Here is a 57,392-nt window from a genome sequence, read left to right as displayed (position 1 = left end):
GTGTGAGCGCGTCGACGGCGAGCGAGCACCTCGACAGGCTGGTGCGCGGCGGGCTGCTCGCCGAGGAGCGCCAGGGGCGCCACCGCTACGTGCGACTGGCGGGACCGGATGCCGCCCTCCTGGTGGAGGTGCTCGCCGCCGGCGCACCGAACGCTGCACCGAACGCTGCACCACCAGACTCGTACGCAGCCGTCCGGGCATCAGCCGGCCTCGCCGCTGCGCGTACCTGCTACGACCACCTCGCCGGTCGGCTCGGGGTCGACCTCCTCGATGCGCTCGACCATCGCGACTACGTCAGCCGCGCCGACGGCATCGCCCTGACGGCCCTCGGCGCCGACTGGCTGGAAGCTCTCGGCATCGACGTGGGCGGCATCCGTCGGTCCAGTCGACCCGTCATGCGCCTCTGCCTCGACTGGACCGAGCGTCGATCGCACCTGGCCGGGGGAGTGGGGGCTGCCATCGCGGCCGCCTTCCTCGAGCGCGACTGGATCCGCCGTGCAGACGGACGCGCGATCCGGGTGACGGATGCCGGAAGTACGGCCCTCCAGCGCCAGCTCGGCCTGTCGATCCGCTGAGCATCCCGGGACGATTACCCGTTACGCCGGGAATCTGCAAGAATGGTCAGTCGAGTTCCCTTTCCGCCCGACCCTCTAATCAGGCCTGTGGAACTCCCCTTGAACCTTTGCCGAGTGTGCACCCCACGCTCACGGCTGTCAGTTCGCCCAACCTCATAGAACACACAGGAGAATTGTGGCTGTCAAGATTCGTCTCAAGCGCCTCGGAAAGATCCGCGCACCCTACTACCGCATCGTCGTCGCCGACTCGCGCACCAAGCGCGACGGTCGCGTGATCGAGGAGATCGGCAAGTACCACCCCACCGAGGAGCCCTCGTTCATCGAGGTCGACTCCGAGCGTGCGCAGTACTGGCTCAGCGTCGGCGCCCAGCCGACCGAGCAGGTCGCTGCCATCCTCAAGCTCACCGGCGACTGGGGCACCTTCAAGGGTGACAAGAACGCCACGAGCACCGTCAAGGTGAAGGAGCCCAAGGCTGCCTTCGTCGCCGACGAGAAGAAGAAGCCGGTCCTCAAGCCCAAGGCCGAGAAGCCGGCCGCCAAGGCCGAGGCTCCCGCCGATGAGGCTGCCGAGGCTGCGACGGACGAGCAGGCCTAGTCTTGCTCGCTCCCGCCGTCGAGCACCTGGTCAAGGGGATCGTCGATCACCCTGATGACGTCCAGGTGCTCACCAAGAACACCCCGCGTGGCGAGATCCTCGAGGTTCGCGTGAACCCCGAGGACCTCGGCCGCGTGATCGGTCGTGCCGGTCGCACCGCGAAGGCGGTGCGTACCCTCGTCACCGCCCTCGCGGACGGTCGGCGGGTACGCGTCGACGTCGTCGACACCGACTCGGCGCGGTGAACGCCGACGCGCAGAAGCGCACGCAACTGAGAGTCGGTCGCCTGCTCAAGGCGCACGGACTCAAGGGCGCGATCAAGCTCGAGCTCTACACGGACGCCCCGGAACGACGCTTCGTTCCGGGCGCCGTGTTCAGCCTGCAGGTGCCGCCCGGAACGCCGTGGCACGGCAAGTCGATCGAGCTCATCGAACTCCGCTGGTACAACCAGCACCCCGTCGGGTTCTTCAAGGACGTTCCCGACCGCACGGCGGCAGAGGCTCTCGCCAAGGCCATCCTCTGGGTCGACCAAGACCCGACCGAGCTGACCGGGGAAGAGGACGCCTGGTACGACCACCAGCTCGTCGGCCTCGACGTCGTCCGCGACGGCGTGAAGGTGGGCCTCGTCGCCCGCATCGACCACCTGCCCGCACAGGACCTCATCATCGTGAAGACGGCATCGGGCGAGGTCATGGTGCCGTTCGTGTCGGCCATCGTCCCGTCCGTCGACCTCACGACCGGCGTCGTCACCGTCACCCCTCCGATCGGCCTGTTCGAGGAGATCCCCGACGACGAGGATGACGTGCAGGCAGCGGATGCCGCCGCCGACGCCGAGGAGTCCGATGTGACTCCGCCTGTCGCCGAACCCGAGAACTGACCGTCGTCGTCGGCGCCTGCCGCGACACGCTCGGCTCGTAGACTCGTTCCCATGCGCGTCGACATCGTCACGATCTTCCCGGACTTCTTCGGGGTGCTCGACATCTCGCTGCTGGGCAAGGCCCGCGGCACCGGACTGCTCGACCTGCGCGTGCACGACCTGCGCGACTTCACCCACGACAGGCATCGCACGGTCGACGACACGCCCTACGGCGGCGGAGCCGGCATGGTGATGAAGCCGGAGCCCTGGGGCGAGGCCATCGACGCGATCCTGGGATCGACGGATGCCGCCGACCCGCTGCTCATAGTGCCGTCGCCGGCCGGCACCCCGTTCGTGCAGGCGACGGCGCGCGAGCTCGCCGTCGAGCAGCACATCATCTTCGCCTGCGGTCGCTACGAGGGCATCGACCAGCGCGTCGTCGACCACTACGCCGAACGGATGCGCGTCGAACTGGTCAGCCTCGGCGACTACGTCCTGAACGGCGGCGAGGTGGCCGTCATGGCCATGGTGGAGGCCGTCGGCCGACTCATCCCCGGCGTCGTCGGCAATCCGGAGAGCCTCGTCGAGGAGTCCCACGAGGGCTCCCTGCTGGAGTACCCCAGCTACACGAAGCCGTCGGCCTGGCGCGGACTCGACGTGCCGCCGGTGCTGCTCAGCGGCAACCACGGCGCCATCGAGCGCTGGCGGCACGAGCAGCGGGTCGAACGCACGCGGCGGGTGCGTCCGGACCTGCTCCCGCCGGCCTGACTCTTCGCGGCCGACTGCGGCATCCGACATCATTCATCAACGCGAAACACGCAGGTGCCGTCCGCGAAACACGCCCTGAATAGTTTCGAGACAAGGCAAGTGCGCGTCTCTCGCGCACGCGGCAGTCTCGGGGTGAGAGCGTGGGGGAGTCCGTTGCGCGAGTGGAAGACGAGTCCACTGTTGGCACGGTCGAGACGCTGGTGCTCCTCGCCATCACCCACGGAGCGCCGTCGCTGGCCAACCGGGCCGGGATCATGCAGCTCGTCGATGCGGTGGCCGAGGCGCTGCCGGGACACGACGTCAGCATCGCGTTCCTGGACGTCAAGCACACCGACCTCGCGGAGGCTCTCGCTGGCTTCGTGACGGGCGAGCACGCCGTCATCCTGCCGCTGGTGCTGTCGGCGGGCTTCCACATGCGCACGGGCATAGCCAAGGGCCTCGAGAGGCTCGAGCGCATCGGCGCGGAACTCGCCGACGAACTCGGTCCCGACGACCGCCTGGTGCAGGTGCTGGCCGAGCGCATCGAGGCTTCCGGGCTCACCGCCGCGGACTCCGTGGTGCTGGCCGCAGCCGGCTCCAGCGACGCGCGCGCCGTGCGGGAGTGCTTCGAGACCGGGAGGCGCCTCGCCGTCAGGCTCGGCCGTCCCGTCACCGTCGGATTCATCGCCGCCGCCATGCCGCGCCTGCACGACGCCATCGACATGGTGCGCGACGTCCATCCGGGAACTCGCGTCGTCGTCGGCACCTACCTGCTCGCGCCGGGCAGCTTCTACGACGCCGCGCTCAACGCCGGAGGCGACGTGGTCGCGGCTCCGCTCCTGCTGCCCGATCGCCGGGCCCCGGGTGAGCTCATCGACCTCGTGCTGGATCGCTACCGGGGTGCGACCGCCCGCTGAGGGCTCAGCCGCGCGCCGTCAGGACGACGGGCCCGGCCTCGGTGATCGCCACGGTGTGCTCCATGTGGGCGCCCCGTGAGCCGTCGGCGCTGCGCAGGGTCCATCCGTCGGGGTCCGTGAAGATCTTGTCCGTGGTGTGCAGGAACCACGGCTCGATGGCGATGACGAGTCCCGGCTTGAGCGGAAGCCCGCGCCCGCCGCGGCCGTTGTTGGGAATGTGCGGGTCGCCGTGCATGGTGCGTCCGACGCCGTGTCCGCCGAAGTCGGTGTTGATCGAGAGGCCGTCGGCGTGGGCGACCGCCGCGATGGCCGCCGAGATGTCGCCCAGACGGCCTCCGGGCTGGGCTGCCGCGATGCCGGCGTCCAGCGCCCGGGTCGTGGTGTCGATCAGGCGCAGGTCCTCGTCGCGCGGGGTTCCGACGACCACCGAGATGGCCGAGTCGGTGACCCATCCGTCAACGGATGCGGCGAAATCGAGGCTCAGCAGGTCGCCGTCGCGCAGCACGTAGTCGCGGGGGAGTCCGTGCAGCACGGCGTCGTTCACCGAGGTGCACAGCACCTTGCCGAACGGGCTCGCGCCGAACGAGGGGTGGTAGTCGATGTAGCACGACTCGGCTCCGGCCTTGCGGATCATGTCGTGGGCGAGTCTGTCGAGTGCGAGGAGGTTCACCCCGACCCTGGCCGCCGCGGCGGTCGCCTCCAGGACGCTCGCGACGAAAAGGCCGGCGGGACGCATCTCGTCGATCTCGGTGGGGGTCCGCAGTTCGATCATGGGTCCATTCTTCCCTGTCCGTCAGCCCGCAGCGAACTGTCCTCCTCTTCTCAGCCTGCGAACCGTAGGCTGTTGCCGTGATCCTGCGTCGCGCCTTCTACTACGCCCTCTTCCCAGCGGCCTTCGTGCTGCCGGCCTGGATGCTGATCGGCTGGGGAATCTTCGGACACGGCGGGTGGGGTTTCCTCGGCCTCGTGATCGCCTGTCCCATCGTCTTCATCGCCCTCGTCGTGATCGCGGCCCTTCTCGCCGCGCGTCCGGCCGTCCGGCGGGACCGTGCGCTCTCCTGGCGCGACGTCGGCGTTCTCACGGTGCTCTGGGGATGCATCATCGGCTTCGGCTTCTTCGGGGACACCACCTCCCTGTTCGCCGTCCTCGGAGCACTGGCAGCCATCAGCGCGTTCTGGATGGCGCTGTGGGAGCTCTTCACCGACGGTGCGCGGGTGATGCGCGAGACCATGGAGACCTTCGAGCAGCAGGCCGGCCCGCCGCCGGTCCAAGGCGGTCACTACACGGCGACCCGGTCGTCCAGGGACGGCGATGACGGCGAGGTCATCATCATCCACGAATCGCGCGACTGACCCTGCGCCCGGGAAGGACCCGAGAGGCGGCTGCGCTTTGCCGCCGCGTTTTGCCCTGACCGGGGCATCCGTGGCAGAATAGGAGATTGTGCCGCAGCACATGCTCTGCCTCCGGGGAGCCGGCGCTGCTTTCGCAGCCAACGCGGCGCACTTCCATTCTTCAATCAACTAGTCCGTGTTCGACCGGTGGCGGGCACAGAGAGCGAATCAGCATGCATATCCTCGACGCCGTCGATGCGGCCAATCTCCGCACCGACATCCCCGCGTTCCGCGCCGGCGACACCGTGAAGGTGCACGTCAACATCATCGAGGGCAGCCGCTCGCGAGTCCAGGTCTTCCAGGGCGTCGTCATCCGCCTCTCCGGCGAGGGCATCCGCGAGACCTTCACGGTCCGCAAGGTGAGCTTCCAGGTCGGCGTCGAGCGCATCTTCCCGCTGCACTCCCCGGTCATCGACCACATCGAGGTCGTCACCCGCGGTGACGTGCGCCGCGCGAAGCTCTACTACCTGCGCGACCTGCGCGGCAAGAAGGCCAAGATCAAGGAGAAGCGCGACAACCACTAGTCGCCGCTGAACTTCTCTGAGCTCCTCGCCCCGTACAATCGGGTGGGGAGCTCAGACAGTTAAATGACAGATGAAGACACGGTGCTCGTGAGCACGGAAGACCAGCCAGTCGAACAGCGTCCGCGTCGGAAGAATCGCGGTGCGCTGCTCTTCGTGCGCGACCTGCTCATCATCTTCCTGGCCGCCATCCTCATCTCCTTCCTGGTGAAGACCTTCCTCATCAGGTCGTTCTTCATCCCGTCGGAATCGATGCGCGAGACCCTGCAGGTTCACGACCGCATCATCGTGAACGAGCTCGTGCCCGACCTGGTGCCGATCGAGCGCGGCGACGTCGTGGTCTTCAAGGATCCGGGCGGATGGCTCATGCCGACGCCCGCGATCGAGCAGAACCCCATCGCCGCCGGCTTCGACTGGCTGCTCTCCCTCGTCGGCCTCTCGGCGCCCGACAGCAACGACCACCTCATCAAGCGCGTCATCGGCCTGCCCGGTGACCATGTCACCTGCTGCAACGCCCTCGGCCAGATGAGCGTGAACGACGTCCCCCTCGATGAGCCGTACATCGTCATCCCCGAGGGCGAGAGCCGGGCGTCGAAGGACGACTTCGACACGACGGTTCCGGCCGGCTCGCTCTGGGTGATGGGCGACAACCGCTACAACTCGAAGGACTCGCGCTACAACGGCGCCACCCCTGGCAAGGGCTACGTGCCGATCGACAACGTCGTCGGCCGAGCGTTCGTGGTCAGCTGGCCCGTGGAGCACTGGGCGTGGCTCGGCGACTACCCCGAGGTCTTCGGCGCCGTACCCGACCCCGCAGGCGGAGAATGAGCCCCGTCGCAGATCCGACGCTCGAGTTCGAACTCGAGCTGTTCGACTCCGGCCACGGCTACGTGATCGGATGCGACGAGGTCGGCCGGGGAGCCATTGCCGGCCCCGTCGCCGTCGGCATGGCCGTCATCGGACGTGCCACCATCGCGGTTCCGGAGGGGCTGCGCGACTCGAAGATGCTGAGCGAGAAGCGTCGAGAGGTTCTCGCCCCCGTCGCCTCGGCCTGGGTGCTGCATTCCGCGGTCGGTCTCGCCTCGGCCGACGAGGTCGACTCGATCGGGATCATTCCGGCCCTCGGTCTCGCCGGCAAGCGCGCCCTGGGCCTGCTGCACGCCTCGGGCGTCGCCATCCTCGACAGCGCGATCCTGCTCGACGGCAGCCACGACTGGCTGAGCCCGGCCCTCGCGACGCCGCTGCCGGTGGTCACGAGGGTGAAGGCCGACCGCGACTGCGGGTCGGTGGCTGCGGCATCCGTCATCGCCAAAGTGCACCGCGACCGGCTCATGATCGAGGCGCACGAGACGACCCCCGCCTACGGCTGGGTGGGTAACAAAGGCTACGGATCCGCCGGCCATTACGCGGCGATAGACGAGCACGGCCCATCGGCGTTGCATCGACTCAGCTGGCTGAAGAGCACCGCCGTCCCGGCGTAGGATTGGAGCACCATGGACGAGGATGAATTCGACGACTACGACCGCGAGGTCGAACTGGCGCTCTACCGCGAATACCGCGACATCGTCACGCAGTTCAAGTTCGTCGTCGAGACCGAACGCCGCTTCTACCTCGCCAACGAGGTCGACCTGGTTCGTCGCGACACCGAGCACGACTTCTACTTCGAGCTGAACATGAAAGATGTCTGGGTGTGGGACGTCTACCGCTCGGACCGCTTCGTGAAGTCTGTACGCGTGCTCACCTTCAAGGACGTCAACGTCGAGGAACTCGCCGCCAAGGAGTTCGAGCTTCCGAAGGAACTCGCGCTCGACGAGTAGTGTCGCCCTATGGCAACGGCTCCGCGCGAAACCCTGATCATCCTCGGAGCGGGCGGCGACCTGACCTCGCGACTGCTGCTGCCGGGCCTCGCCTCATTGCTGGCCTCGTCCCGTGGCACTCGCATGGCGCTCATCGGGGTCGATCGCGAGCCGATGACGGATGCGGCCTGGCGGAAGCGCGTGCGCTCGGCCTTCACCGCCGCCCCGTCGGAGGCCGGCGACTCCGTAGCCTCGTCGAGTCACTACCTGCAGGGGGACGCGACGTCGGCTGAGGACCTGCAACGGGCCATCGACGCCGCCGAGGGACGCATCGTGCTCTACTTCGCGGTGCCCCCGGCGATCGCGGCGGCCGCGTGCGCCGCCCTCGCATCCGTCACCCTGCCGCCCGGACTCGTCCTGGCATTGGAGAAGCCGTTCGGGACCGACCTCACCAGCGCGCGTTCCCTGAACCGATTGCTCCAGACCCTGGTGCCCGAGGAGCAGGTGTTCCGGGTCGACCACTTCCTCGGCAAGTCGACCGTGCTCGGCGTGCTCGGACTGCGCTTCGCCAACCGTCTCTTCGAACCGCTGATGTCGGCCGAGCACATCGAACGGGTCGAGGTCGTCTTCGAGGAGAGGCTCGGCCTGGAGGGGCGTGCCGGCTACTACGACCACGCCGGGGCGTTGACCGACATGATCCAGAGCCACCTGCTGCTGGTGCTCGCGCTCGTGGCCATGGAGGTCCCCTCCGACCTCAGCTCCGAGGTGCTGCGTGGCGACATGGTGCAACTGCTGCGTGCTGTGCGACCGTGGAAGCACGACGGCACGCAGAGCCGACGCGCCCGCTACACGGCCGGCGACGTCGACGGCCGATCGCTCCCGTCCTACCTGCAGGAGCCCGGCGTGGATCGCACCCGCGCGACCGAGACCCTCGCGGAGATGGCCGTGGCCGTCGACAACTGGCGCTGGGCCGGGGTTCCGTTCATCCTGCGGTCGGGCAAGGCCATCGGCAGCCCGCGGCAGGAGGTCATCATCACCCTCAAGCCGGTCCCGCACCTGCCGAACGGCTTCACCGGGCCCACCCGCGACGCTCGCATCCGGATCGGGCTGAACCCGCCGGTGCTCGACATGGACCTCGCGGTCAACGGGGGAGCGGACCCGTTCAAGCTGGAGTGGGAGACCCTCTCCGCCGAGTTCGAGGCGAGCGAGCTGAGCGCATACGGCGAGGTGCTGGCCGAACTGCTGGAGGGCGACCCGACGCTGTCGGTGCGCGGCGACGTCGCCGAACAGTGCTGGCGCATCGTGGCTCCCGTGCTCGCAGCCTGGCGCCGGGACGCCGTCGAACTCGATACCTACCAGGCGGGCTCGGCGAACCCCCGCGGATGGAGCCAGCCGCTCGCCTGAGCGGGCCCGCTGGCTTCGGTACACGTCGCCTCCGGTCGATTTCCTCATCGGCCCTCCTCCCCACCGCATCCACCCTCCGATCCCGACGCACGGATGCGCCGCCACCCACCTGCGCTCGAGAGCGTCGAGCCAGAGTCGTCTCCATGGGCGACAGGATCGAACTCGGACGACGCGGCGAGCAGCTCGCCGCCGACTATCTGACCGCACGCGGCTACCGCGTCATCGGGCGCAACTGGCGGTGTCGCGACGGCGAGATCGACGTGATCGCCGAGCACGGCGGCGAGACCGTGTTCGTCGAGGTCAAGACCCGCTCGAGCACCGACTTCGGGCATCCGTTCGAGGCCATCACCCTCGGCAAGATGGCACGGATGCGGCGGCTCGCTGCGGCGTGGTGCGAGGCGACGGACTCCGGAACCCGCCGCCGCATCCGCATCGACGCCATCGCGATCATCGCGCCTCGCGACGGCAGTCCGAGCATCGAGCACCTGCAGCGGCTGTCATGAAGCTCGGCCGCACCAGTTCCGTCGCCCTCGTCGGAATGACCGGCACCATCGTCGACGTCGAGGCGAACATCTCGAGCCAGCTTCCCGGACTCGTCATCATCGGACTCCCAGACACGGCGCTGTCGCAGGCGAGTCATCGCGTGCGTGCGGCGGCGAGCAACTCCGGGATGCCGCTCTCCGCCCACCACATCACGGTGAACCTGTCTCCGGCCTCGTTGCCGAAGCACGGCTGCGCGTTCGACCTGGCCGTCGCGCTCGCGTGTCTGGCCGCGGCCGGCGGCATCGAGCAGGAGTCGCTCGAGCGCGTCGTGCACCTCGGTGAGCTCGCTCTCGACGGGCGCCTGCGGCCGATCGCGGGGGTGCTGCCGGCTGTGGCCGCTGCCCGCGCGGCCGGCCGCACGCGGGTCATGGTGCCGACAGCCTGCGTCGACGAGGCCGAGCTCGTGCCCGGGATGCAGGTGATCGGCGTCGCGAGCCTGCGTGACGCGGCCATCTGGCATGGTGGTCGGTTCGACCCTCTGCCCGTCGATGCGATCCCGGGACCGACGGCGCCGCGGCACCAGGACGACGACCTGGGCGACCTCGCCGACGTGATCGGCCAGGACGCCGCCGTCATGGCGCTGCAGGTGGCAGCGGCCGGAGGACACCATCTCCTCATGCTCGGCCCACCAGGCGCCGGCAAGACCATGCTCGCCGGGCGACTGGTCGGCATCCTCCCCGACCTCGACGACGACGCCGCACTGGAGGTGAGCGCCGTGCGATCCCTCGGCGGCGCCCTGCCCGTCGGCGCCGGACTCTCCCGACGGCCGCCCATCGAGGCTCCGCATCACACGGCGACGGCAGCGGCGATGGTCGGTGGCGGCAGCGGCATCATCAAGCCCGGAGCCGCCGTACGGGCTGCCCACGGCGTCCTGTTCCTCGATGAGGCGCCGGAGTTCCCCGCAGCGGTACTCGATGCGCTGCGGCAACCACTCGAGTCCGGTCGCATCACCATCCACCGCGCGAACTCCGTCGCGGCGTTCCCCGCCCGCTTCCAGCTGGTGCTTGCGGCCAATCCCTGCCCGTGCGGACTGTTCGGTGTCGCCCGCGAGTCGTGCACCTGTCCGCCCAACGTGCGGCGGCGTTATCTGGCGAGGCTCTCCGGCCCGCTGCTCGATCGCATCGACATCCACTTCCGCGTCGATCGTGTGAGCGCCGCCCAACTGCGGCTTTCCCCCGACACGACGCGCGTCACCACGTCGCAGGCTCGGGAGCGCATAGTGCAGGCCCGATCGGCCGCAGCGGACCGCCTGGCCGGAACCCCCTGGCGACTCAACGCCGAGGTTCCCGGGCGTTGGTTGCGCAGCGCCGGCATCCGTCCCGCGTCGTCCGACCTCGCCGCACTCGACCGTGCACTCGAGCGCGGCGTCATCACCATGCGGGGCTACGACCGCATTCTGCGCGTCGCCTGGTCGATCGCCGACCTGGACGGCGCATCAGTGCCCACAGCCGATCACCTCGGCCAAGCCATCTTCCTGAGGAAGGGATCAGCCTGATGACCCGTTTCGGCATCGACGACCGGGAGATCACCCGACTCATCGCGCGCGTGCGCACCGACGACCCTCCCCATCAGAATGCTGCCGACCTCGCCTTCGCTCGTGCCACCTGGTCGCTGTTGGCCGAACCGGGCGATCGGGCGGCCGGCATGCTGATAACCGCCCTCGGGGCGGATGAAGCGCTCGAGGCTCTCATTCGCGACGAGGGCCCGGCAACTCTCGCCGCTCTCGTCGACCCTGACGGCGACGCCGATCGACCGCGCCTGCAGCGGGAACTCGACGACGGATGCCACCGCTGGCGTCCACGACTTCGCTCGGGCGACGTCGTGCACGCGCTCGAGGCAGCCACGGGCACGGGAACACGACTCCTGCAGCCCGACGACCCCGACTGGCCCGACGGCGTGGACGACCTCGGTCTCCACGCGCCGATTGTGCTCTGGGTGCGCGGAGCGGACGACGCCCTGCGCGGCCTGGCGCGCTCCATCGCCCTCGTCGGCGCACGAGCGGCCACGCTCTACGGCGAGCAGATCGCCACGGACTCAGCCGCCGGCCTCGCCGATCGCGGGCTGACGATCGTGTCGGGGGCGGCATACGGCATCGACGGCATGGCCCACAGATCAGCGCTCGCGAGTGGAGGCCTCACCGTCGCCTTCCTCGCCGGCGGCGTCGACCGCTTCTACCCCGCCGGACACGACGACCTCCTCTCCCGCATCGCCGCGGTCGGCGCCGTCATCTCGGAGCTGCCCTGCGGATCGCAACCGACCAAGTGGCGCTTCCTGCAACGGAACCGACTCATCGCAGCCGCCAGTCAGGCCACGGTGGTGCTCGAGGCCGGGTGGCGGTCGGGATCGCTCAACACGGCGGGACACGCCGCCGCCCTCGGCCGACCGCTCGGAGCCGTACCCGGGCCGATCACCAGCGTCACCAGCGCCGGCTGCCACCGACTCATCCGCGACTATGACGCCATCTGCGTCACGAGCGTCGAGGAGATGCTCGAACTGCATCCCGGCGGTGCGCAGGCGGCGTCCGGAACCGCTCCGTCGGGCGGGCCCGACGGGTCTGGAGCAGACCCGACGAGCGATGAGCTGCGGGTTCTCGATGCCCTCAGCAGCCGCAGTGCGCGCGACGTCGCTGAGATCGCACGGCGGTCCGGGCTCGCGGTCACGACCGTGGTCGGGGTGCTCGGCGCGCTCGACCTCGAAGATCGCGCTCGGCAGCGCGGCGCCGGATGGATCCGCGGCGGGTGATCCCTGCCGGCCACGGTGAGCCGCTCCCGGCAGCGTCGGCCGTGCGCCCTATCGTGGAGAGCAGGAACCACGGAAGGCGAACACATGACCGAGGCAGCCCTGCCCCCGCAGTTCGGGCAGTACCCGGCACCGGGTCATGTCATCGCCCATCTCAGCGACACCCACTTCCTCTCCGACGGACCGCTCTACGGCACCGTCGACACCGACACCGGTCTCGCCGCGGCATTGCAGCGCCTGGAGGCATCCGGCATCCGTCTCGACGCGTTCGTGTTCACCGGCGACATCACCGATCGCGGCGAAGCGGCCGCGTACGAGCGCGTGCGCTCGGTCGTCGGGCCCGTCGCCGAGCGGATCGGCGCCGAGATCGTCTGGGTGATGGGCAACCATGACGAACGGATGCCGTTCCGCGCTGCACTGCGGCCCGGCGGCGTGCATGCGTCCGACCCTGTCGCCCCAGTCGATTCCGTCACGACGGTGCGGGGCCTGCGCATCATCGCCCTCGACACCAGCGTCCCCGGCTACCACCACGGAGCCATCGACGATGCGCAGCTGGAATGGCTCGCGGAGGTGCTCGCGGAGCCCGCCGAGCACGGCTCCCTGCTCGCTCTGCACCACCCGCCGATCCCGACGCCCATCGGCGCCATGCAGATCCTCGAGCTCGAGCGGCAGGACCGTCTCGCCGCCGTCGTCGCCGGAAGCGACATCCGCGCGATCCTCGGCGGACACCTGCACTACGCCTCCACCAGCCTGTTCGCCGGCATTCCGGTATCGGTCGCTGCGGCCACCTGCTACACGATGGACCTCGCCGCTCCCGTCGACGAGCTCGTCGGCGCCGATGCCGGCCAGTCCCTCAACCTGGTGCACGTCTACGGCGACCGCGTCGTGCACTCCGTCGTCCCACTGACCTCCGGACGCGTGGTCACCCGCTTCGGTGCCGACTTCACGGCCGCCATGAGCGAACTCGATGCAGCGGGGCGTCGTGACGCCTTCTCCCGGCAGCGTCCGGCCGATGTCTGAGACACGCGATGTCTGAGACACCCGATGTCGACGGCGGCCCCGGGGCGGGTCCTGCCGTCGATGGCCGACGCGACCTCCCGAGCGAACTCGACGGTGCTCTGGATGACTACACCCGCCACCTCCGCATCGAACGCGGCTTCTCGCTGCACACTGTGCGCGCCTATCGCACCGACCTCGCCGAGCTGATCGACTTCGCCGAGGTGCACGGCGTGACGACCCTCGAAGGCATCACCCTGCCGCTTCTGCGCGACTGGCTCTGGGCCGGCACCGAGCGAGGTCTCGCCCGCTCCACGATCGCCCGACATGCGGCATCCGCCCGGGGATTCACGGCGTGGCTCGCACGCACCGGGGAGCTCCCCGACGACCCCGGCTCGCGCCTGCGTTCACCGAAACCGCTCCGCAGCCTTCCTCGCGTGATCACCCGAGGCCAGATGGACGGAATGATCGGCGCCCTCGTCGACGGAGCCGCGGGGGGAGACCCCATCGCGCGTCGGGATCTCGCCATCGTCGAGTTGCTCTACGCGTCGGCGTTGCGAGTCTCGGAGATCGTCGGACTCGACGTCGACGACGTCGATCTCGACAGGCTCACGGTGCGCGTCACGGGAAAGGGCGGGAAGCAGCGCGTCGTGCCCTTCGGGGTCCCGGCGCAGAACGCCGTCGTCGACTACCTGCGGCTGGGTCGCGCAACCCTGCTCGGCCGTGCCACGGGGGCCGCGACCAGCGCCGCCGCCCTCTTCCTCGGCGCACGAGGCGCGCGCGCCGGCACTCGCAGCGTGTACAGGCTGGTGGCCGGCTTACTCGTGGACCTGCCCGGGGGAGGCCCGTCGGGGCCTCACGCCCTCCGGCACACCGCTGCCACCCACCTGCTCGACGGCGGCGCCGACCTCCGTGCCGTGCAGGAGATGCTCGGACACGCCAGCCTCGGCACGACGCAGATCTACACTCACGTGTCGACCGAGAGGCTGCGCGAGAGCTATCGCACAGCGCATCCGCGAGCCTGACACTCAGCGCCCCAGCGGCAGCAGCACGGCGCGGGGCAGTCCGGTGATGTAGGCCAGCGGCGAGATGTACTCGCCATGCACGCGCACGCCCAGGTGGAGGCATCCGTCGCCGCAGTGACCGCCTGAGGCGGCGGTGCCGATGACCTGTCCGCGTTCCACCTGATCACCCTCGCCGACCGACGCCAGCACGGGCTCGAGACTCACCAGTACGCCGTCACCGTATGCCAGCGTGATGAGCGGCCGATCGACGACCACGCCGACGAAGGAGACGACGGCGTCGGTGGGGGCGAGCACGGCGGTTCCGGATGCCGTGGCCAGGTCGATCCCGCGATGTCCGGCGCTGTATCGGGTCGCAGGCGCCACGAACTCCGCGACGATCTCGACGGGTGGCGTCAGCGGCCATCGCCAGTCGCCTCGTGGAGCGGGATCCTCGGACGCGGCCGGCGCTGCAGCGAGGCCGATCGGCGCCAGAAGGGCGATCAGCACGAGGAGGCGAATGCGTCGCGCGGACCGGGGACCCATGCCTCCAGCATCCATTCGACGAGGCACCGGGAACTGCCGCAACCGCACGCCGTGGGAGGAGGCCGAGAGTGCGGTCGCTGTGGGGGAGTTGCGCGCCCGTGAACTGCTAGACTGATCCGAGCAGCGCCTTCGAGCGCTGACTACGCGTGCCGTATCGGCCGACACACCCACTCAGTCTGCACCTCTCGCGAGGGGCAGCGGGCGTGCGCCGGGCACCAGGGCGTCCGATCATCCGATCGGAGGCATAACTGAGAAGAAGGAGTACGGCCATGGCCGTCGTCACCATTCGCCAGCTGCTCGACAGCGGCGTTCACTTCGGGCACCAGACCCGCCGTTGGAACCCGAAGATGAAGCGATTCATCCTCGCCGAGCGCTCGGGCAGCCACATCATCGACCTCCAGCAGTCGCTTGCCTTCATCGACAAGACCTACGACTACGTGAAGGAGACCGTCGCTCACGGCGGCACCATCCTCTTCGTCGGAACGAAGAAGCAGGCTCAGGGATCCATCGCCGAGCAGGCGCTCCGCGTGGGCCAGCCCTACGTCAACCAGCGCTGGCTCGGTGGACTCCTCACCAACTTCCAGACGGTCTCCAAGCGCCTCGCTCGCATGAAGGAGCTCGAGGAGGTCGACTTCGACGACACGAGCCGTGGATACACCAAGAAGGAACTGCTCATCCAGAAGCGCGAGCTCATCAAGCTTCAGAAGAGCCTCGGTGGAATCCGCAACCTCACGAAGACGCCGTCGGCGATCTGGATCGTCGACACCAAGAAGGAGCACCTCGCGATCGACGAGGCGCACAAGCTGGGCATCCCCGTCATCGCCATCCTCGACACCAACTGCGACCCGGACGACGTCCAGTACCCGATCCCGGGCAACGATGACGCCATCCGCTCCGTCGCACTGCTGACCCGCATCGTCGCCGATGCTGCGGCAGAGGGACTCGTCCAGCGTCACCAGAAGCCGGAAGAGGGCCAGGAGCCTGCTGAGCCGCTGGCCGAGTGGGAGGCCGAGCTTCTCCAGGCCGGCACCGAGAGCACCCCGGAGCAGGCTTCGGCCGAGACCGAAAAGGTCGCCGACGCTGCTGAGGCCGACATCGCCGTCGAGGTCGCAGACGCCGAGACGCCCCTCGAGGTCGTCGAGGCCGAGGCTCCCGTCGAGGCACCGGTCGAGGCTGCTGCAGCTTCCGCCGACGCCAAGTAATCCCGTACACGAAAGAGAAGCTCTATGGCTAACTTCAACATCGCCGACCTGAAGGCGCTGCGCGAGCAGCTCGGCACCGGCATGAGTGACACGAAGAACGCATTGGTCGAGGCCGACGGCGACGTCGAGAAGGCGACCGAGATCCTTCGCCTCAAGGGTGCGAAGGGCAACGCGAAGCGTGCAGACCGCTCCACCTCGGAGGGCCTGGTCGCCGCCGTCGAGAACGGCAATGGAACCGCCACGCTGATCGAGCTCGCCTGCGAGACCGACTTCGTCGCCAAGGGCGACAAGTTCGTCGCGCTGTCCGAGAAGGTCCTCGCGGCTGTCGCCGCTGCCGGCGCCGCCACCGTCGAGGAGGGCCTCGCAGCCCCCGCCGCCGGTGGTACCGTGGCCGACCTCATCGACGGCGAAGCCGCCATCCTCGGCGAGAAGATCGAGCTGCGTCGTGTCGCTCTGGTCTCCGGCGAGAACTTCGCGGTGTACCTGCACAAGACGTCGAAGGACCTGCCCCCGCAGGTCGGCGTCGTCGTCGGCTACTCCGGTGCCGACGCCGAGACCGCTCGGTCGATCGCGCAGCACATCTCGTTCGCGAACCCCGAGTACCTCACCCGTGAGGATGTCCCGGCTGACGCCGTGGACAAGGAGCGCGCCATCGTCGAGCAGATCTCCCGCGAGGAGGGCAAGCCCGAGGCCGCCCTCCCGAAGATCATCGAGGGTCGCGTCGGCGCCTACTTCAAGCAGGTCGCCCTGCTCGAGCAGGACTACGCGAAGGACAACAAGCTGTCCGTCGCCAAGGTCGTCTCGGACGCAGGCCTCACGATCTCGGGCTTCGCCCGTTTCAAGGTCGGCGCGTAACACGCACGGTGAAAGGAGCTCGGATCGTCAGCGATCCGGGCTCCTTTTTCTCTGCCATCACGCGAACGGTGGCACGCCCCGCAGCCGGGGCACAGTAGGTTGAATACAGTCGACGAAAAGGATGCGTCCAGCATGAACGGAACCCACACGAGGCGGCGCGTGCTCCTCAAGCTCTCGGGAGAGGCCTTCGGCGGCGGATCCCTCGGCGTCAACCCCGATGTCGTCAGTGCCCTGGCACGGGAGATCGCGGATGCCGCGAAGCAGGTCGAGATCGCCATCGTGGTCGGCGGCGGCAACTTCTTCCGCGGCGCCGAACTGTCGCAGCGTGGCATGGACCGCGGACGCGCCGACTACATGGGCATGCTCGGAACCGTGATGAACGCCCTCGCGCTACAGGACTTCCTCGAGCAGGCCGGTCTGGAGACGCGGGTGCAGTCCGCGATCTCGATGACCCAGGTCGCCGAGCCGTACATCCCGCGCAAGGCCGAGCGCCACCTCGAGAAGGGTCGCGTCGTCATCTTCGGCGCCGGTGCGGGCCTGCCGTACTTCTCCACGGACACCGTGGCTGCGCAGCGCGCCCTCGAGATCGAGGCCGACGTCGTGCTGGTCGCCAAGAACGGCGTCGACGGCGTCTACGACGCAGACCCGCGCACCAACCCGGACGCGCAGAAGATCGACCGCATCACCTACCAGGAGGCGCTCCAGCAGGGTCTGAAGGTCGTGGACTCCACGGCATTCAGCCTGTGCATGGACAACGACATGCCGATGCAGGTGTTCGGCATGGAGCCCGCCGGCAACGTGACGGCCGCCATCCTCGGTGCCGACCTCGGCACCGTCGTCAGCAACTAAGCTTTCCCTCAAGTACCTTCCAGAAGGAGTCACCGTGATCGCGGATGTCCTGTCCGATGCCGCTGCCCGCATGAGCAAGGCGGTCGAAGTCGCCAAAGACGACTTCTCCTCCGTGCGAACGGGTCGTGCGAACCCCCAGCTCTTCCAGAAGATCATGGTGAGCTACTACGGCACGCCGACGCCGCTGGCCCAGCTGGCCTCTCTCGCGAACCCCGAGGCCCGCACGCTCGTCGTGACGCCCTACGACAAGAGCGCCCTGCGCGACATCGAGCAGGCTATCCGCGACACCCCGAACCTCGGCGCCAACCCGTCGAACGACGGCAACATCATCCGGGTCACCCTTCCCGAGCTCACGGCTGACCGCCGCAAGGAGTTCGTCAAGATCGTTCGCGGAAAGGGCGAGGACGCCAAGGTGTCGGTTCGCAACATCCGCCGCAAGGCGAAGGACGAGCTCGACGCGCTCAAGAGCGAGGTCGGCGATGACGAGGTGGCGCGCGGCGAGAAGGAACTCGAGCAGGTGACCAAGACGCACGTCGACGCGATCGACGACGCACTCAAGCGCAAGGAAGCCGAACTCCTCGAGGTCTAGGGCCCATGTCCGCTCCTGAAGATCCTGCGCCGCGGCCCCAGACGCCGCGGCGCAAGCGCGATGTGAAACGTGACGAGGTCCGCGCCCAGGTGAAAGCCACCCGCGCTGACATCGAGCGGCAGCTGGAATCCACCCGGGCCGATATCGAGCGCCAGTTCGAGGCGACGCGCGGCAGGATCGGTGCGACGAGCGAGAAGATCCAGGCTCGCACGGGTCGGAACCTGATCCTCGCCATCCTCATCGGCCTGGTGCTGGGGCTGGCGATGCTGTTCAGCCTCATCGTGGTGAAAGAGCTCTTCCTGCTCTTCGGTGCCATCATCGTGTTCTTCACCTCCTACGAACTGAGCCAGGGTCTGCGCAAGTCCGGGCGCATGGTGCCGATCATCCCCGTGGTGTTCGCCACCGTCGCCATGATACCGATGACCTGGTTGTGGTCGGGGGTCGGTCAGTGGCTGGGTCTCATCGGCGGAATCGCGCTGGTCACTCTCTGGCGGCTCGTCGAGAGCGTGCTGCCCGGCCGGCGGGTGGCCGGATCGTCACTGCTCCGCGATGTCGGCTCCGGCATCTTCGTCATGGTCTATGTGGCGCTGTTCATGAGCTTCACCGTGCTGCTGCTCGCCCGTGACGGCGGTGAGTACTGGATCCTGGCGTTCCTCATCCTCGTGATCGCGGTGGACACCGGCGCCTACGCCAGCGGGCTCTCGTTCGGGCGGCATCCGATGGCCCCTCGAATCAGCCCGAAGAAGACGTGGGAGGGCTTCGCCGGCGCCGTTGCGGCCAGCCTCATCGGCGGAGTCCTGCTCGCGACCCTCATGCTGCAGATGCCGTGGTGGTTCGGCCTGGTGTTCGGCGTCGCCATCGTGCTCTCGGCGACCATCGGCGACCTCGCGGAGTCCCTCCTCAAGCGCGATCTCGGCATCAAGGACATGAGCTCCTGGCTGCCCGGCCACGGCGGGTTCCTCGATCGTCTCGACTCGATCCTGCCGTCGGCCGTGATCACGTACGCGTTGTTCCTCATCTTCGCCTGATCTGTTTGGCAGAATGTTCCCGTGAGCACCACTTTCCCCCGCGCCGCCAGAGGCAAGCCCGGCTACAACGTCGATCAGGTCGAGGCCTTCCTCGCGGATGCCCGGGTCGCGTATGACGCCGACCCCGCTGTGGCGACGATGGTGGCCGACGACATCCGTCGCACTGCGTTCTCCATGCAGAAGGGCGGGTACTCGACCCAGCACGTCGACGCTGCGCTCGAACGCCTCGAAGACGCCTTCGCGGCGCGCGAGCGCGATCGTGCCCTGCAGGACGCCGGGAACGAGGAGTGGTACCGGGAGGCGCGCCAGACGGCGCAGGTCATCCTCAACCGCCTGGATCGGGCCAAGGGCCACAGGTTCCAGCGCACCAGCTTCCTCACCGAGGGCTACAGCACGGCCGACGTCGACAAGTTCGCGGCCAAGCTCACGCGCTACTTCCAGGACGGTTACGCCCTCACCGTCGACGACGTGCGCACCGCGGTCTTCCGTCCTCAGCGTGGCGGCTACCGCGAGGCCCAGGTCGACATCGTCCTCGACAGCGTCGTCGACGTCATGCTCGCCGTCCGCTGACACACCCCGCCCCGAATTTGGTCCCCGACGCCCGATCTGGGCTAGCATCGAGGAATCGTGGGTAGGCATACAGGAGAACTCGTCACCGTCAAGACCGCAGTGGCGGTCGCGACTCCGGTGAATCGACCCGCCCCTGTGCGCCGGCGGTCCAGGTCGCACGCGGCCCTCTTCGCCTTCGCATTCGCGGCCAGCGCCGCCTTCATCCTCGTGAACGTCGTCGACCCGTATTCTGGCGCGACGGCCTCTCCGTACTTCCGGGTACCCCAGGCCTACGACCCCTCCGACGTGCAGGCCCTCGATGTCGCCGGAGACTTCGAGGTCACCATCCAGCGCGACGGCTACGACGTCACGGCCAAGCCGGAGCCTGAACCCGTCATCATCGAGCCTGCTGCCGTCGAGGAGGAGGAGTCGAGCTCCGGCTGGGCGCCTCCAGCCGGCAACCCCGACCCGGGCACGGCGCAGGCCATCGCATTGGAGATGGTGCACGCCCGCGGCTGGGGAGACAACGAGTTCAGCTGTCTCGTCGCCCTCTGGGACCGCGAGTCGGGCTGGAACGTCTACGCGAGCAACGGTTCCAGCGGTGCCTACGGCATCCCGCAGGCCTTGCCCGGATCGAAGATGGGCAGCGCCGGTGGCGACTGGGAGACCAATCCGGCCACGCAGATCGCCTGGGGTCTGGGCTACGTGGCCGACCGCTACGGCAGCCCCTGCGGCGCCTGGGCGCACTCCGAGGACGCTGGCTGGTACTGAGCCACGCCCCTCTAGACTGGACCCATGCCCCGTTCGAACCGTCCGCCGCAGCGCGGACGAGGCCGCGGGGATGACGAGCCCGACGCCGATCTCACTCGTCTGATGGCGGGTTGGCGTCGCACCGAGAGCAAGCGCGACGGCAGCTGGAACGTGCAGCCCGTGTCGAGCGTGCAAGCCGTCAAGAGCTACATCTGCCCGGGATGCTCGCTGGCCATCGACCCCGGAATCGCCCACGTCGTCGCCTGGCGCGCGGATGCGCTGCTCGGCGATGAGGCTGCGCTGGCCGACCGGCGCCATTGGCACAACCACTGCTGGCGCATCCGGTGACGGATGCAGCACGAGACGAGGACCCGATGACCGACACAGCCGTGCAGGAGATCCGCGGGGGCATCGACCTCCCGAGCATCCGCGAGGACATCGAGCTGCACACCAGCGACGGGCTGACACTGGTGGGGGAGTTGGCCATGCCCGTCGGCCGGCCGCCCGTCGCCACCCTCGTGACCCTGCATCCGTTGCCCACGCACGGCGGCTACATGGACTCGCACATCCTGCGGAAGGCTGCCGGTCGGCTGCCTGCCCTCGCCGACCTCGCCGTGCTGCGGTTCAACACCCGGGGCACGACGTCGCCTCGCGGCACGAGCGATGGCGCGTTCGGCGACGGAGTGACCGAGAGCGAGGACGTGGCAGCGGCGATGGACTTCGTCGCGGAGCGGGGACTGCCGCACCCCTGGCTCGTCGGTTGGTCATTCGGCACCGAACTCGCCCTCAAGCACGGCCTCGAGCATCCGATCGACGGCGCCATCCTGCTGTCGCCACCCCTCCGCCGCACCAGCCCGAGCGAGTTGGCCCGCTGGGCGGGCAGCGGACATCCCCTGGTGGCCCTGGTTCCCGAACACGACGATTTCCTGCAGCCGGCCGAGGCGTTCGTGAAGTTCGCAGCGGTTCCCGAGGCGGAGGTCATCGCGGTCGATGATGCGAAGCATCTCTGGGTGGGAGAGACGCAGACCCGCCGCGTGCTCGAGGAGATCGTGCGCGTGGTGAATCCGACTGCTCTGCCGCTCCCGACCCAGTGGCCGGCCGGCTAGACCAGCCGCAGGCGCAGCCGCAGCCTGATCGCGACGGAAGGCGCCGTCGGGTCAGAGCTCGTTTTGGCGGGGGATCACGACCTGCTTGATGATCAGGATGATCGACGCCGCTATCGGGATGGCGACGAGGGCTCCGAGGAGCCCCAGCAGGGCGCCTCCGGCGAGGGCCGCGATGACGACCACCGAGCCCGGGATCGAGACGGCCCGGCTCATGATGCGCGGGCTCAGCACGTATGCCTCGACCTGCATGTACACCAGGTAGTAGATGCCGGCGACGAGAGCCGTCAGGGGCGAGCCCAGGCCCGGGATCAGGCAGACCAGCACGATGATGATCGACGCGGAGATCGTTCCGACGAGGGGGATGATCGACAGGAAGAAAGCGACGAATGCGAGGACGGCCGGGAACGGAGCCTGGATGATCGACAGGAAGATGAAGCTGAGCACACCGTTGATCAGGCCGAGGCCGACCTGACCGACGACGAAACGGCCGACGGACGAGGTGATCTGCTCGGTCAGGTCGGAGAATCGCTCGCGCTTCGATGCTGGCACGAGCTGGTACGCCGCGCGCTTGATGGACCCGAGCGACGCGGTGAAGTAGAGCGTGAGGATGAGCACGATCACGACGGCGAACAGCCCGGCCCCGATCCCGAGGCCGACGGCCAGCACACCGCCGGCCAGGTCGCCGATCTTCGTGGGATCGGCGACGAAGTCGTTGATCGACTTGGTGACGCTGTCGGCGATCAGCTGCACGTTGAACGCCGGGAACTGGTCCTGCAGCTGGTCGATGAAGTCGGGGCTCGCGACCCGCTCGACGATGGTCGGGATCTGGGTGATGAACTTCGACGTCTCGGCGACGATGATCGGCACCACTAGGAGTACCAGCCCGGCGACCAGGCTGAGGACTCCTACGAGGACGACGAGGATGGCGGACCACCGCGGCCAGCGCTTCGACTCGAGCCAGGAGACGACGGGGTCGAGTCCGAGGGCCAGGAACAGGGCGGCGCCGACGTAGGTGAGGATCGTCGACAGCTGAACCACCGAGAAGATGATCAGCAGGCCGACGCCCACACCGAGGGTACCGATCAGGCCGAGCCTGAAGGCGTTCTGGATCTTCACTGACGTCGAGTTCGGGCTCTGCCGCGGCTACTCGCCGTCTGCCCGCACCTGCTCGGCCTGCTTGAGCACGCTGCGCAGGCTCTCGAAGTAGCCGGCGACGGCGTCGCGCTCGATGCGGATCTGCGAGAGGCGGTCCTCTGCGTCGGACACCAGGGCGCGAGTGCGCTCCTCGGCCTCGGCGATGGTCGCCTTGGCGCGGGCCTCGGCCTCGCTCACGGCGTCGGCTGCATCCGACTCCGCCTGCGACACGAGGGCACGCGACTCGGCCTTGGCCTCGGTGTCGAGGCGGTCGGCCTCTGCGCGGTTGTCCTTGGTGCGCGCGATGGCCTCCGCGAGCTGGGCGTTGGCGTCGTCGAGGAACTTCTGCGTCTGCGAGACGGCCTCCTGGTGGCGGGCGAGGTGCTCCTGCTCGGCCTCGTCGCGACGGGCCTTGAGCTCGACGTCGAGGTCGATGCGTGCCTGCTCGGTCTCGCGGCGCAGCTTGCCGACCTCGTGGTCGGCCTTCTTGCGCATGGCCGACAGCTGGTTCTCCAGGTCGATGCGAGCCTGCTCGGCGTCGGCCTCGAAGTCGGCCTTGGCCTGGTCGTGCTCGAGGGCCAGATCGGCCCGGGACTGTTCGACGTCGGCGTCGTGGCGGGCGCGGAGCCTGCCCAGCTCGTGCTCGAGGCGCTGCTTGGCGGCCTCGGACTCGCGGGCGAGGTCGGTCTTGGCCTGCTCGCGCTCGAGTCCGAGTTCAGCGCGCGTGGCGTCGATCTCGCGCTGCAGGTCTGTGCGCTGCTGGCTGAGCTCGTGGTCGAGGGCCGTGCGAGCCTCGGCGATCTCGGCCTCGATGCGCTGGCGGGCCTCGCCGCTCTCGCGCTCGAGGTCGAGGCGGGCCTGCTCGGTCTCGCGGGCGAGGTCGATGCGTGCCTGCTCGGTCTCCCGGGCGAGTGTCGCGCGAGCCTGGTCCAGCTCGAGTGCCACTTCGGCGCGGGTCTGCTCGGTCTCCTGGGCGAGTCCGGCTGCGGCCTCGCGGGCCTCGGATGCCTCGCGGTTGGCGACGACGCGGATCTCGGCCGCCTCGTGCTCGGCCTCGGCGCGGATGGCTGCGGTCTCGCGCTTGGCCGTGGCGCGCAGCTCGGCCGCCTCGGTGGCGATCGCGCCACGGATGGCGGAGGCGTCGCGTGCGGCATCCTGGGTCAGCAGCTCCTGCTGTTCGCGAGCACGGGTGACGACGTCGTCGGCCTCGATGCGGGCGTCGTCGAGGATGCGCGCAGCCTTGCCTCGGGCGTCGTTGAGTACGCGCTCGGCCTGGTCGGTGGCTTGGCTGCGGATCTTCTCGACCTCGCCCGATGCTGAGTTGCGCAGCTTCTCGGCATCGATGTCGGCCTGCGCGATGAGGCGCGTCGACTGCTCCTCGGCGACCCGGAGGGTGTTCTCGAGCTTCGTGCCGAGACCGGAGAAGGTGGGACTGCCGACCTCCTCGAGCTCTGCGCTCAACTCGTCGATGCGGGCGTTCAGCCGCTTGATGTCCTTCGCAGCCTCGGTCGCGTGGTTGTTGGACGTGATCACGTCGCGGCGGAGTCCCTGGATGACCTTGTCGACCTCGTCGCGGTCGTATCCGCGGAAGACCTGGGTGAACTCTGTCTCGTCGGCCACTTCATACTCCTTGTCGATGCGGCAGCCGGGGGAGAGCATGCGCGCCTCCGACGATTTTAGTGGGTGCGGATACCTCTTCGCATACGACCCCGTCCGGGGCGGGTGGGGAGGCCTGAGGCGACTCTCAGGAGTCGATCGGTTAGTCTGAGGGGTCTGTGCATCCGGCACACGAGGAGAGTTCTTACGTGCGATTCGTTCTAGCCATTGCGGCGTTCTTCGTCGCGGCAGTGATGATCGCGTTCGGCATCGCCCAGCGCACAGTGCTGCTCGAACCGTCGAGCGTCACGCTCGAGGTCAGCACCCAGGACGGCGATTCCTACGCCGTCATCGACGCGAGCGCCCTCCTCGCCCACCCCGGCGCACAGACTGTGCGCGCCTCAGGATCCGGCCCCGTGATCATGGCCCTGGGCCGTGAAGCCGATGTCACGGCGTGGATCGGCGACGAGCCGTTCGACACCGTGCGCTACGACGCCAAGGCGAATGAGCTCACCACGAAGGCCCCGGGGTCCACCTCGACTCCGACTCCCACTCCCACGCCGACGTCCGAATCCACGACCAGCCCCGGTTCGGCATCGCCGACGCCGTCAGCCCCGGCAGCCGACGCCGCTGCGAAGGCTCCCGCCGACGCCGATCCCACAGCCAACCCCGCCGGAAGCGACCTGTGGCTCGAGGAGTACACGGGCACCGGCAGCGTGTCGGCGACCATGAGCATCCCCGAGGGGTACTCCCTTCTCGTCGCCGGCGACGGCACCACCCCGGCGCCGTCCAAGATCACCATCACGTGGCCGCTGGACAACTCGACTCCGTGGGCCGGGCCGCTCATCGTCGGCGGCCTCATCCTGCTGCTGCTCGGCCTCGTGAGCTACCTGCTGGCCCTGCTGCACCTGCGTCGGTCGCGCCGCCCCCGTCGCAACATGCCGAAGGGACCACGGATGCCGAGACTGCCGCGGGCGCCGAAGCCGAAGACCATCAAGGCCGTCACCGGGAACGGTGGACGCCGCAGCATCGGGCGTGCCCCGCGCATCGCCGTCGTGCCCGTCGTGCTCGTCGCCGGGCTGGCCCTGAGCGGATGCTCGGCCGACTACTGGCCGACGTTCGCTCCTGCTCCGACCACGTCGGCGTCAGCCTCGGCCACGTCGGAGGCCACGCCGGATCCCGTCGCCGATGAGGACATCAAGCCGCCGGCGGTCACTGTGCCGCAGCTGGAGCGCATCGTGCGGAAGATCGCGGTGCTGGCCGGCGACGCCGACAAGAACCTCGATGTCGACGCGATCAAGACCCGGTTCACCGGTCCGGCGCTCGAGCTGCGCGAATCCAACTACAAGGTGCGCGCCACCCTGCCCGATTATGCAGCGCCCGACGCCATCCCCGCCGCGCCTGTCGTCGTCACGGCCCCGCAGCAGACCGACGCCTGGCCGCGCGTCGTGATGACTGTCATCCAGAACCAGGACGACCCGACGACCAAGCCGACGGCGCTCGTCATGACCCAGGCGTCGCCCCGTGAGAACTATCTCGTGCGCTACGCGGTCTCGCTCACGGCGGATGCCACGGTTCCCGGTCTCGCGCCGGCCGTGATCGGTTCCCCGATCGTCGCCCCGGACTCCGAGTTCCTGCTGCTGCCGCCCGAGCAGGTGTCGACCGCCTACGCCGACATCCTGCTGAAGGGTGACAAGAGCGAGTACTACGACCTGTTCGACACCGAGAACGATCCGCTCATCGCCCAGGTCGGAGTCGCCAAGAAGGACGAGCGTCGCGCAGCGCTTCCGGCGACGGCGTCGATCGACTTCACGAACTCCGTCGGCTCGGGCCTGACCATCGCCCTCGCCACGAACGACTCGGGTGCCGTGGTCACGGCCAACATCAACGAGACCGAGACCGTGAAGCCGACGGATGGCGGTACGGTTTCGCCGCAGAACGCCGCCAAGGCCTATTCGGGCGTCGAGAACTCCGCCAAGGGCGTCACTCAGACCTACGGCGACCAGATCCTGTTCTACGTTCCGCCTGCGGGCTCGACCGAGAAGATCAAGCTTCTCGGGTTCTCACAGGGACTCATCTCTGCCTCGGAGGTACCGTGACCAATCTGCCCCCCGTGCCGTCCCGCCTGAGCGGCGCCGTCGACCTGTCGTCTCTCGCCAACCGGCCGCAGCCCGGCGCGCCGGGGGCAGCACCAGTAGCCGCGGCCGCGGGTGCTCCCGGCGCTGCCGTGCAGGTTCCGAGCCTCGTGCTCAACGGCACCGACGAGAACTTCGGCGAGGTGCTCGAGCTCTCGCAGCACGTTCCGGTCATCGTCGACCTCGCCGCCGATTGGGCCGAGGAGTCCGTGGCGTTCACCGCCGTGCTGCAGAAACTCGTGCGCAGCTTCGGCGGACGCTTCGTGCTGGCCACGGTGCAGGCCGAGGCCAACCCCCAGCTCGCGCAGGCCTTCAGGGTGGAGTCGGTTCCCACCACGGCGGCCATCGTGGCAGGCCAGCCCGTTCCCCTCTTCGCCGGCGTCGTTCCCGAGGAGCAGGCTCGTGGTGTTCTCGAGCAGGTGCTGCAGTTGGCCGCCCAGAACGGTGTCACGGGCACGGCATCCGCTCTCGACGCGGATGCCGCAGCAGAGGCAGCAGAACCCGTCGAGAAGCCGCTGCCGCCGCATCACGCCGAGGCCTACGCCGCCATCGAGGATGGCGACTACCCGGCCGCGATCGGACACTACAAGACGGCCATCGCCCAGAACCCCGCCGACCGTGAGGCCGTCGCCGGCCTCGCCCAGGTGAGCCTGCTCTTCAGGTTGCAGGGGAAGACGATCGACCAGATCCGCAACGGAGCCGCTGCCGCTCCCGACGACCTCGACGCTCAGCTCGACGTGGCCGACCTCGATCTCTCGGGCGGTCACATCGACGACGCCTTCGACCGGTTGCTCACGCTGTTCCCGAAGCTGGATGCCGCGGGCAAGAACCGCGTACGCGAGCGACTGCTGGAGCTGTTCGAGGTCGTCGGCCTCGAGGACCCGCGAGTGGCGCCGGCACGTCGGCGGTTGACCGGGCTGCTGTACTGACGCTCTTCGCTCCGCTGATCGAGTAGCGCCCGAGCGGAGCGAGGACGCGTATCGAGATCACCGACAACGCCTGCGTGGCGCTGAAAGTGGTCTCGATACGGCTGCTCGCTCCGCTCGCGGCCCACTCGACCAACGGGTGAGCTACCGCCGCAGCTTCAGCCAGAGCCCGCCGAGCGGCGGCAGCGTGACCGCGGCCGAGGCCGGTCGCCCGGCCCACGGTGTGGCCGTCGCCTCGACTCCGCCCAGGTTGCCGACTCCCGAACCGCCGTAGGCTTCGGCATCCGTGTTCATGATCTCGTCCCAGCGACCGGTGAACGGCAGTCCGACGCGGTAGTCGCTGTGCGGGTTGCCGGCGAAGTTCATGACGCAGGCGATGACGTCGCCGCTGCGGTCACGACGGAGGAACGAGACGACGTTCTGCTCGGCGGCGCCGCCGTCGATCCACTCGAAGCCGCTGGAATCGTTGTCGAGGGCCCACAGGCTCGGGTTATCGCGGTAGACCCTGTTGAGGGCGCCGACGAGATCGAAGAGGCCGCGGTGGCTGGGCTGGTCGAGCACCCACCAGTCGAGTCCGCGTTCCTCGCTCCACTCCGAGGGCTGGCCGAACTCCTGCCCCATGAACAGGAGCTGCTTGCCGGGGTGGGCCCACATGAAGGCGAGGTACGCGCGCACGTTGGCGAGCTTCTGCCAGTGGTCGCCCGGCATCTTCGCCAGCAGTGAGCCCTTGCCGTGCACGACCTCGTCGTGACTGATCGGCAGCATGAAGTTCTCGCTGAAGGCGTAGAGGAACGAGAAGGTGATCTCGCTGTGGTGGTAGGACCTGTACATCGGGTCCTCCTGGATGTACTGGAGCGAGTCGTGCATCCAGCCCATGTTCCACTTGAAGCCGAAGCCGAGACCGCCGGCCGAGGTCGGCGCCGTGACTCCCTGCCAACTCGTCGACTCCTCGGCGATCATCACGACGCCAGGGTTCCGCTTGTAGGCCGTCGCCGTCGCCTCCTGCAGGAACGAGATCGCCTCGAGGTTCTCACGTCCTCCGTGGATGTTCGGCTCCCACTCGCCCTCCTTGCGGGAGTAGTCGAGGTAGAGCATCGAGGCGACCGCGTCGACGCGCAGGCCGTCGACGTGGAACTCCTCGAGCCAGAACAACGCGTTCGCGACGAGGAAGTTGCGCACCTGGCGGTGACCGAAGTCGAACACCAGCGTGCCCCAGTCCTTCTGCTCGCCGCGGCGGGGGTCGGGGTGCTCGTAGAGCGGGGCGCCGTCGAAGTTGGCGAGGGCCCACTCGTCCTTCGGGAAGTGCCCGGGAACCCAGTCCATGAGCACGCCGATGCCGGCCTGGTGCAGCCGATCGATGAGGTAGCGCAGGTCGTCGGGGTGGCCGTAGCGGCTGGTCACGGCGTAGTAGCCGGTGACCTGGTAGCCCCACGATCCGCCGAACGGATGCTCGGCCAGCGGCATGAACTCCACGTGCGTGAAGCCCAGCTCGTTCACGTACTCGATGAGTTGGTCGGCGGCGTCGCGATAGTTCAGCCCGGGGCGCCAGGAACCGAAGTGCAGCTCGTAGACGCTCATGGGGTCGTCGTGCACGTCGTGGGCGGCGCGGTTCGCCATCCACTCGCCGTCGTTCCAGGTGTAGGAGGACTCTCCGATGACGGATGCCGTTGCCGGCGGAACCTCCGTGTACCTGGCCATCGGGTCGGCGCGCCGCACCCACTCGCCGCCCTGGGTGAGCAGTTCGAACTTGTAGGCGCTGCCGGGGTGCAGTTCGGGAACGAAGATCTCCCAGACCCCCGACCCGCCCATGCTGCGCAGCGAGTGCTGGGTGCCGTCCCAGCCGTTGAAGTCGCCGATGACGCGCACGGCGCGGGCGCGGGGCGCCCACACGGTGAAGGAGGTGCCGCGGGTGCTGGCCGTGACGCCGAGGTGGTCGCGGTAGTGCGCCCCCAGCACGTCCCAGAGCCGCTCGTGCCTGCCCTCGCCGATGAGGTGGAGATCGAGTTCGCCGATGGATGGCAGGTAGCGATACGGGTCGTCGGCGATCCAGTGAGTGCCATCGGCGTAGAGAGTGTCGAGCAGGTAGTCCTGCACTCCGAGCACGCTGACGCCCTGCCAGATACCGTGGCCGATGTGCGCCAGTTCGATGTGGGCGCCGGAGGGCAGCACGGCGTGGACGCTCTCGGCGAGCGGACGCAGCGCCCGGATGACAGTGGCCGGGTCGCCGACGCCGGCTGCGTCGACGAGGTGCTGGCCCAGCACGGAGTGCGGGTCGAAGTGGCTGCCGGCGGCGAGGGTGGCCAGCAGTTCGGGGGAGAGCTCGGGCAGGCCCAGGGCGACCTCGGCGTCGTCTCGTGTCATGCGGGGAGTCCCTTCGATGCTGCATCCGTCGTCGAGACGGGGCGGACGTGCAGGATGTGCACGGGGGTGGTGAACGAGTCGAGGCGCACATAGTTGTGGGCACCCCAGGTCCAGGCCGACCCCGTGACGAGGTCGTGCACCTCGAACGATGCGTCGGCGTCGAGGCCGAACGCTGTCGGGTCCAGGTGCACCGTGGTCTCGCGGACGGAGTGCGGGTCGACGTTGGCGACCACGATGATCGAGTCGGACTCGCCCGTCGGCGTGAAGGCGCCGTCGAGGTGCTTGGAGAACACCAGCACGGAGTCGTCGTCGCTGGCGTGGAAACGGATGTTGCGCAACTGGCCGAGCGCCGGATGCGTCGAGCGGATGTGGTTCAGGATGCCGATGAAGAGTGCGAGGGACCGCTCCGACTTCTCCGCTGCCGCGAAGTCGCGGGGCTTGTACTCGTACTTCTCGTTGTCGATGGCCTCCTCAGCGCCCGGGCGGGCGACGGCCTCGAACAGTTCGAAGCCCGAGTAGACACCCCAGGTCGGGGCCATGGTCGCGGCGAGGGCGGCGCGGATGGTGAAGGCGGCGGGACCACCGAACTGCAGGTACTCGGTGAGAATGTCCGGCGTGTTCACGAACAGGTTCGGTCGAAGGAAGTCGGCCGTCTCGGTCGACAGGGAAGTGAGGAACTCCTCGAGCTCCTCCTTCGTGTTGCGCCAGGTGAAGTAGGTGTACGACTGCTGGAAGCCGACCTTCGCGAGGCCCTGCAGCAGCGCCGGCCTGGTGAAGGCCTCGGCGAGGAACACGATGTCGGGGTTCTCGGCGTTCACCGTGCCGATGAGCCACTCCCAGAAGTCGAGCGGCTTCGTGTGCGGGTTGTCGACTCGGAAGATGCGTACACCCTGGGCGATCCAGTGCCTGATCAGCCGCAGCGACTCCTGGCGGATGCCCTCGGGGTCGTTGTCGAAGTTGATCGGGTAGATGTCCTGGTACTTCTTGGGCGGGTTCTCGGCGAAGGCGATGGTCCCGTCGGGCAGCGTGGTGAACCACTCCGGATGCTCCGTCACCCACGGGTGATCCGGCGACGCCTGCAGGGCGAAGTCGAGGGCGATCTCGAGGCCGGCGTCCCGCGCCTTGCCGACGAAGTAGCGGAAGTCGGCGAGGGTGCCGAGGTCGGGGTGGATCGCGTCGTGCCCGCCCTCGGCCGAACCGATCGCCCACGGCGAGCCCGGATCGTTCGGACCGGCGTCGAGGGTGTTGTTCGGGCCCTTGCGGAACGCGCGGCCGATGGGGTGGATGGGCGGCAGGTAGAGGACGTCGAAGCCCATCGCGGCCACGCCGGGAAGCCGCTTGGCCGCCGTGCGGAACGTACCGCTCTTCCATGACCCGTCGGGCAGCTTCTTCGCGCCCTCGGAGCGCGGGAAGAACTCGTACCAGGAGCCACGGCCGGCCCTGGTGCGTTCGACGCGGATCACGCGCTGCGCCGAGTGCGTCTCGAGGCTCGCCACCGGATACCTCCCGATGATCTCGTGCAGTCGGGGATCGGCCGACACGGCCAGGCGTGCGGCATCGGTCCTCGCCACGTCGTTCAACTTCTTCGCAGCGGCGCTCAGCAGGCGGCGATCGGCGAGCGGGCGAGCCTTGTCGGCACCAGCGCCGGCGAGGAGCTGGGCGCCGATGGTGAACATGAGCTCGACGTCGACACCGGCGGGTACCTTGAGCTCGGCGTTGTGCACCCAGGTCTCGAAGTCGTCGGCGAAGGCGCGCACCCGCCACGTCCACTCGCCCTGCACGTCGAGCTGCACCTGCGCCTCCCAGCGGTCGGTGCCGGCCGCGAGGGGCTTCATCCGGTGGACCGAAGCCGCCCCGGTCGGGTCGGTGATGACGAGCTCGACGCCGATGAGATCGTGGCCCTCGCGGAAGGCCGTCGCACGGAACGGCACCACCTCGCCGACGAAGGCCTTCGCCGGCCAGAGATCGTCGTTGATCTGCGGCGAGAGGTCGAGAACGGGGATACGGCCTGCTGACACTGTTGTGAAGCTCACTGTCCGACCGTAGCGCGATCGGGGCACGGCGCGCTGAGGCTTGACGTTTACACGCCGGTCACATCACGGCCATAGGGTGAGTCGGGTGAAGGCCATCCGCAAGTTCACCGTCCGTGCCGTCCTCCCCGAGCGCCTCGGCGCGCTGGAAGCCCTCGCCGGCAACCTCCGCTGGTCATGGCATGAGCCGACCAGACGCCTGTTCGAACGGATCGACCCCACCGTCTGGCGTGCCGTCGGCAACGATCCGATCGCCCTGCTCGGCGAGGTCAGTCGCGAGCGGCTCGACGAGCTCGCCGCCGACGACGGCTACGTCGGCTGGGCCGAGCAACTGCGGGACGAGCTGACCTCGTATCTGGAGGAGCCGCGCTGGTACCAGCACCTCGAGGGGGAGAAGCCGGCCCGCATCGCCTACTTCTCGCCGGAGTTCGGCATCGCAGCGACGCTGCCGCAGTACTCGGGCGGCCTCGGCATCCTCGCCGGTGATCACCTGAAGAGCGCATCGGACCTGGGGATCCCGCTCGTGGCCGTCGGCCTGTTCTACAAGGCGGGCTACTTCACCCAGGCCATCTCGGCCGACGGATGGCAGCTCGAGAGCTACCCGGCCCTCGACCCCGACGGCCTTCCGCTCGCAGTGCTGCGCCGCCCCGACCGCTCGCCGCTGCAGATCTCCATCGCGCTGCCCGACGGCCGTGCCCTACACGCCCGCATCTGGCAGGCCGCCGTCGGTCGGGTGCGCCTGCTGCTGCTCGACACCGACATCCCCGAGAACGCCGACGACCTGCGCCAGATCACGGACAGGCTGTACGGCGGTGGCGGAGAGCACAGGCTCCTGCAGGAGATCCTGCTGGGCATCGGCGGGGTGCGCGCCGTGCTCGCCTGGTCGGAGCTGACCCGCACCGAGGCACCGGAGGTGTTCCACACCAACGAGGGCCACGCCGGCTTCCTCGGCCTCGAGCGCATCGCCGGTCTCATCGGCGAGGGCCTGTCGTTCCCCGAGGCGCTCGAGGTCGTGCGCGCGGGAACCGTGTTCACCACTCACACCCCGGTTCCAGCGGGCATCGACCGCTTCGATGCCGCTCTCATCACCCGCTACTTCTCCACCGACCTCCTGCCGGGAGTACAGGTCGACGACGTGCTCGCGCTCGGAGCCGAGTCGTACGACGGCGGGACGAAGGACGTCTTCAACATGGCCGTGATGGGGCTCCGGCTGGCGCAGCGTGCCAACGGCGTGTCGAAGCTGCACGGACAGGTGAGCCGCGGCATGTTCTCGGGCCTCTGGCCGGGGTTCGACCCCGCCGACGTGCCGATCGGTTCGGTCACCAACGGCGTGCACGCGCCGACCTGGACGAATCCCCGGTTGCTCGACCTCGCCGAGCGCACCTTCGGAACCTCCGACACGACCGCCGTCGACTGGACGTCGAACGAACTCACCGACCTCGACCTCTGGGCGGTGCGCAATGCCATGCGCGCGGACCTCGTCGAGGACGCCCGGCGCCGCACGGCGAAGTCCTGGCGCAGCCAGAACCCGACTGGCCCGGTACCGGCGTGGACGGGCGAGGTGCTCGACCCCGACGTCCTCACCATCGGCTTCGCGCGCCGCGTGCCAACGTACAAGCGCCTCACGCTGATGCTGCATGATCGCGACAGGCTGCGCGCCCTGCTCACCCACCCTGATCGGCCGATCCAGATCGTGGTCGCGGGCAAGTCTCATCCGGCGGACGACGAGGGCAAGAGGCTCATCCAGGAGCTGGTGCGGTTCGCCGCCGAGCCCGAGATCCGCGGGCGCCTCGTGTTCCTGCCCGACTACGACATCGCCATGGCCCAGACGCTGTATCCGGGAACCGATGTCTGGCTCAACAACCCGCTCCGGCCGCTGGAGGCCTGCGGCACCTCGGGCATGAAGGCAGCGCTCAACGGTGTGCTCAACCTGTCGATCCTCGACGGCTGGTGGGACGAGTTCTTCGACGGCGAGAACGGCTGGGCGATCCCGTCGGCCGAGGTCACCGATCCGGCCGAGCGCGACAGGCGCGAGGCCGAGGCGATGTACGACCTCATCGAGCACGAGATCGCGCCACGGTTCTACGACCGCGACCACGACAGCATCCCGCGCAGCTGGATGCGCTCGATCCGTCACACCCTTCGCACCCTGTCGCCGGCGCTGTCGGCCGACCGCATGGTCGGCGAGTACGTGCAGGCGCTCTACGTTCCCGCCGCTGCCGCCGAGAAGGCCCTCTCCGCAGATCACTTCGAGGGCGGGCGCATGCTGGCGGCCTGGCGAGCGAAGGTCGATGCCGCGTGGCCGGGGGTTTCCGTCGCCCACGTCGAGTCCGGCGGGATGACATCGGTGCCCCAGGTGGGCGACGAGCTGCACCTGCGTGCGCACATCCACCTGGGCGGCCTGACGCCCGGTGACGTGATCGTCGAGGCCGTCTACGGTCGCAGTGGCGAAGGCGACGAGCTCACCGATGTGCAGAGGCTCGCCCTCGAGCCGGTCTCCGGGAACGGTGCGACTCCGGATGCCGGAAAGCCGACGTTGTTCACCGGAACGGTGAAGCTCGGCCGCGCTGGCTCGTTCGGCTACACGGTGCGCGTCGTACCGCACAACGCCCTGATGGCGGCATCCGCCGACCTGGGCCTGATCGCGACGGCGTAGGGCCGCTGGCCGAGTGGTGCCCGCGCGGCCAGCGTTACCGCTGGTCGAGTGGTGCCCGAGCGCAGCGAGGACACGTATCGAGACCACGCCGCACCGTCCCGCACGTCGGGGGGATCTCGATACGTGTGCTCCTTCGTCGCTCGCCACTCGATCAGCAGCTGGTGGCGTCGGCTACTTCGCTATGGCCGCGAACGTCGCGCCGGTGATGGACGCGAGGTCGTCGGGCGCGAGCTCGATGTCGAAGCCGCGGCGCCCGCCCGACACGAACACGGTGTCGAAGAGGATCGCCGTCTCGTCGATCACCGTCGTCAGCGGGGTCTTCTGGCCGATCGGGCTGATGCCGCCGACGATGTAGCCCGACCTGCGTTCGGCGAGCTTCGGATCGGCCATCGCCGCCTTGCCGCCGCCGGCCGCGGCGGCGAGCGCCTTGAGGTCGAGCATCCCCGTCACCGGCACGACAGCCACGACGAGCGTGCCACCGACGTCGGCGACGAGGGTCTTGAACACCTGCTCGGGGTCGAGCCCGAGCTTCTCGGCGGCCTCGGTGCCGAAGTTCGTCGCCCGCGGATCATGCTCGTAGACGTGTGCCGAGAACGCTATGCCCGCCGCGGTCAGGGCCACTGTCGCCGGCGTGCCAGGGGCATCCGTCCGTTTCATCAGTCGTGAGCGCGGTAGAGCTGCATCGACGTGGGGGAGACGGCCAGCTCCTGGCCGGGCACGAACTCGGTCTCGCGGTCGTCGAGGGTGTCGTCGGAGGAGTCCCAGAGCAGCGAGTAGCCGGCAACCCCTTCGTGTTCCGGCAGCGTCACCGAGGTGGGTTCCTCGAGGGCGTGGATGACCAGCAGGATGCGGTTGAACTCTTCGAACTCGGGAGTGGATGCCGCCAAGTACTGAAGCGTGCGCTCGTCGGCGGAGTTCCAGTCGTCCTCCGACATCGACAGCCCCTCGTCGTTGAACCAGTCCATCTGCGAGGCGCTCGGCACGGTCTCGCCGAACATCCCGAAGTTCACGGGGCGCAGCGCCGGATTCTCCCGCCGCAGCTGCAGCAGGCGCTTCGTGACGTCGAAGAGGTCGTTCTGCCAGGCCTCGCGCTTCCAACTCAGCCAGGTGAGCTCGCTGTCCTGGCAGTAGGCGTTGTTGTTGCCGCGCTGGGTGCGCCCGTACTCGTCGCCGGCGGTGAGCATTGGAACCCCGGCTGAGAGCAGCAGGGTGCCGAGCAGGTTGCGCATGGCGCGTCGGCGGGTGTCGAGGATGACGGCATCCGTCGTCGTTCCCTCGACTCCGTGGTTGAAGGAGTTGTTGTTGCTCGATCCGTCGCGGTTGTTCTCGCCGTTGCCCTCGTTGTGCTTCTGGTTGTACGCCGTGAGGTCGGCGAGGGTGAAGCCGTCGTGGGCCGTGATGAAGTTCAGTGAGGCGAGCGGTCCGCGTTCCTGCGAGAAGGTGTTCGCCGACCCGGCGAGCCTGGTCGCGAAGCGGCCGATGCCGCTGCCGGCCGATCCCGTCGCTCGGGCGCGGGCGATGTCACCGAGCCAGAAGTCGCGCATCCTGTCGCGGTAGCGGTCGTTCCATTCCGTCCAGCCGTCGCCGAACGCGCCGGTCTTCCAGCCGTCGGGTCCGATGTCCCACGGCTCCGCTATGAGCTTGCGCTGCGACAGCACGGGGTCGTTCAGGATGCCCTGGAGCAGCGGATGCTGCGCATCGAACGACAGGTCGGCGCCGCGTCCGAGCGTGGCGGCGAGGTCGAACCTGAACCCGTCGATCTGCACCTCCTCGGCCCAGTAGCGCAGGGAGTCGAGCACGAGGTTCTGCGGAGCCTCCTGGCCGAAGTCGAGGGTGTTGCCGCATCCGGTGGTGTCGATGTACCCGCCGTGGGCGTCCTGCCGGTAGTACCCGCGGTTGTCGATGCCGCGCAGGCTCGTGGTCGGGCCGCCGGGTCCCTCCTCGGCGGTGTGGTTGTAGACCACGTCGAGGATCACCTCGATGCCGCCCTTGTGCAGTGCCTTGACCATGCCCTTGAACTCGCGCAGCACGGCGTCGGCCCCGGCGGCCTGGGCCGCATCCGATGCATACGGAGCGTGCGGGGAGAAGAAGCCGAGGGTGTTGTAGCCCCAGTAGTTCTCGAGGCCCTGCTTGATGAGGCGCTGCTCCGAGGTGAAGGCGTGGACCGGGAGAAGCTCGACTGCCGTGACTCCGAGATCCTGGAGGGCGGCGACGGATGCGTCGTGGGCGAGCCCGGCGTAGGTTCCGCGCAGCTCCACCGGAATGTCGGGGTTGAGCTTGCTGAATCCCTTGACGTGCATCTCGTACACGACGGTGTGGTCGAGCGAGGTGCGCGGCGACTCGATGCCCTGCCAGTCGAACTGGTCGTCGACGACGACGGAGCGCCATCCGCTGGCCGATCGGGTGATGCCGCGTCCGTAGGGATCGAGCAGGAGGCGGTCGGGATCGAAGGCGTCGAGAGGGGTACTCGGGCCCGTGGCGCGAACGGCGTACTGACGGCCGGGGGAGAGCGAGCGCGTGCGCGCGAACCACACGTCGCCGTCTCGCGTCATCGGAACCGTCTTGAAGACCCAGTCGGAATCGTTGGTGTCGAACAGGCAGAGTTCCAGCGAGTCGGCGGTCGCGCTCCACACGCGCAATTCGCCTCCGTGCGAGGTCATCCGTACGCCGAGCGGGGCGGAGGGCCGGCCGTGAGTCATGCGATCAACAGTACTGATCATGGCCGGCCACTCCGGACACCGCGCTCCGGTGGCACTCGGAGACGTGGCCGGCTACATCCACTTCCGGCGCTTGAAGATCCAGTACAGCAGCGCGGCGAAGCCGACCATCAGGATGACGGCCATCGGATAGCCGAACGCCCAGTGGAGTTCGGGCATGACGTCGAAGTTCATGCCGTAGACGGCGGCGATCAGGGTGGGGGCGAACAGGATGGCCGCCCATCCCGAGATCTTCTTCATGTCCTCGTTCTGGCGCTGTGCCACGAGGGTCGAGTTCACCGTCAGGATCTGCGACAGGGCGTCCCGGTACTCGCCGACCTTCGAGGTCGCTCGGGTGAGGTGATCCGACACGTCCTCGAGGTAGACCTGCAGTTCGTCGGGGATGTCGTACTTGCCGAATCCCTTCCTCAGACCGTGGAGCACCTCCGTCATCGAGGATGCAGCGTGCTGCATGTCGATGACCTCCTGGCTGAGCCTGTAGATGCGCTCGGCCACAGCGGCGTCACCGCTGAACACCTGGCGTTCGATCTGCTCCATGTCGATCGCCAGCCCCTGCAGTACGGGCGAGTAGCCGTCGACGATGGCATCGAGCAGCCTGTAGACGACGGCCTCGGGGCCGAGTCTGAGCAGGTTCTCATCGGCGAGCAGGGTGCGCTCTCGGCGGTCCGAGCTCATCACCTCGTTCTCGTCGAAGTTCGTTCCGTCGGTCCCGTCGATCCATCGGGCGTCCTGGCACAGCACGGCGACGGCGCCGGGCCGCACGAGCAGGTGGAACTCGGCGAAATCGACCTCCTCCACGTCGTCGATGTAGCGCGCTGATCGCACCACGAGGAAGAGCACGTCTCCGTAGCGGTCGAGCTTGGGTCGTTGGTGGGCGTGGAGGAGGTCTTCCACGAGCAGCGGATGCAGTCCCCACGCGTCGGCGAGTTCCGTCGTCGCGGCCGGCGTCGGGGCGGGGTAGAAGAACATCGTCATGCGGTCGGGAGCGGCATCGGCGAACCGCAGTCCGTCGGCCACGGTCGCGCCACTCGGCGCGGGCACCGGGCACCCATCGGTGACGTAGCGGGTGAGGTGAGGGGTCGGGGCCGTCTCGACCTGGCCGCCGCCGCGCCGTCGACGCGGATCGATGCGCCGATTCGGCGTCGCCTCGGTTCGTCGCGCGAACATCCGTCGCCCCTTTCGCCTTCTCCGGTCAGACTACGGCGTGAGCGTCGTCGAGGGGCGCCGGGCACTCGCGGACCACGGCTGGATCATCGATGAATGGCACTCGGATCGAGCTCGCACCGAGGAGGCGCGAGAATGGAGGTCGAACGACCGTCGGTGAGAGGAGATGTCATGGCCGTCTACCTCGATCACGCCGCGACCACGCCGATGTCCGGGGCCGCGATCTCGGCGTACGTCGAAGCCATGGCCCTCGTCGGAAACCCGTCATCAATCCACAGCCAGGGGCAGAACGCGCGCCGTCTACTCGAGGAGTCCCGCGAGCAGGTCGCATCGACCCTCGGCTGCGATCCCATCGAGGTCGTCTTCACGGGCAACGGCACCGAGGCGATCAACCTCGCCATCAAGGGGCTGTACTGGGCTCGCCCCGGAAACCGCATCCTCGTTCCCGGGGGCGAACATCACGCCACCATCGACACCGTGGAGTGGCTCGAGCGGCACGAGGGAGCGGTCATCGAATGGCTCCCGCTCGATGCCATCGGGCGGGTCCGCCTCGATGCCCTCGAGGAGGCCTTGGCGACGGATGCCGCATCGATCGCCCTCGTCAGCATGCTCTGGGCGAACAACGAGGTGGGCACGGTCCAGCCGGTCGCCGAGATCGCGACGCTCGCCGCGCGCTACGGGGTGCCGTTGCACCTGGATGCCGTCGCCGCATATGGACATGTCGGCATCTCCTTCGCCGAGCTGCGCGCAGCCTCCCGGGCCGCCCCCGGCGTCGGCCTGGTCGCGCTCAGCGTCTCCGCCCACAAGATCGGCGGCCCCGTCGGCATCGGCGCGCTCGTGCTGAGCCGAACGGCGACGCTCGAGCCCCTGATCCACGGCGGAGGCCAGCAGCGCCAGGTGCGCTCCGGCACGCAGGACGTCGCCGCCGCGGTCTCCTTCGCCGCGGCATCCGGGGCCGTGATCCCGCAGATGGAGGCAGAATCGGCCCGAGTCGAGGCATTGCGCTGGCGGCTGGTGTCCGGCGTCGTCGCCGCCGTTCCAGCTGTGGTCGTCAACGGAGACGGCGACGCTGCCGGGCGGCTGCCCGGGACGGCGCACTTCGCGTTCCCGGGCTGCCAGGGCGACTCCCTGCTGTTCCTGCTCGATGCCGCAGGCGTGTCGGTCTCGACGGGGTCGGCGTGCCAGGCCGGTATCCCCGAGCCGTCGCACGTGCTGTTGGCGATGGGACGCGACGACGAGACCGCCCGAAGCGCTCTGCGCGTGACTCTCGGCCGCACCACGACCGAGGCCGACGTCGACGCCTTCGTGGCGGCGCTGCCTGCGGCGTACGCACAGGCCGCGCGCGCGGGTCTCGCGGGTCGCGCCACGTCGTTCGATCGCTGAGGTCGCCCGGTCGCCCGCGCCCCCGCACGCCCGGACGCTGGGTCGCCCCACGCCCGGACGCTGGACGCGCGCGGCGCCCTGTGCGCGCCCTGGTCGCCGGTTGTGGCCGCTCAGGCCTCCGCCGCTCGCCGGTTGTGGCCGCTCACGCCTCCGCCGCTCGCCGGTTGTGGCCGCTCTGCCGGGCGTCATACGACCACAAGTGGCGAACCGACCGTGATGGAGCGGCCGCACGTGGTGGGCGGACCTGGTCGCGTCAGACGGGGTCGGCATCCGTCCAGCATCCGTTTCGTACACTGGAACCATGCGAGTTCTGGCAGCCATGAGTGGCGGCGTCGATTCAGCGGTGGCCGCCGCGCGTGCCGTCGACGCCGGACACGACGTCGTCGGGGTTCACCTCGCGCTCAGCCGCATGCCCGGCACGCTGCGTACGGGGTCTCGCGGATGCTGCACCATCGAGGACTCGATGGACGCCCAGCGTGCGGCGAACCTGATCGGCATCCCGTACTACGTGTGGGACTTCTCGGAGCGCTTCAAGGCCGACGTCGTCGACGACTTCATCGCCGAGTACTCCGCCGGACGTACCCCCAACCCGTGCATGCGCTGCAACGAGCGCATAAAGTTCTCGGCGCTGCTCGAGAAGGCCGTCTCCCTCGGCTTCGACGCCGTCGTCACCGGGCACTACGCCTCGATCACGACGGATGCCGCCGGGAACCGCGAGCTCCACCGGGCCGCGGCATGGGCCAAGGACCAGTCCTACGTGCTCGGCGTGCTCACCACCGAGCAGCTCGCCTACGCGATGTTCCCGCTCGGCGCCACGCCGTCCAAGGCTGAGGTGCGGGCCGAGGCCGCCGAGCGCGGCTTCAGCGTGGCCTCGAAGCCCGACAGCCACGACATCTGCTTCATCCCCGACGGCGACACCCGCGGCTGGCTGGCCGAGCGCGTCGGAGCCGCCACCGGCGACATCCTCGACCGCACCGGCGCCAAGCTCGGTGAGCACGAAGGCGCGCACGCCTACACCGTCGGCCAGCGTCGCGGGCTTCAGATCGGCACGCCGGCCGCCGACGGCAAGCCGCGCTTCGTGCTCGAGGTGCGCCCGAAGGACAACACCGTCGTCGTCGGCCCGAAGGAGGCTCTCGACATCGCCGAGATCGCCGGGTCGAGGTTCACCTGGGCCGGCCTCCCGCCGATCAACTCGCACATGCCATTCGAGTGCGAGGTGCAGATCCGCGCCCACGCCGATCCTGTTCCCGCGACCGCCGTGGTGTCGACGGATGCCGCCGGAGCCGAAGAGCTCGTCGTCACCCCGCACCTGCCGCTCAACGGCGTCGCTCCGGGCCAGACCGCCGTCGTCTACGTCGGCACCCGCGTGCTCGGGCAGTGCACCATCGACCGCACCGTGAGCGCCGTGCCCGTGCCGGTGCCGGTGCCGGTGCCCGCGCCGGAGGCCGCGCCCGCGCCGGAGGCCGTCTCCGTCTGAGGCGCATCCGGCGGCGCCTTCTCGCCCGCACGCCATTTCGTGGGCGTCTGCGCCACCACTGCTGGCGCGGCACCCCGTGCAATGGCGCGCGGCGCCGCCCGCGCCGAGCGTCGGCGGTCCTCCCTAGACTGATCGGGTGAGCCCCGATGCATCCGCGACGCCGCCGACCGACGACCAACTCGAGAAGCTCAGCCTCGAGCAGGCCTCCGCTCGCGCCGGCGAGCTGACCACCCTCATCCTCGAGGCGCGCGACGCGTACTACGAGCGCGATGCCGCCATCCACTCCGACCAGGAGTACGACGCGTTCGTGCACGAACTCGAGGCGCTGGAGCGCCTGTTCCCGGCCGTGCAGAGCCAGGACAGCCCCACCCTGACCGTCGGCGGACGAGCGGACTCGACCCTGTTCGACCCCGTTCAGCACGCCGAGCGCATGCTCAGTCTCGACAACGTGTTCTCGATCGAGGAGTTCGAACTCTGGGCAGCCAAGGTCGAGCGCGACGCCGGGCGCCGCGTCGACTACCTCTGCGAGCTCAAGATCGACGGTCTCGCCATCAACCTGCGCTATGAGCGCGGCGTGCTGGTGTCGGCGGCCACCCGAGGCGACGGCGTCGTCGGGGAGGACGTGACGGAGAACATCCGTTTCATCACGGTCATCCCCGAGAAGCTCGCGGGCACCGACCACCCCGACATCGTCGAGGTGCGCGGCGAGGTGTACTTCCCGGTCGAGCTGTTCCGCGAGCTCAACGCCGCCCAGGCTGCGGCCGGCGATCGGGTCTTCGCCAATCCGCGCAACGCCGCCAGCGGGTCGCTGCGCCAGAAGGCCGAGAACAAGACCGAGGCGCAACTCGCCCTCATGCACGACAGGCTCTCGAGGCTCCGGATGCTGGTGCACGGCATCGGCGCCTGGCGGAACCCTCCCGTGGCCAGCCAGTCCGAGATCTACGAGTTGTTGAAGACGTGGGGCCTGCCGACCTCGCCCTACTACCGCGTCGTGCCGACAGCCGCCGACGCATCGGAGTTCATCCGCTACTACGGCGAGCATCGCGACAGCGTGAGCCACGAGATCGACGGCATCGTCATCAAGGTCGACGAGCTCGAGCTGCACGACGAGCTCGGCGCCACCAGCCGCGCTCCGCGCTGGGCCATCGCCTACAAGTACCCGCCTGAGCAGGTGAACACGAAACTGCTCGACATCGTGGTCAGCGTCGGCCGCACCGGTCGCGCGACGCCCTACGCCGTGATGGAGAAGGTGCGCGTCGCGGGCAGCGAGGTGCGCCAGGCCACGCTGCACAACCAGGACGTCGTGAAGGCCAAGGGTGTGCTCATCGGCGACACCGTCGTGCTGCGGAAGGCCGGCGACGTCATTCCCGAGGTGCTCGGCCCCGTGGTCGAGCTGCGCGACGGCACCGAGCGGGCCTTCGTCATGCCAGCGGACTGCCCCGAGTGCGGCACTCCGCTGGCGCCGGCCAAGGAAGGCGACATCGACCTGCGCTGCCCGAACGCCCGCAGCTGCCCCGCCCAGGTGCGTGGACGCGTCGAGCACATCGGGTCGCGCGGCGCTCTCGACATCGAGGCGCTCGGCGAGGTGGCAGCATCCGCTCTCACCCAGCCCGAACGACCCGAGGTGCCGCCCCTCGTCACCGAGGCGGCGCTGTTCTCGCTGACCGTGGCCGACCTGTTCCCCATCGAGGTCGTCGTGCGCGACTCCGAGACCGGGTTGCCGAAGGAACTCGACGACGGCGCGGCCAAGCTCGACACGCCGTTCCGGCGGCGCCGGGCGAAGAAGGACGGCGCATTCGACCCGGATGCCGTCGACTTCAGCGGCGACGCGGATGCAGTTCCCTCGGCGAATGCGATCAAGCTCATCGAAGAGATCGAGAAGGCCAAGACGAAGCCGCTCGCGCGCATCCTCGTGGCGCTCAACATCCGTCATGTCGGGCCAGTCGCCGCCCGCGCATTGGCCGGCTGGTTCGGTTCCCTCGACGCGATCCGCGCCGCCAGCCGCGAAGAGCTAGCCGAGGTCGAGGGGGTCGGAGGCATCATCGCCGATGCCGTGCTCGACTGGTTCACCGTCGACTGGCACGTCGACATCGTCGACCGCTGGACGGCGGCGGGCGTGCAGTTCACGACGCCGGGGCACCCGGGCCCGGGAGCTGCGGCCGCGGCGGGCGGGCCACTCGTCGGTCTCACCGTGGTCGCGACAGGATCCCTCGAGGGCTTCACGCGCGAGGGGGCGCAGGAGGCCATCATCGCGGCCGGCGGCAAGTCGGCGTCCAGCGTCTCGAAGAACACCGACTTCGTCGCGGCGGGCCCCGGCGCCGGGTCGAAACTGGGGAAGGCCGAGACTCTCGGCATCCCGATCCTGGATGCAGACCAGTTCAGGCTTCTGCTGACCGGCGGCCCGGCCGCACTCGGATCGCTTGGAGGGAGCGAGAGTGAAGAAGAAGTGGACGAAGTCGAGGACTGACCCGGTCGCAGGCGTGGGCCCGGTCGCAGGGCGAGAGCCCACCGACGGGTCGGATGCGACGTCAGGGCCGGAGCCGAGCGCGGCTGACGACGAGCAGCGGGGAACGAGCCGCCGGTCGTTCCTGAAGGCCGGGGGAGTCGCGGCCGCGGGGGTCGTCGTGGGCGGAGCTGCCGGAGGCGCCATCGGAGGCGCCGTTGGCCATCAGGCCGGCGTCGACGAGACCTTCAACGACTTCACCGCCTACGACCCGCAGCAGAAGGCCGGCTTCGAGCACCTCATCGTCGTCATGGGCGAGAACCGCTCGTTCGACAACCTGCTCGGCTTCCTCTACAGCAAGGAGGACCTGCCCGACGGGCAGTCGTTCGACGGCCTGAACTTCGGCGACTACTCCAACAAGGCCCCCGACGGCACGCCCATCCATGTGCATCCGTACAGCGGCACCACCGACGAGATCATGGGGATGCCGAACCCCGATCCCGGCGAGGAATACCCGCACGTCAACACGCAGCTGTTCGGGACCGTCGACCCGCCGTCGAACTCCGACCTCGTCGTCAACGAGATGTCCGCTCCGTACAACGCCCCCGCGAAGCCCGGCCGACCGGCCATGGACGGGTTCGTGACCGACTACGTCATCAACTGGGCGAAGGTGAAGAAGGGCCACCAGCCCTCGCTCGAGGAGACGAGCCGCATCATGGGTTCCTTCACCCCCGACATGCTGCCCGTGCTCTCGACCCTGGCCAAGAACTTCGCCGTCTACGACGCGTGGCACTGCGCGGTTCCGTCGCAGACCTTCTGCAACCGATCGTTCTTCCACGCCTCCACCTCGCACGGGTTCGTCACGAACAAGGATCATGGCGGCTACGACAAGTGGCTCGACTCGGAGCAGTCCGACACGATCTTCAACCGGCTGGAGGACAAGAAGATCGGCTGGCGCATCTACTTCGACGCCATGCAGCTCGTGTCCTTCACGGGGGTGCTGCACGCGCCGGTGCTGGAGAAGTACTGGAAGACCGGTCACTTCGCGCTGATGGAGCAGTTCTACATCGATGTCGCGAACGGGGAACTGCCCGAGTATTCCTTCATCGAGCCGCGCATGACCTACAACCACAACGACTTCCACCCGCCGTTCGGCGAGTTCCGGGAGAGCGCTGTGAACGGCGAGACGATCATCGACAGCGCCATCTCCGACGTGAGAGCGGGCGAGGCCCTCATCCATCAGATCTACATGGCCGTGAAGGACAGCGCGACGAAGGGCGGCTCGAACGCGCTCAACACCATGCTGCTCATCACCTTCGACGAGCACGGGGGAACGTACGACCACGTGCCGCCGCCATCAGCCGTCCCGCCCGACACGAGCGGTCCCGGCGAGATGGACTTCGCCTTCGATCGCCTCGGATGCCGTGTGCCGGCCATAGCGATCTCGGCGTGGACCCGCTCCGGCACGGTCATCCACGACGAGATGCACCACGGCTCGGTGATCGCGACCCTGTCCCGGCTGCATGGCCTGAAACCGCTGACACGGAGGGATGCCGGAGCCAACGACCTGTTCAGCGCCGTCAACCTCTCCCAGCCCCGCGATCCGCGCACGTGGCCGTCGACGATCCCGCAGTACATCCCCCCGAACCCGCAGGCGTCGGAGCCGCATCCGGGCAATGCGCACAAGGACAAGCCGCTGAGCCCACCGGCCCGGGGCCTGCTCGGACTGCTGCTGGCGAAGTACGGCAGGCCGGATGAACTCGACCCGACCAACTACGGGGAGGCCTTCGAGCTGCTTCAGACCTACGGTGTCGGATTGTTCGGCGAGGGCGGCGATTAGAATCGATGAGACCCCCATCGACGTAACCGACGGAGACCCATGTCCGGAATCAGTGCCGAGCAGGTCGCGCACATCGCGAATCTCGCACGCATCGACCTCAGCCCAGAAGAGATCGCGACCCTCACCGCGGAACTCGACCAGATCGTCGACTCCGTCGCCAAGGTGACCGAGGTCGCCACGCCCGACGTGCCGGCCACGAGCCACCCGATCCCGCTCGAGAACGTCTTCCGCGACGATGTCGTCGGCGAGACCCTCACGGTGGAGCAGGCCCTCGCCGGCGCGCCCGATCACGACGGGTCGCGCTTCCGCGTCTCGGCCATCCTGGGGGAGGAGCAGTGAGCGACGACATCATCCGCCTGAGCGCCTCCGAGCTCGGAGAGCGCCTCGCGGCCCACGAGATCAGCGCCGTCGAGGCCACGCAGGCCTCGCTCGACCGCATCGCCGCCGTCGACGGCGGCGTGAACGCCTTCCTGCACGTGGCGACGGATGCCGCCCTCGCTGCAGCCCGCGACATCGACCAGCGGCGCGGCTCGGGCGAGAAGCTCGGACCCCTCGCCGGCGTTCCCATCGCCGTCAAGGACGTGCTCGTCACCACCGACATGCCCACGACAGCCGGATCCCGCATCCTCGAGGGCTGGGTCCCGCCGTACGACGCCACCTCCGTGCGCCTGGTGCGCGAAGCCGGACTCATCCCGATCGGCAAGACCAACATGGACGAGTTCGCCATGGGGTCCAGCACCGAGCACTCCGCCTACGGCCCCACCCATAACCCGTGGGCGCTCGACCGCATCCCCGGCGGCTCCGGCGGTGGCTCGGCTGCTGCCGTCGCCGCCTTCGAGGCGCCCATCGCGCTCGGCAGCGACACCGGCGGCAGCATCCGTCAGCCCGCACACGTCACCGGAACCGTCGGCGTCAAGCCCACGTACGGCGCCGTCAGCCGCTACGGCGCCATCGCCATGGCCTCCTCGCTCGACCAGATCGGGCCCGTCAGCCGCACCGTGCTCGACTCGGCGCTGCTGCACGACATCATCGGCAAGCACGACCACCACGACTCGACCTCGCTGCGCGACCGCTGGCCGTCGATGGCCGAGGCCGTGCGCAACGCCGACGTCTCGGGCATGCGCATCGGCGTCATCCGCCAGCTCGACGGCGAGGGCTTCCAGCAGGGTGTCCTCGACCGCTTCCACGAGTCGCTCGCGCTGCTCGAGAAGGCCGGCGCCGAGATCGTCGAGGTCAACACCCCGAACTTCGAGTACGCCATCTCGGCCTACTACCTGATCATGCCCGCCGAGGCCTCCAGCAACCTGGCAAAGTTCGACTCCGTGCGCTTCGGCATGCGGGTCACGCCCCAGGGCGGCGGCACGGTCGAGGACGTCATGAGCGCGACCCGTGAAGCCGGCTTCGGCGCCGAGGTGAAGCGCCGCATCATCCTCGGCACCTACGCACTCTCCGCCGGGTACTACGACGCCTACTACGGCAGCGCCCAGAAGGTGCGCACCCTCGTGCAGCGCGACTTCAACGCCGCATTCCAGCAGGTCGACGTGGTCGCGTCGCCGACGGCCCCCACCACCGCGTTCAAGCTCGGTGAGAAGTCCGACGACCCGATGGCCATGTACCTCAACGACATCGCCACCATCCCGGCGAACCTCGCGGGCGTGCCCGGCATCTCCCTGCCGTCGGGTCTCGCGACGGAGGACGGCCTTCCCGTCGGCATCCAGTTCGTCGCCCCAGCCCGGGCCGATGAGCGTCTCTACACCGTCGGCGGAGCTCTCGAGAAGCTGCTCGAAGCCGAATGGGGCGGACGACTGCTCGATCGCGCCCCCGACCTCACCCAGCTCATCGCCGCCCAGGAAGGTGCCCGCTGATGGCCCGCGCAGAACTGATGGACTTCGACAAGGCACTCGAGCTGTTCGAGCCCGTCATGGGCTTCGAGGTGCACGTCGAGCTCAACACCAAGACCAAGATGTTCTCGGATGCCCCGAACGTGTTCGGCTCCGAGCCGAACACGAACATCACCCCGACCTGCCTCGGGCTGCCGGGCTCGCTGCCCGTCGTCAACGCGCAGGCCGTGCGGTACTCGATCAGCCTCGGCCTCGCGCTCGGCTGCGAGATCGCGCCGTCGAGTCGCTTCGCGCGCAAGAACTACTTCTACCCCGACACCCCGAAGAACTACCAGATCTCGCAGTTCGACGAGCCGATCGCCTTCGAGGGCTCCGTCGACGTCGAACTCTCGGACGGGTCCATCGTGAGCGTGCCGATCGAGCGCGCCCACATGGAGGAGGATGCCGGAAAGCTCACGCACGTCGGTGGGTCCACCGGGCGCATCCAGGGTGCCGAGTACTCGCTCGTCGACTACAACCGCGCCGGCGTCCCGCTGGTCGAGATCGTGACCAAGCCCATCTACGGCGCCGAGCACAGCTCGCCCGAGCTGGCCAAGGCCTATGTCTCGACGATCCGCGACATCGTGGTCTCGCTCGGCATCTCCGACGCCAAGATGGAGCGCGGCAACCTGCGCTGCGACGCCAACGTGTCGCTCCGCCCCCGTGCTGCGGCCGGCGAGCCCGTCGCCCCGCTCGGAACCCGCACCGAGACGAAGAACGTCAACTCGCTGCGTTCAGTCGAGCGCGCCGTGCGCTACGAGATCCAGCGCCAGGCCGCGATCCTCGCGAAGGGCGGCAGCATCACGCAGGAGACCAGGCACTGGCACGAGGACACGGGGGAGACGAGCGCCGGACGCCCGAAGAGCGACGCCGACGACTACCGCTACTTCCCCGAGCCCGACCTGCTGCCCGTCGTTCCGTCAGCAGAACTGATCGAGGAGCTGCGTTCGGCCCTGCCCGAGCCGCCGGCTGCCCGTCGTCGTCGCCTGAAGGCCGACTGGGGATTCACCGACCTCGAGTTCCAGGACATCAACAACGCCGGCCTCCTCACCGAGATCACCGAGACCGTCGCCGCCGGCGCCACTCCCGCGGCCGCCCGCAAGTGGTGGACCGGCGAGATCGCCCGCATCGCCAACACCACTGACGCCGATGCCGCCAGCCTGGTGTCGCCGGCCGACGTGGCCGCGCTGGCCAAGCTGGTCGAGGCCGGAACCCTCACCGATCGCCTGGCCCGCCAGGTGCTCGAGGGCGTCATCGCCGGCGAGGGAACACCGCAGGAGGTCGTCGACGCCCGCGGACTCGCCGTCGTCTCCGACGACGGTGCCCTGATCGCAGCGATCGACGAGGCCCTGGCCAGCCAGCCCGACGTGCTCGCGAAGATCCGCGACGGCAAGGTGCAGGCGGCCGGCGCCGTCATCGGCGCCGTCATGAAGGCCATGAAGGGCCAGGCGGATGCCGCTCGCGTGCGCGAGCTCGTGCTGGAGCGGGCCCAGCAGGTCTAGCGGGTACCGGCTCGCAGAGGAGAGCCCGCTCGCAGAGGCACCTCTGCGAGCGGGCGACGACTGGATGCGCGAGGGTCTCAGCGAGTGGTCGCGCCCGTGATCAGGGCGAGGGACGTGTCGCCGCAGGCCGTCACCCGGCGGCCGTCGGGCAGTACGACGGATGCGTCCGGTGCGAGTTCGCGCACGGCATCCGTCACAGCGGGATCCCGGAGCAGCGCACCCGTCGCGAGCCGCGGGTCGGTCGACACGACGATGCGACCCGATGCGTTCACGAGGCTGGCCTCGTCGCCGAGCCTGCGCAATGTCGCCAACAACACACGTTCGGCGTCGGTCACGTAGACATCGGCGCCGACGACTCCGACGAGGCGGCCGTCGACGACGACAGGGTCGGTCAGTGTGAGGGTGTAGTCGTCGGTGCAGAGGTAGTCGACGTAGGGACCGGTGATGTGGCGGCGGCCCGTGCGCTCGGGCACCCGCCACCACTCGAGTGTCGTGTGGTCGCGGAAGCTCTCCGATGCCGGGTCCTCGACAGCCTCGAGCCGCCGGACGGTGCCGCGGCCTCCGCCGATGGCGAAGCCGTTGGCATCGCCGAGCCACCAGGCGAGATGCCAGGGCGCGTCGACGATGACCTGCGGGGCTGCGACGAACCCGGCGCCGACCACGAGGGAGCCCGCCCGCGCGAACTCCGGCCGGACGAGGTGCTCGACGATGTCATCGACGTGCCGGCGGGTGCGGGCCGCAGGATCGGCCAGCTCCGTCGCCAGCACCGAATTCCACTCGGCGATCGGGGCGAAGACGGCCCCGAACACCGCGGAGATGTCGGCGACCTGGGGGAGAGTCGGTGCGATCACGGGGCTGTGTCCTTCGATTCGAGGTCTGCTTTCGCGCCGATCAGCCAGTCCACTGCCTGACGGATGTTGTCGGTGGTGCGGAGTCGAGCCGCCGCCGGGTCGACGGCGCCGAGTGCGTCGATGACGGCCAGCTGGGCTGCGCGGTTGGCCTCACGATAGTCCTGCTCGCGCAGGCACAGCCACAACAGCGGGCCGAACTCGGACTGCAGCCGGATCTGCTCCCGCACGAGTCGCGCGGACTGGCTCAGTGCGGCGACCTCGAGGGCGAATCGCCCGGCACCGCGACGTGCCCCGACTTCGGAAGAGGTGTCGATGGCCGCGACCGTCGCCGCGAGGTCCGACACGTCCTCCGGGCTCGACCTGTCGGCCGCGAGCTCGGCCGCCATTCCGGCGATGGCGGCATAGTGCACGCCGAGGTCGCGCAGTTCCGCGCGGGAGTGCCCGCGCAGGCGTTCGGCGATGACCTGGCCGGTGCTGATGCCGCCGGAGGTGACGAAGCTCCCGCCGTCGCGCCCGCGTCTGGTCGTGACGAGCCCGCGTGTGCGCAGCGCCTCGAGAGCCTCACGGGCCGTGACGACGGCCACGCCGAACTGGCGCGCCAGTGCCGTCTCGCTCGGGAGCCTCTCCCCGTCGTGCAGCACGCCCAGGGTGATGGCATCGGTCAACCGCTGCTCGACCGCCTCGGCACGACCCGCACCGACGAGCGGAGCGAAGACGGCCGCGTGGGTGGCGGCGCCCCCGCTGATCGACTGCGGCATCCTGTTCCCCCGAATCTGTGACACGACCGTAACATGTCGCTCGCAACTTAGACATCTGGATCCATATGATTTGAATCAGTACCCACGAGGAGGCTTCTGTGAACGCAGTTCCGGCCATTCGCCTGAATGGATTGACGAAGGAGTTCGGCGGCGTCACAGCGGTCGACGGCGTCGATCTCGACATCGTCGAAGGGGAGTTCTTCTCGATGCTCGGGCCGTCGGGATCAGGCAAGACCACGGTGCTGCGCCTCATCGCCGGCTTCGAACAGCCCACGAGTGGCAGCGTCGAGCTCTTCGGGCGCGACGTGACCCAGGCCGCGCCGTTCGACCGCGACGTCAACACGGTGTTCCAGGACTACGCACTCTTCCCTCACATGTCCGTCGTCGAGAACGTGGCCTACGGGCTCCGCGTGCGCGGCATCGGGCGCCGCGAGCGCACCGAGCGGGCGCGCGAGGCGCTCGACAAGGTGCGGTTGGCGTCGTTCGCAGACAGGAAGCCGTCACAGCTCTCCGGCGGCCAGCGCCAGCGCGTCGCCCTCGCCCGGGCCACGGTCGTGCAGCCGAAGGCCCTCCTGCTCGATGAGCCGCTCGGGGCACTCGACCTGAAACTCCGGGAGCAGATGCAGGTCGAGCTCAAGGAGATCCAGCGCGACCTCGGGATCACCTTCATCTTCGTGACCCACGATCAGGACGAGGCGCTCACCCTCAGCGATCGCATCGCCGTGTTCAACGAGGGCCGCATCGAACAACTCGGAACGCCGTTCGAGATCTACGACGCGCCGGTCTCCCGCTTCGTGGCCTCGTTCGTCGGTACATCGAACCTGCTCGACGACGCTGCCTCGCTGGCGCTCCTCGGTCGTGCCGGCGTGCATTCGATCCGTCCCGAGAAGCTCGCAGTCTCGGGTCAGGATGCCGGGGCTCCCGGGGCCCCGGGCACAGTCGCCGAGGTCGTCTACTCCGGCAGCAGCACCCGACTCATCGTCGACCTCGACAGCGGCCAGCGCCTCACCATCCTCGAGCAGAACGACAACGCGCGGCTCGCCGACGACGCCCGCGGCGACCGAGTTCACGTCGCGTGGAACGACGCCGACGTGGTGTCGCTCGGCGCGTCCACAGCGACAACCAGGACCTGAACGTCACGTCACAGCAGCAGCACCCAACCAGAGGAGTAAGCAATGAAGCGCACCACAGCGCGGACGAGCAGGGCCGTCATCTCGGGCCTCGCTCTGGCATCCGCCACCCTCCTGCTCACAGCGTGTGGAACCAGCAGCGGGGGTGGGGCCTCGAAGGCCGAGGCCCCGGACTCCCTCGGCGACACCGAGGGCGCCATCTCCATCCTCGCCTGGCCCGGCTACGTCGAGGACGGGTCGAACGACCCGACCGTCGACTGGGTGACCCCCTTCGAGGATTCGACGGGCTGCAAGGTCACCACGAAGACCTTCGGAACCAGCGACGAGGCGTTCAGCCTCATGAAGACCGGGGACTACGACGTCGTCTCGGCCTCCGGTGACGCCTCCCTGCGCCTCGTCGCGTCGGGTGAGGTGGCTCCGGTGAACACCGACCTCATTCCGAACTACGAGGGAATCTACGACTTCCTCAAGATGCGCGAGTGGAACAGCGTCGACGGCGTCTCCTACGGAATCCCGCACGGCTACGGCGCCAACCTGCTGATGTACAACACGAAGGAGGTGACCCCTGCTCCCACGTCATGGGACGTCGTGTTCGACGGATCCGACGCGTACGCCGGCAAGGTGACCGCCTACGACTCGCCCATCTACATCGCCGACGCCGCGCTCTACCTCATGAAGCACCAGCCCGACCTCGGGATCGAGAACCCCTACGCCCTCGACGCCGACCAGCTGGCGGCATCCGTCGACCTCCTGAAGCAGCAGCGGGCGAACGTCGGCGAGTACTGGTCCGACTACCTCAAGGAGATCCAGGCCTTCGAGACCGGCGACAGCGTCGTCGGCACGACGTGGCAGGTCATCAAGAACTCCCTCGCCGAGGGGACGCCGGCCGAGGCGATCCTGCCCGAGGAGGGAGCGACCGGCTGGAGCGACACCTGGATGGTCGCGTCGAAGGCGAAGAACCCGAACTGCGCCTACGCGTGGCTCGACTACATCGCCAGCCCCGAGGCCAACGCAGCGGCCACGGGCTACTTCGGCGAGGCCCCGTCGAGCCAGGCCGCGTGCGAGTTCCGCACCGACTGCGATTCCTACCACGCCGGTGACGAGGACTACGCAGCGCAGATCTGGTACTGGACCACGCCGATCGCCGACTGCGTCGACGGACGAACCGACGTGGAGTGCACCGACTACTCCGAGTGGACGGCCGCCTGGCAGGAGATCAAGGGCTAGGAGCAGCATCCGCTGCCCGATTCCCGACAGCGCCGGCCAGCGGCCGGTGGAAGGACGACGTGAGCACCATCACACCCCCACCGCCCGTCAGGGCCGCGGTCGCACCTCCTCGTGCGTCCGCGGCCCGGCGCGGCTCCGCCCTGCTCAGCAGGCACCGGCGGCTCAGGCTCGGGCTGCTCCTCAGCGCACCCCTCGTCTGGCTCGGCCTGGTCTACATCGTCGCCCTCGTAGCGCTGCTGGTCACGGCCTTCTGGAGCGTCGACAGCTTCACCGGTGAGATCACCCAGAGCTGGACCCTCGACAACATCGTGACGGTCATCACGGGATCGCTGTACCAGACAGTCACGGTGCGAACCGTCGGCGTCGCCCTCGCCGTGACGCTCATCGACGTGGCGATAGCCCTGCCGATCGCATTCTTCATGGCGAAGGTCGCTTCGCCCCGGATGCAGCGGATCCTGGTGATCGCCGTGCTCACGCCCCTCTGGGCCAGCTACCTGGTGAAGGCCTACGCCTGGCGTTCGGTGCTCTCCCAGGACGGCATCCTGAACTGGTTCCTGCAGCCGTTCGGCGGCGAGACGCCCGGATACGGCCTGCCGGCGACGATCATCACCCTGTCCTACCTCTGGCTGCCCTACGTGATCCTGCCCATCTACGCCGGCCTCGACCGCGTGCCGGACTCGCTGCTCGAGGCATCGGGCGACCTCGGCGGCAAGACCTGGTCGACCCTGCGGCTCATCGTGCTGCCCATCATCTGGCCGGCCATCATCGCCGGGTCGATCTTCAGCTTCTCGCTCTCGCTCGGCGACTACATCACCGTGAACATCGTCGGCGGAGCGAACCAGATGCTCGGAAACCTCGTCTACACCAACGTCGGCGCGGCCAACAACCTGCCCCTCGCGGCGGCGATAGCGCTGATCCCCATCGTCATCATCTTCGGCTACCTCGCGCTCGTGCGTCGCACGGGCGCGCTCGACAACCTCTGAAAGGCCGGAACGGATGCGTCTCTCCCGCCCCGCCCGCGTCATTCTGGGCTCGGTCACCGTGGTGATCCTCGCGCTGGTGTACATCCCGTTGTTCGTGGTGTTCGTCAACTCCTTCTCCACCAGCACCAGCCTCAGCTGGCCGCCGCCGGGCTTCACCCTGGAGTGGTGGGGGAAGGCGTTCCAGAGCACCGGCGCCCTGAACGCCGTGCTCACGAGTGTGCAGGTGGCCATAGTCGCGACCCTCGTCGCGCTCGTGCTCGGCACCCTGATCTCCCTCGCCCTCCAGCGCTTCGAGTTCTTCGGGCGCGATGCGGTCAGCCTCCTCGTCATCCTGCCGATAGCACTGCCCGGGATCATCACGGGCATCGCGCTCAACAACTTCTTCCGCACCATGCTCGGGGTGCCGCTGTCCATCTGGACCGTCGTGATAGCCCACGCGACGTTCTGCATCGTGACGGTCTTCAACAACGTGATCGCGCGCCTGCGGCGGCTCGGCATGAACTTCGAGGACGCCTCGGCCGACCTCGGCGCCGGACTCTGGACCACGTTCAGGCTCGTGACGTTCCCGCAGCTGCGCTCGGCGCTTTTCGCCGGCGGACTGCTCGCCTTCGCGCTGAGCTTCGACGAGATCATCGTGACGACGTTCACGGCGGGTTCAGGCGTGACCACCCTGCCGATCTTCATCCTCGACAACATGTTCCGGCCGAACCAGGCACCTGTCGTCAGCGTCATCGCGGTGGTGCTGGTGCTGGTCTCGATCATCCCGATCTACTTCGCGCAGCGCCTGGCGGGCTCTGAGCAATCCCTGAAGTGACAGCCTGTTCGCAGACCGGCATCCGTAGGCTGGGGATCCTCCACTCACGAAACGGGATCGAATCATGGGCTTCCTCGACTGGCTGAACGGCAACACCGCGTCGTCGGCTTCGCAGCAACGACCGGCGCCACGACCGGGCTACGGTGCAGCACCGCGCGGCCAGGCTCGCACGGCAGACGAGATCGCCATCGAGCGCTATCGCTACCTGCTGCGCACGGCTCCGCCCGAGACCATCGAACAGGCCCACACCGAGGCCTTCGCGCAGCTCACCCCGGCACAGCGCACCCAGGTGTTCCAGGAGCTGAGCGCGTCGGCGGCACCCGGTGAGGCGCCGCAGTCGGACTCCGCGGACTCCCTGGCCCGGGCGGCGACGCGGTCGGAGCTCCGCTCGCCCGGCTCGGTCGAGCGCACCTTCTCACGGCCCGGCGGAATCGGCTTCGGCGGAACGTTCGCGAGCTCCATGCTCGGCACCGTCGCCGGCTTCGTCATCGGCTCGGCCATTGCCGACGCCTTCCTTCCCGGCATCGGCGACGGCGGCGGCATGGACGGCGCGGGCATGGATGCCGGCGGGCAAGGAGCTGGCGGATCTGGCGATGCCGGCGGCACCGCGAGCGCCGACGGCGGCGGATGGGACGGCGGGGGAGACTTCGGCGGTGGCGGAGACTTCGGTGGTGGCGGAGACTTCGGCTTCTGAGCTGCGGATGCCGCCCCGCACACGTGACTGTCTGCGGGTACGGCTACCCTCGTGAGTGATGAGCAAGCAGGACGGGCGTTCCCGGCAGGTGAACACGACGCCTGTCGACGACACGGGCGCGACGATCCTGCACGTCGACATGGACGCGTTCTTCGCGTCGGTGGAGTTGCTCAGCCGGCCTGAGCTGCGCGGTACCCCTGTCATCGTCGGCGGCATCGGCCCTCGATCCGTGGTCTCGGCGGCCAACTACGAGGCACGCCGCTACGGCGTCAACTCGGCCATGCCCATGTCGCTGGCGCTGCGTCGCTGCCCGAATGCGACGGTGCTCCCTGGAAGCTACGACCTCTACGCGAAGTACTCCCGACAGGTGCTCGCCATCTTCGAGGACGCCACTCCGCTGGTCGAGCCGCTCTCCATCGACGAGGCCTTCCTCGACGTCGCCGGAGCACGGCGGGTCCACGGTTCCCCGAGCGAGATCGCGCAGATGATCCGGCGCAGGGTCGAGGCCGAGACCGGCCTCACGTGCTCGGTCGGGGTGGCCGGCACCAAGTACGTCGCCAAGGTGGCGTCGAGCCGCGCCAAGCCCGACGGCATGCTCGTGGTTCCGGTGGCCGAGACCCTCGCGTTCCTGCGCCCCCTCGCCGTCGGTGCGCTCTGGGGGGTCGGCCCGACGACGGAGCAGACCCTCCGCCGCCTCGGCCTGTCGACAGTCGGAGACGTGGCAGACACGCCGTTCGACGTCCTGCGCTCCACGTTGGGCGACGCCCTCGCGGCCAAGCTGCATTCGCTCGCCAACGGCATCGACCCCCGCTCGGTGTCGACGCAGCGCGAGGAGAAGAGCATCGGGCGGGAGGTCACGTTCAGCTACGACGTCACCGACGAGAGCGAGATCCGCCGCGCCATGCTGCGTCAGGCCGATGACGCGGCTGCTCGCCTGCGGGCCGCGGGCCTGGTGGCGCGCACCGTCGTGCTCAAGCTGCGCTACACCGACTTCAGCACCGTGACGAAGTCGCGGACCCTCGCCGAACCAACCGACGTCGGCCGCCGCATCTACGAGGAGGCCATCGCCGCGTGGGACGCGCTCGGGGCCGCCGGCAAGCGCATCCGTCTCATCGGGGTCAGGGTCGAGCAGCTGGGGGAGAGCGGCTCGGGCCTCAGCCTCTGGGATCCCGACGAGGACTGGCGCGACGCCGAGACCACGATCGACGAGGTCGCGGCGCGGTTCGGCAAGGGCAGCATCCGTCCCGCTGCCCTCCTCCGTCCCAAGAAGCAGCCCTGAACCCTCCACCCGCCCCTATCGCGCCGGGAGAGCGCGAGGTAGCGTGAACGCATGACGAACCTTGTTGCACAGCTCGCAGATTCGGCCAAGGACTTCGGGGTGCAGGCGGCCTACGGTGATCCGATCGAGGTCGGCGGATCGACCGTGATCCCCGTCGCCATAGTCTGGTACGGCTTCGGCGGTGGCAGCATCGACGAGGCAACGGGCGACTCCAAGGTCGCCAACCTCAAGGGCGTCGGCTCCGGCGGTGGCGGCGGTGGCTACTCCATCCCGATCGGCGCCTACATCAGCCGCGCTGGCCGGACGCGCTTCGAGCCCAACACGATCGCGCTGCTCACCGTGGGCGTGCCCTTCGTGGCGACAGTGGGGTGGGCGCTGCGCCGCTTCATCCGCGCGTTCCGCTAGAGACGCCTGACGCGGCGAATCTCCGTCCCGGGCTGCACCGTCCGTGCCTCGTGACGGCGGATGCGCGCGCCCGGGTCTAGACTCGAGCCGAACACGGGAGTCCGGTATGCCGGGCTGAGAGGAAGGTTCTCAACCTTCGACCGTCGAACCTGATCTGGATCATGCCAGCGCAGGGAGGCAGAACATCTCATTTCCCGTGCCCTCTTTTCCGCGAAGCGAAAGGGCACGACAGTGCAGAACACGAACATCACACCGACCTCATCCGATTCTGGGACCACCGGCCGAGGCGTCGGTCCACGGTCGAGCCGCGGGTATCGCTGGCGCGTCGTCGACATCGTCGTCGCCAGCGTCATCGGCGTCGCATCCGGCGTCATCTTCTGGGCCTGGGGGCTGGCCTGGACTCCGCTCTCCGGAGTGCTGGCCTTCACCCCGGGCCTCGAGGGCTTGTTGG

The 57,392-nt window shown here is 68.8% G+C and carries 55 protein-coding genes and 1 riboswitch (2 of these 56 running past the window's edge); of the genes, 44 read left to right on the top strand and 11 right to left on the bottom strand.

What is annotated here, in order from left to right; genetic code table 11:
• The 6 genes from ASF30_RS01385 to ASF30_RS01360 all read left to right on the top strand — a co-directional run.
• On the top strand, positions 1-575 hold the 3' portion of the coding sequence (locus ASF30_RS01385) for an ArsR/SmtB family transcription factor (protein WP_055900453.1). 124 nt of this gene lie to the left of the window's left edge; the window shows 575 of its 699 coding nt (coding positions 125-699); its start codon lies off the left edge, out of view; the stop codon is at positions 573-575.
• A gap of 175 nt (positions 576-750) precedes the next feature.
• Positions 751-1,170: a 30S ribosomal protein S16 gene (rpsP, locus tag ASF30_RS01380; protein WP_055819242.1), complete on the top strand. Its 420-nt coding sequence runs from the start codon at positions 751-753 to the stop codon at positions 1,168-1,170.
• A gap of 2 nt (positions 1,171-1,172) precedes the next feature.
• Positions 1,173-1,415 carry an RNA-binding protein gene (locus ASF30_RS01375; RefSeq protein WP_055819239.1) on the top strand — a complete coding sequence of 81 codons (243 nt, stop codon included), beginning with the start codon at positions 1,173-1,175 and terminating at the stop codon, positions 1,413-1,415.
• Positions 1,412-2,047: a ribosome maturation factor RimM gene (gene rimM / locus ASF30_RS01370; protein ID WP_055900450.1), complete on the top strand. Its 636-nt coding sequence runs from the start codon at positions 1,412-1,414 to the stop codon at positions 2,045-2,047. Before ASF30_RS01375 ends, rimM begins: the two co-directional genes overlap by 4 nt.
• A 51-nt stretch (positions 2,048-2,098) precedes the next feature.
• The gene (gene trmD, locus ASF30_RS01365; protein WP_055900447.1) at positions 2,099-2,794 is read left to right on the top strand and encodes a tRNA (guanosine(37)-N1)-methyltransferase TrmD; all 696 of its coding nucleotides are present in this window, start codon (positions 2,099-2,101) and stop codon (positions 2,792-2,794) included.
• A 161-nt stretch (positions 2,795-2,955) separates the two neighbouring features.
• Positions 2,956-3,690, top strand: coding sequence for a sirohydrochlorin chelatase (locus ASF30_RS01360; RefSeq protein ID WP_055900442.1), 735 nt, complete (start codon positions 2,956-2,958; stop codon positions 3,688-3,690).
• Positions 3,691-3,694: 4 nt separating this feature from the next.
• On the opposite strand, the gene map is transcribed toward ASF30_RS01360, so the two are convergent.
• Complete coding sequence (gene map, locus ASF30_RS01355) at positions 3,695-4,462, bottom strand: type I methionyl aminopeptidase (RefSeq protein WP_055900440.1); 768 nt, start codon at positions 4,460-4,462, stop codon at positions 3,695-3,697.
• A 77-nt stretch (positions 4,463-4,539) separates the two neighbouring features.
• On the opposite strand from map, the gene ASF30_RS01350 reads away from it, so the two are divergent.
• From ASF30_RS01350 to ASF30_RS01300, 11 genes are all read left to right on the top strand, one after another.
• Entirely contained in the window at positions 4,540-5,043 is a 504-nt protein-coding gene (locus ASF30_RS01350; RefSeq protein ID WP_055900437.1) for a hypothetical protein, read from the top strand.
• 212 nt (positions 5,044-5,255) lie between these two features.
• Entirely contained in the window at positions 5,256-5,606 is a 351-nt protein-coding gene (rplS, locus tag ASF30_RS01345; protein ID WP_055819197.1) for a 50S ribosomal protein L19, read from the top strand.
• 63 nt (positions 5,607-5,669) lie between these two features.
• Positions 5,670-6,431, top strand: a complete 762-nt coding sequence (lepB, locus tag ASF30_RS01340; protein WP_082467369.1) for a signal peptidase I — start codon at positions 5,670-5,672, stop codon at positions 6,429-6,431.
• Complete coding sequence (locus ASF30_RS01335; protein WP_055900431.1) at positions 6,428-7,084, top strand: ribonuclease HII; 657 nt, start codon at positions 6,428-6,430, stop codon at positions 7,082-7,084. Before lepB ends, ASF30_RS01335 begins: the two co-directional genes overlap by 4 nt.
• A 12-nt stretch (positions 7,085-7,096) precedes the next feature.
• Positions 7,097-7,420: a DUF2469 family protein gene (locus tag ASF30_RS01330; protein ID WP_055819192.1), complete on the top strand. Its 324-nt coding sequence runs from the start codon at positions 7,097-7,099 to the stop codon at positions 7,418-7,420.
• A gap of 9 nt (positions 7,421-7,429) precedes the next feature.
• On the top strand, positions 7,430-8,803 hold the full coding sequence (locus ASF30_RS01325) for a glucose-6-phosphate dehydrogenase (RefSeq protein WP_055900428.1): 1,374 nt from the start codon (positions 7,430-7,432) through the stop codon (positions 8,801-8,803).
• Between the two features lie 143 nt (positions 8,804-8,946).
• Positions 8,947-9,306 carry a YraN family protein gene (locus ASF30_RS01320; RefSeq protein WP_055900425.1) on the top strand — a complete coding sequence of 120 codons (360 nt, stop codon included), beginning with the start codon at positions 8,947-8,949 and terminating at the stop codon, positions 9,304-9,306.
• The gene (locus ASF30_RS01315) at positions 9,303-10,841 is read left to right on the top strand and encodes a YifB family Mg chelatase-like AAA ATPase (RefSeq protein WP_055900422.1); all 1,539 of its coding nucleotides are present in this window, start codon (positions 9,303-9,305) and stop codon (positions 10,839-10,841) included. Before ASF30_RS01320 ends, ASF30_RS01315 begins: the two co-directional genes overlap by 4 nt.
• Positions 10,841-12,088 carry a DNA-processing protein DprA gene (dprA, locus tag ASF30_RS01310; RefSeq protein ID WP_055900419.1) on the top strand — a complete coding sequence of 416 codons (1,248 nt, stop codon included), beginning with the start codon at positions 10,841-10,843 and terminating at the stop codon, positions 12,086-12,088. The genes ASF30_RS01315 and dprA overlap by 1 nt, the downstream gene beginning before the upstream one ends.
• A gap of 84 nt (positions 12,089-12,172) precedes the next feature.
• A complete protein-coding gene (locus ASF30_RS01305) occupies positions 12,173-13,105 on the top strand; it encodes a metallophosphoesterase (protein ID WP_055900416.1) in 933 nt (310 codons plus the stop codon).
• 8 nt (positions 13,106-13,113) lie between these two features.
• Complete coding sequence (locus ASF30_RS01300) at positions 13,114-14,106, top strand: tyrosine recombinase XerC (protein ID WP_082467368.1); 993 nt, start codon at positions 13,114-13,116, stop codon at positions 14,104-14,106.
• A 3-nt stretch (positions 14,107-14,109) separates the two neighbouring features.
• Here the strand turns inward: ASF30_RS01300 and ASF30_RS01295 are convergent, their stop codons facing one another.
• Positions 14,110-14,628, bottom strand: coding sequence for a murein hydrolase activator EnvC family protein (locus ASF30_RS01295; RefSeq protein WP_055900413.1), 519 nt, complete (start codon positions 14,626-14,628; stop codon positions 14,110-14,112).
• A 269-nt stretch (positions 14,629-14,897) separates the two neighbouring features.
• On the opposite strand from ASF30_RS01295, the gene rpsB reads away from it, so the two are divergent.
• The 9 genes from rpsB to ASF30_RS01250 all read left to right on the top strand — a co-directional run bounded on the left by rpsB (position 14,898) and on the right by ASF30_RS01250 (position 21,556).
• A complete protein-coding gene (gene rpsB / locus ASF30_RS01290) occupies positions 14,898-15,830 on the top strand; it encodes a 30S ribosomal protein S2 (RefSeq protein WP_055900410.1) in 933 nt (310 codons plus the stop codon).
• A gap of 24 nt (positions 15,831-15,854) precedes the next feature.
• Positions 15,855-16,685 (top strand): translation elongation factor Ts, encoded by an 831-nt coding sequence (tsf, locus tag ASF30_RS01285; RefSeq protein WP_055900407.1) that lies wholly within the window; start codon positions 15,855-15,857, stop codon positions 16,683-16,685.
• 132 nt (positions 16,686-16,817) lie between these two features.
• The gene (pyrH, locus tag ASF30_RS01280) at positions 16,818-17,534 is read left to right on the top strand and encodes a UMP kinase (protein ID WP_055900404.1); all 717 of its coding nucleotides are present in this window, start codon (positions 16,818-16,820) and stop codon (positions 17,532-17,534) included.
• Between the two features lie 34 nt (positions 17,535-17,568).
• Positions 17,569-18,123, top strand: a complete 555-nt coding sequence (gene frr / locus ASF30_RS01275) for a ribosome recycling factor (protein WP_055900401.1) — start codon at positions 17,569-17,571, stop codon at positions 18,121-18,123.
• A 5-nt stretch (positions 18,124-18,128) separates the two neighbouring features.
• Complete coding sequence (locus ASF30_RS01270) at positions 18,129-19,151, top strand: phosphatidate cytidylyltransferase (protein WP_082467367.1); 1,023 nt, start codon at positions 18,129-18,131, stop codon at positions 19,149-19,151.
• A 21-nt stretch (positions 19,152-19,172) separates the two neighbouring features.
• Positions 19,173-19,721 carry a DivIVA domain-containing protein gene (locus tag ASF30_RS01265; RefSeq protein WP_055900398.1) on the top strand — a complete coding sequence of 183 codons (549 nt, stop codon included), beginning with the start codon at positions 19,173-19,175 and terminating at the stop codon, positions 19,719-19,721.
• Positions 19,722-19,778: 57 nt separating this feature from the next.
• A complete protein-coding gene (locus ASF30_RS23255; RefSeq protein ID WP_082467366.1) occupies positions 19,779-20,471 on the top strand; it encodes a lytic transglycosylase domain-containing protein in 693 nt (230 codons plus the stop codon).
• A 24-nt stretch (positions 20,472-20,495) separates the two neighbouring features.
• Complete coding sequence (locus tag ASF30_RS01255; RefSeq protein WP_055900395.1) at positions 20,496-20,798, top strand: hypothetical protein; 303 nt, start codon at positions 20,496-20,498, stop codon at positions 20,796-20,798.
• Between the two features lie 26 nt (positions 20,799-20,824).
• On the top strand, positions 20,825-21,556 hold the full coding sequence (locus ASF30_RS01250) for an alpha/beta hydrolase (RefSeq protein WP_055900392.1): 732 nt from the start codon (positions 20,825-20,827) through the stop codon (positions 21,554-21,556).
• A gap of 51 nt (positions 21,557-21,607) precedes the next feature.
• Here ASF30_RS01250 and ASF30_RS01245 read toward each other — a convergent pair whose 3' ends face one another.
• The gene (locus tag ASF30_RS01245; protein WP_055900389.1) at positions 21,608-22,672 is read right to left on the bottom strand and encodes an AI-2E family transporter; all 1,065 of its coding nucleotides are present in this window, start codon (positions 22,670-22,672) and stop codon (positions 21,608-21,610) included.
• Between the two features lie 27 nt (positions 22,673-22,699).
• A complete protein-coding gene (locus ASF30_RS01240; RefSeq protein ID WP_235480228.1) occupies positions 22,700-24,310 on the bottom strand; it encodes a DivIVA domain-containing protein in 1,611 nt (536 codons plus the stop codon).
• Positions 24,311-24,495: 185 nt separating this feature from the next.
• On the opposite strand from ASF30_RS01240, the gene ASF30_RS01235 reads away from it, so the two are divergent.
• Positions 24,496-26,385, top strand: a complete 1,890-nt coding sequence (locus ASF30_RS01235; RefSeq protein ID WP_055900384.1) for a hypothetical protein — start codon at positions 24,496-24,498, stop codon at positions 26,383-26,385.
• The gene (locus ASF30_RS01230; RefSeq protein WP_055900381.1) at positions 26,382-27,350 is read left to right on the top strand and encodes a tetratricopeptide repeat protein; all 969 of its coding nucleotides are present in this window, start codon (positions 26,382-26,384) and stop codon (positions 27,348-27,350) included. The genes ASF30_RS01235 and ASF30_RS01230 overlap by 4 nt, the downstream gene beginning before the upstream one ends.
• Before the next feature lie 141 nt (positions 27,351-27,491).
• Here the strand turns inward: ASF30_RS01230 and glgB are convergent, their stop codons facing one another.
• Both glgB and ASF30_RS01220 read right to left on the bottom strand, forming a co-directional pair.
• Positions 27,492-29,708 carry a 1,4-alpha-glucan branching protein GlgB gene (gene glgB / locus ASF30_RS01225; protein WP_055900378.1) on the bottom strand — a complete coding sequence of 739 codons (2,217 nt, stop codon included), beginning with the start codon at positions 29,706-29,708 and terminating at the stop codon, positions 27,492-27,494.
• Entirely contained in the window at positions 29,705-31,741 is a 2,037-nt protein-coding gene (locus tag ASF30_RS01220) for an alpha-1,4-glucan--maltose-1-phosphate maltosyltransferase (protein ID WP_082467365.1), read from the bottom strand. Before ASF30_RS01220 ends, glgB begins: the two co-directional genes overlap by 4 nt.
• 85 nt (positions 31,742-31,826) lie before the next feature.
• On the opposite strand from ASF30_RS01220, the gene glgP reads away from it, so the two are divergent.
• Positions 31,827-34,394 (top strand): alpha-glucan family phosphorylase, encoded by a 2,568-nt coding sequence (glgP, locus tag ASF30_RS01215; RefSeq protein WP_055900375.1) that lies wholly within the window; start codon positions 31,827-31,829, stop codon positions 34,392-34,394.
• Between the two features lie 171 nt (positions 34,395-34,565).
• Here the strand turns inward: glgP and ybaK are convergent, their stop codons facing one another.
• The 3 genes from ybaK to ASF30_RS01200 all read right to left on the bottom strand — a co-directional run bounded on the left by ybaK (position 34,566) and on the right by ASF30_RS01200 (position 38,278).
• Positions 34,566-35,051: a Cys-tRNA(Pro) deacylase gene (ybaK, locus tag ASF30_RS01210; protein ID WP_055900372.1), complete on the bottom strand. Its 486-nt coding sequence runs from the start codon at positions 35,049-35,051 to the stop codon at positions 34,566-34,568.
• Entirely contained in the window at positions 35,051-37,093 is a 2,043-nt protein-coding gene (glgX, locus tag ASF30_RS01205; RefSeq protein ID WP_082467364.1) for a glycogen debranching protein GlgX, read from the bottom strand. The genes ybaK and glgX overlap by 1 nt, the downstream gene beginning before the upstream one ends.
• A 72-nt stretch (positions 37,094-37,165) precedes the next feature.
• Complete coding sequence (locus tag ASF30_RS01200) at positions 37,166-38,278, bottom strand: magnesium and cobalt transport protein CorA (RefSeq protein WP_055900366.1); 1,113 nt, start codon at positions 38,276-38,278, stop codon at positions 37,166-37,168.
• Between the two features lie 168 nt (positions 38,279-38,446).
• On the opposite strand from ASF30_RS01200, the gene ASF30_RS01195 reads away from it, so the two are divergent.
• From ASF30_RS01195 to gatB, 7 genes are all read left to right on the top strand, one after another.
• The gene (locus ASF30_RS01195) at positions 38,447-39,658 is read left to right on the top strand and encodes a cysteine desulfurase family protein (protein WP_055902364.1); all 1,212 of its coding nucleotides are present in this window, start codon (positions 38,447-38,449) and stop codon (positions 39,656-39,658) included.
• 301 nt (positions 39,659-39,959) lie between these two features.
• Positions 39,960-41,135, top strand: coding sequence for a tRNA 2-thiouridine(34) synthase MnmA (mnmA, locus tag ASF30_RS01190; RefSeq protein ID WP_082467363.1), 1,176 nt, complete (start codon positions 39,960-39,962; stop codon positions 41,133-41,135).
• 136 nt (positions 41,136-41,271) lie between these two features.
• Complete coding sequence (gene ligA, locus ASF30_RS01185; RefSeq protein ID WP_055900360.1) at positions 41,272-43,602, top strand: NAD-dependent DNA ligase LigA; 2,331 nt, start codon at positions 41,272-41,274, stop codon at positions 43,600-43,602.
• A complete protein-coding gene (locus tag ASF30_RS01180; protein WP_235480227.1) occupies positions 43,571-45,418 on the top strand; it encodes an alkaline phosphatase family protein in 1,848 nt (615 codons plus the stop codon). The genes ligA and ASF30_RS01180 overlap by 32 nt, the downstream gene beginning before the upstream one ends.
• A gap of 39 nt (positions 45,419-45,457) precedes the next feature.
• Positions 45,458-45,757, top strand: a complete 300-nt coding sequence (gene gatC / locus ASF30_RS01175; protein ID WP_055819045.1) for an Asp-tRNA(Asn)/Glu-tRNA(Gln) amidotransferase subunit GatC — start codon at positions 45,458-45,460, stop codon at positions 45,755-45,757.
• On the top strand, positions 45,754-47,283 hold the full coding sequence (gatA, locus tag ASF30_RS01170; protein ID WP_055900357.1) for an Asp-tRNA(Asn)/Glu-tRNA(Gln) amidotransferase subunit GatA: 1,530 nt from the start codon (positions 45,754-45,756) through the stop codon (positions 47,281-47,283). The genes gatC and gatA overlap by 4 nt, the downstream gene beginning before the upstream one ends.
• Positions 47,283-48,800 (top strand): Asp-tRNA(Asn)/Glu-tRNA(Gln) amidotransferase subunit GatB, encoded by a 1,518-nt coding sequence (gatB, locus tag ASF30_RS01165; RefSeq protein WP_055900355.1) that lies wholly within the window; start codon positions 47,283-47,285, stop codon positions 48,798-48,800. The genes gatA and gatB overlap by 1 nt, the downstream gene beginning before the upstream one ends.
• Before the next feature lie 77 nt (positions 48,801-48,877).
• On the opposite strand, the gene ASF30_RS01160 is transcribed toward gatB, so the two are convergent.
• Positions 48,878-49,651: a cache domain-containing protein gene (locus ASF30_RS01160; protein ID WP_055900352.1), complete on the bottom strand. Its 774-nt coding sequence runs from the start codon at positions 49,649-49,651 to the stop codon at positions 48,878-48,880.
• Positions 49,648-50,433, bottom strand: coding sequence for a FadR/GntR family transcriptional regulator (locus ASF30_RS01155; protein WP_235480226.1), 786 nt, complete (start codon positions 50,431-50,433; stop codon positions 49,648-49,650). The genes ASF30_RS01160 and ASF30_RS01155 overlap by 4 nt, the downstream gene beginning before the upstream one ends.
• 74 nt (positions 50,434-50,507) lie before the next feature.
• Here ASF30_RS01155 and ASF30_RS01150 point away from each other — a divergent pair, with 74 nt between their 5' ends.
• The 8 genes from ASF30_RS01150 to ASF30_RS22450 form a co-directional block, all read left to right on the top strand.
• On the top strand, positions 50,508-51,542 hold the full coding sequence (locus ASF30_RS01150; RefSeq protein ID WP_157496852.1) for an ABC transporter ATP-binding protein: 1,035 nt from the start codon (positions 50,508-50,510) through the stop codon (positions 51,540-51,542).
• A 42-nt stretch (positions 51,543-51,584) separates the two neighbouring features.
• Positions 51,585-52,766 (top strand): ABC transporter substrate-binding protein, encoded by a 1,182-nt coding sequence (locus ASF30_RS01145; RefSeq protein ID WP_055900344.1) that lies wholly within the window; start codon positions 51,585-51,587, stop codon positions 52,764-52,766.
• Positions 52,767-52,825: 59 nt separating this feature from the next.
• Positions 52,826-53,749, top strand: a complete 924-nt coding sequence (locus ASF30_RS01140; protein ID WP_200918405.1) for an ABC transporter permease — start codon at positions 52,826-52,828, stop codon at positions 53,747-53,749.
• Positions 53,750-53,762: 13 nt separating this feature from the next.
• Positions 53,763-54,563 (top strand): ABC transporter permease, encoded by an 801-nt coding sequence (locus ASF30_RS01135; RefSeq protein ID WP_055900341.1) that lies wholly within the window; start codon positions 53,763-53,765, stop codon positions 54,561-54,563.
• Positions 54,564-54,627: 64 nt separating this feature from the next.
• Positions 54,628-55,257, top strand: a complete 630-nt coding sequence (locus ASF30_RS01130) for a hypothetical protein (protein ID WP_055900338.1) — start codon at positions 54,628-54,630, stop codon at positions 55,255-55,257.
• A gap of 58 nt (positions 55,258-55,315) precedes the next feature.
• A complete protein-coding gene (locus tag ASF30_RS01125) occupies positions 55,316-56,536 on the top strand; it encodes a DNA polymerase IV (protein ID WP_055900336.1) in 1,221 nt (406 codons plus the stop codon).
• Positions 56,537-56,587: 51 nt separating this feature from the next.
• Positions 56,588-56,941 carry a hypothetical protein gene (locus ASF30_RS01120; protein ID WP_055900334.1) on the top strand — a complete coding sequence of 118 codons (354 nt, stop codon included), beginning with the start codon at positions 56,588-56,590 and terminating at the stop codon, positions 56,939-56,941.
• Positions 56,942-57,024: 83 nt separating this feature from the next.
• Positions 57,025-57,134: riboswitch (TPP riboswitch) on the top strand.
• Between the two features lie 38 nt (positions 57,135-57,172).
• Positions 57,173-57,392 carry the beginning of an ECF transporter S component gene (locus ASF30_RS22450; RefSeq protein WP_235480225.1) on the top strand. 452 nt of this gene lie beyond the right edge of the window, so the window shows 220 of its 672 coding nt (coding positions 1-220); it begins with the start codon at positions 57,173-57,175; its stop codon lies off the right edge, out of view.

Origin of the sequence: Leifsonia sp. Leaf264, from assembly GCF_001422325.1 — a bacterium.
Classification (GTDB): domain Bacteria; phylum Actinomycetota; class Actinomycetes; order Actinomycetales; family Microbacteriaceae; genus Orlajensenia.
This window is presented reverse-complemented; position numbering and strand designations above follow the sequence as displayed.

Excerpts from the sequence above, each read along its gene's own strand:
- trmD (WP_055900447.1), top strand. The coding sequence starts at position 2,099 with ATGCGCGTCGACATCGTCACGATCTTCCCGGACTTCTTCGGGGTGCTC.
- map (WP_055900440.1), bottom strand. The coding sequence starts at position 4,462 with ATGATCGAACTGCGGACCCCCACCGAGATCGACGAGATGCGTCCCGCC.
- rplS (WP_055819197.1), top strand. The coding sequence starts at position 5,256 with ATGCATATCCTCGACGCCGTCGATGCGGCCAATCTCCGCACCGACATC.
- lepB (WP_082467369.1), top strand. The coding sequence starts at position 5,670 with ATGACAGATGAAGACACGGTGCTCGTGAGCACGGAAGACCAGCCAGTC.
- ASF30_RS01335 (WP_055900431.1), top strand. The coding sequence starts at position 6,428 with ATGAGCCCCGTCGCAGATCCGACGCTCGAGTTCGAACTCGAGCTGTTC.
- ASF30_RS01330 (WP_055819192.1), top strand. The coding sequence starts at position 7,097 with ATGGACGAGGATGAATTCGACGACTACGACCGCGAGGTCGAACTGGCG.
- ASF30_RS01325 (WP_055900428.1), top strand. The coding sequence starts at position 7,430 with ATGGCAACGGCTCCGCGCGAAACCCTGATCATCCTCGGAGCGGGCGGC.
- ASF30_RS01320 (WP_055900425.1), top strand. The coding sequence starts at position 8,947 with ATGGGCGACAGGATCGAACTCGGACGACGCGGCGAGCAGCTCGCCGCC.
- ASF30_RS01315 (WP_055900422.1), top strand. The coding sequence starts at position 9,303 with ATGAAGCTCGGCCGCACCAGTTCCGTCGCCCTCGTCGGAATGACCGGC.
- dprA (WP_055900419.1), top strand. The coding sequence starts at position 10,841 with ATGACCCGTTTCGGCATCGACGACCGGGAGATCACCCGACTCATCGCG.
- ASF30_RS01305 (WP_055900416.1), top strand. The coding sequence starts at position 12,173 with ATGACCGAGGCAGCCCTGCCCCCGCAGTTCGGGCAGTACCCGGCACCG.
- ASF30_RS01300 (WP_082467368.1), top strand. The coding sequence starts at position 13,114 with ATGTCTGAGACACCCGATGTCGACGGCGGCCCCGGGGCGGGTCCTGCC.
- ASF30_RS01295 (WP_055900413.1), bottom strand. The coding sequence starts at position 14,628 with ATGGGTCCCCGGTCCGCGCGACGCATTCGCCTCCTCGTGCTGATCGCC.
- rpsB (WP_055900410.1), top strand. The coding sequence starts at position 14,898 with ATGGCCGTCGTCACCATTCGCCAGCTGCTCGACAGCGGCGTTCACTTC.
- tsf (WP_055900407.1), top strand. The coding sequence starts at position 15,855 with ATGGCTAACTTCAACATCGCCGACCTGAAGGCGCTGCGCGAGCAGCTC.
- pyrH (WP_055900404.1), top strand. The coding sequence starts at position 16,818 with ATGAACGGAACCCACACGAGGCGGCGCGTGCTCCTCAAGCTCTCGGGA.
- ASF30_RS01270 (WP_082467367.1), top strand. The coding sequence starts at position 18,129 with ATGTCCGCTCCTGAAGATCCTGCGCCGCGGCCCCAGACGCCGCGGCGC.
- ASF30_RS01255 (WP_055900395.1), top strand. The coding sequence starts at position 20,496 with ATGCCCCGTTCGAACCGTCCGCCGCAGCGCGGACGAGGCCGCGGGGAT.
- ASF30_RS01250 (WP_055900392.1), top strand. The coding sequence starts at position 20,825 with ATGACCGACACAGCCGTGCAGGAGATCCGCGGGGGCATCGACCTCCCG.
- glgB (WP_055900378.1), bottom strand. The coding sequence starts at position 29,708 with ATGACACGAGACGACGCCGAGGTCGCCCTGGGCCTGCCCGAGCTCTCC.
- ybaK (WP_055900372.1), bottom strand. The coding sequence starts at position 35,051 with ATGAAACGGACGGATGCCCCTGGCACGCCGGCGACAGTGGCCCTGACC.
- glgX (WP_082467364.1), bottom strand. The coding sequence starts at position 37,093 with ATGACTCACGGCCGGCCCTCCGCCCCGCTCGGCGTACGGATGACCTCG.
- ASF30_RS01200 (WP_055900366.1), bottom strand. The coding sequence starts at position 38,278 with ATGTTCGCGCGACGAACCGAGGCGACGCCGAATCGGCGCATCGATCCG.
- ASF30_RS01195 (WP_055902364.1), top strand. The coding sequence starts at position 38,447 with ATGGCCGTCTACCTCGATCACGCCGCGACCACGCCGATGTCCGGGGCC.
- mnmA (WP_082467363.1), top strand. The coding sequence starts at position 39,960 with ATGCGAGTTCTGGCAGCCATGAGTGGCGGCGTCGATTCAGCGGTGGCC.
- gatC (WP_055819045.1), top strand. The coding sequence starts at position 45,458 with ATGTCCGGAATCAGTGCCGAGCAGGTCGCGCACATCGCGAATCTCGCA.
- gatB (WP_055900355.1), top strand. The coding sequence starts at position 47,283 with ATGGCCCGCGCAGAACTGATGGACTTCGACAAGGCACTCGAGCTGTTC.
- ASF30_RS01145 (WP_055900344.1), top strand. The coding sequence starts at position 51,585 with ATGAAGCGCACCACAGCGCGGACGAGCAGGGCCGTCATCTCGGGCCTC.
- ASF30_RS01135 (WP_055900341.1), top strand. The coding sequence starts at position 53,763 with ATGCGTCTCTCCCGCCCCGCCCGCGTCATTCTGGGCTCGGTCACCGTG.
- ASF30_RS01130 (WP_055900338.1), top strand. The coding sequence starts at position 54,628 with ATGGGCTTCCTCGACTGGCTGAACGGCAACACCGCGTCGTCGGCTTCG.
- ASF30_RS01125 (WP_055900336.1), top strand. The coding sequence starts at position 55,316 with ATGAGCAAGCAGGACGGGCGTTCCCGGCAGGTGAACACGACGCCTGTC.
- ASF30_RS01120 (WP_055900334.1), top strand. The coding sequence starts at position 56,588 with ATGACGAACCTTGTTGCACAGCTCGCAGATTCGGCCAAGGACTTCGGG.